We start from the raw sequence: 56966 nt of genomic DNA, 5'->3' as shown, positions 1-56966 counted from the left end.
CTCTTAGTAACCGTTAGCGTTAAGTGTTCTTAAACAAGAATATTTACCGGTAACTAAGCGTTACGTGCTCTTTAACAACATGAAAAGCTGATTGTAATATTAAAAGTAAGAAATGCCACTCTACTTGAACAAACTGATTTGGTAGAGGCGTATCGAACTTGTGTACAGCGAGAACAAACAATCTTGGTCACGTATGCCAGACACCTTCGGGTTGTATGGTTAAGTGACTAAGCGTACACGGTGGATGCCTAGGCAGTTGGAGGCGATGAAGGACGTACTAACTTGCGATAAGCCATGATAAGCCAGTAAGAGGCACTTGAGTCATGGATTTCCGAATGGGGAAACCCACTCTGTTTACAGAGTATCCGGCACTGAATCAATAGGTGCCAGGAAGCGAACCCGGAGAACTGAAACATCTAAGTACCCGGAGGAAAAGAAATCAACCGAGATTTCCCCAGTAGCGGCGAGCGAACGGGAAGCAGCCCTTAAGCTTAACTTGTGCTAACAGAATCCGATGGGAAGCGGAGCCACAGACGGTGAGAGCCCGGTATGTGAAGGTGCATGATAAGTGAAATCGAGTAGGTCGGGACACGTGATATCCTGACTGAATATGGGGGGACCATCCTCCAAGGCTAAATACTCCCAACTGACCGATAGTGAACCAGTACCGTGAGGGAAAGGCGAAAAGAACCCCGGCGAGGGGAGTGAAACAGAACCTGAAACCGTGTACGTACAAGCAGTAGGAGCGGACTTGTTCCGTGACTGCGTACCTTTTGTATAATGGGTCAGCGACTTATATTCTGTAGCAAGGTTAACCGTATAGGGAAGCCGTAGGGAAACCGAGTCTTAACTGGGCGTTGAGTTGCAGGGTATAGACCCGAAACCGGGCGATCTAACCATGAGCAGGTTGAAGATTGAGTAACATCAATTGGAGGACCGAACCCACTTATGTTGAAAAATGAGGGGATGACTTGTGGCTAGGAGTGAAAGGCTAATCAAGCCCGGAGATAGCTGGTTCTCCCCGAAATCTATTTAGGTAGAGCCTCGGACGAATACCATTGGGGGTAGAGCACTGTTTGGGCTAGGGGGTCATCCCGACTTACCAACCCCATGCAAACTCCGAATACCAATGAGTACTATCCGGGAGACACACGGCGGGTGCTAACGTCCGTCGTGAAGAGGGAAACAACCCAGACCGCCAGCTAAGGTCCCGAAGTTATGGCTCAGTGGGAAACGATGTGGGAAGGCAGAGACAGCTAGGAGGTTGGCTTAGAAGCAGCCATCCTTTAAAGAAAGCGTAATAGCTCACTAGTCGAGTCGGCCTGCGCGGAAGATGTAACGGGGCTAAGCCATACACCGAAGCTGCGGCTGCATGATTTATCATGCGGGGTAGGGGAGCGTTCTGTAAGTGGGCGAAGGTGGTTCGAGAGGACTGCTGGACATATCAGAAGTGCGAATGCTGACATGAGTAACGATAATGGGAGTGAAAAACTCCCACGCCAGAAGACCAAGGTTTCCTATCCCATGCTAATCAGGGTAGGGTAAGTCGGCCCCTAAGGCGAGGCGGAAACGCGTAGTCGATGGAAAACAGGTCAATATTCCTGTACCGATGTTCATTGCGATGGGGGGACGGAGAAGGCTAGGTGAGCCGGGCGTTGGTAGTCCCGGTGAAAGTGCGTAGGCTGAGGGTTTAGGTAAATCCGGACCCTTAAGGCCGAGACACGAGACGAGCACCCAAGGGTGCGAAGTTATTGATGCCATGCTTCCGGGAAAAGCCTCTAAGCTTCAGATGAACATTGACCGTACCCCAAACCGACACAGGTGGTCAGGTAGAGAATACTAAGGCGCTTGAGAGAACTCGGGTGAAGGAACTAGGCAAAATAGTACCGTAACTTCGGGAGAAGGTACGCCACTGGCGGTAATTGACTTCGCGTCAAGAGCTGCTGGTGGCCGCAGTGACCAGGTGGCTGGGACTGTTTATTAAAAACACAGCACTGTGCTAACACGAAAGTGGACGTATACGGTGTGACACCTGCCCGGTGCCGGAAGGTTAATTGATGGGGTTAGTTTTCGGACGAAGCTCTTGATCGAAGCCCCGGTAAACGGCGGCCGTAACTATAACGGTCCTAAGGTAGCGAAATTCCTTGTCGGGTAAGTTCCGACCTGCACGAATGGTGTAACCATGGCCACGCTGTCTCCACCCGAGACTCAGTGAAATTGAAATCGCAGTGAAGATGCTGTGTACCCGCGGCTAGACGGAAAGACCCCGTGAACCTTTACTACAGCTTGGCACTGAACATTGAACCTACATGTGTAGGATAGGTGGGAGGCTTTGAAGCACTGGCGCCAGTTGGTGTGGAGCCATCCTTGAAATACCACCCTTGTATGTTTGATGTTCTAACATTGGCCCCTTATCGGGGTTGTGGACAGTGCCTGGTGGGTAGTTTGACTGGGGCGGTCTCCTCCCAAAGAGTAACGGAGGAGCACGAAGGTTGGCTAAGTACGGTCGGACATCGTACGGTTAGTGCAATGGCAGAAGCCAGCTTAACTGCGAGACAGACACGTCGAGCAGATACGAAAGTAGGTCATAGTGATCCGGTGGTTCTGAATGGAAGGGCCATCGCTCAACGGATAAAAGGTACTCCGGGGATAACAGGCTGATACCGCCCAAGAGTTCATATCGACGGCGGTGTTTGGCACCTCGATGTCGGCTCATCACATCCTGGGGCTGAAGTCGGTCCCAAGGGTATGGCTGTTCGCCATTTAAAGTGGTACGCGAGCTGGGTTTAGAACGTCGTGAGACAGTTCGGTCCCTATCTGCCGTGGGCGTTTGAGAGTTGAGAGGAGCTGCTCCTAGTACGAGAGGACCGGAGTGGACGAACCTCTGGTGTTCGGGTTGTCACGCCAGTGGCATTGCCCGGTAGCTACGTTCGGAATCGATAACCGCTGAAAGCATCTAAGCGGGAAGCGAGCCTCGAGATAAGCTGTCACTAGCACTTAGAGTGCTCTGAAGGGTTGTTGAAGACTACAACGTTGATAGGCGGGGTGTGGAAGCGTAGTAATGCGTTGAGCTAACCCGTACTAATTGCCCGTGAGACTTAACCATACAACACCGAAGTTGTTTGGAACGTTACGCACAAGCGAGCGACTTTACCGAATCGAATAAGTAGCCTGATGTTCACATCAGGTGAGATAGTGAATTCAACAGAGTGGCTTTTACTTAAAAAGCAGTCAGTTTTTACATGTTGTGACAGTTTATGTCTGGCGGCCATAGCGGTGTGGCACCACCTGAATCCATTCCGAACTCAGAAGTGAAACACACCAGCGCCGATGGTAGTGTGGGGTCTCCCCATGCGAGAGTAGGTCACCGCCAGACTACAAATAGAGAACCCCAGCCCAACCGGCTGGGGTTTTTTTATGCCTGTTCCACGGCCAGCTCTGCCCTCAGGGTTGCTGTGAATAGCCCGCGCCCCTTACACAAAGTCTCTCAATACCCCCCCCCCGAGCGCGTTGTTTATGACTATCTCATCTGTCATGTAATTGCATCAGGCGAATAAAAAACGACTTTTGGCGATAAAGCGAAAGGAGTTATTTAGTTTCGATAGTATATATTAAATCGCCACCTTGACCTTCAGTGGTTGAGGTCGATTCAAAAAGTAATCTCTCAGACAGTGTGTAACGCAATATGAAAGTAGAAGTTGGTTCTAGTAAACCTATTCCATATTTAACGTACAGACGAGGAGAGAGGTATTTACCTATATACAAAGAGGTATCATTGACATCACTGGTTTCAGAATCCAGTGACACTTCATCTAAATCAAAAGTGTCTTTTATGCTTTCGGTTAGAAACTTGGCGCTACGGCCACCAACTAATAATGCGGCCTGCAGCTCGAGGTTATTTGCATCTCCCTGGCTACCTGGCGGCTTTCCGAATAACAGGTACGAGAGGATAGTACTGTCGGGAAGAGGCGGTGTTGAAAAAAGGCTTAATTCAGGTCGGCTTATAGTACCGGTAACTCGAGCTCCTATTTTCTCAGGCGGTTGCTCGTCGATACCTGTTTTTTCAATATTACGTGTAACTTTAAGGTTTAGAGATGGGGTATCTAAAGGACCTCCGTTAAATAGCAGGTCACCGCGTTCAATAGCCAGTTTTTGTCCGTAAATTTCGTAATCACCGGATACGACTCCTATGCTGCCGTTACCTCGTGCAGCGGAATCGGGTTGTTGTGTAATCTGTAGTTTACCTTTTAAGTTACCGGCAAAACCCAAAGCCTCGACACGAACTTGTTCTCCTAAACTTAGTGTTATATCTGTATTAGTAGAAAACAAAGGAGGAGTTTTGGGTACATTCTTTAAAGTAACGTCAGCCGACTCCGTGGCAGCTTGATCTAAATTCACTGGCGTTATTCGAGCTTTAGGTAGATGTAAATTGCCCCTAATGAACACAAGATCTTTCTCAAGCTTTAGAGAAATATCAGGTGATGCAACAAGGAGAAGATCCGGGGTATCTAAAATTAATAGGTCTTTACCATTTATGGTTAGGTTACCTGCTCGCTTAAACGCATTGAGCTCACCCTCAATAGTAACATCGCCTTCGCCGATTTTTCCGTTTGCATTAACTGTAAATTCGCCAACATTTGCGTCTGCCGTTAGTTTTGCATTTAGCTGAGTAATTAATGTGCCACTGGCTAGTACAATGATTCTGTCTGCGTTAAGGTTAACTGTTCCTGAAGCACTTGGATCATTTAAATAGCCTGCAATATTGAGTTCAGCGCGTGTACTCCCATCGCCAATATCCACTTGCGGCGCTAATAAATTCAGCAACTCTAAACTTTTAGAATTTAATGAAACCTTTCCGGAAAGAGGGCTGTCAGGAGCTATTTCTTCGATAGTAAGTTTCCCTGATAGGTTAAAATCTATTTCCTCAGCTACCGCCGTCATTCCAATATCGATACCTTCGTTATCACGGTTTTTGGCGGTTAAGCTAAGCTGATTTAAAGTCACTTTTTCTTCACCGGCCACCACTTGGCTGTTATCAGCGTTAATAACTCCGTTAAGCTTCTGCAACGTCATATTTTCAGAATCGAAAGAACCGGCAACCTCAGCTGATATGGCTCCCGTTAGCTTGTAAGCGACGTCGGGTAATACAAGAGCCTGCAGTAAGTTCAGCGGAACTTCTCTGGCATTAGCATCGAAACTTATTACCTTGTCCTGCTGTTCTAATTTAAGGCAGAAGGGATTACCTATCCCCTGGTAAGTAAGACAGACTGGCGTAGTATTGAACGTGACGTCTTCATAGTTAAAACCTGCTGTTATAGGTTGGTTTAAGCTAATAGCATTGTAGTCAGGATGCTTCAGGTTGAATTTATTAACGCCTATTTCAAACTTTGGTTGGTTTAGTTGCCCACTAATATCACCGGTAGCTACAACCTCGCCTTTAACGTCAGAGAGTTCGCTTAAATCTTTAGACGTTACTTGCCAGGCGAGTTTTTTGCCGGGGCTGAGCGCCCCTTCAGCTACAAGCGACTGCGCTCCCCAGTTAGCATTGAACTGATCAACAAATAAGTAGGGCTCTGACAAACGCAGTTTCACTTCTGCATTGACCGTCCGCTGTTGATATTCACCCGAAATATCCGTAGTTAAAGATAGATTGTCTTTCCAATTGATATAGGCCTTGCCACTGACAGTTTCATCATTATGAGTAAGTTCCAGACTTAAGATACTTAGGCTGTCAGGCTTAAGTTTAGCTTCAGTAACAAGCTTTAAGTTTTCTTCCAGCAGGCCAGACAGCTTGTTGCTTAAATTAATTGCAAGTTCATCCAGTTCGCCTTTGGCCTGTAACCGGCCTTCGTGGCTGTTGATACCGTTTGGTTCGTAGGTTATTTCTTCCCAGCTTACTGAAGTATCAATTACCGGAGTCGTAGATAGTGAAGAAACGTTTCCCTGCAAGGTTAACTGTCCCTGGATATCGCCTTTAGAATGCACATTGAGTGGTGCGAAGTTTATTATGTTGTCTTGATAGCTAACGGCTCCGTCGATATCCATTGTCTGTTGGTTAACTGTGACAGTTATGTCAGGCTCTATATTGGCTTGTGTTAATCGGCCTTCACCACGTATATCTCCGCCTAAACTCAGTTCAACCTGGTCGGCTCCGACACTTGCCAGCCATTGGGTCAGGTTATTTTCCTGCCAATTACTGTCAAATTGCCAACTAAGCTTCTTCAAAGGGTTATAGATTTTAGCGGTAATTTCACCCACAAGTCCCTCGGACAGCTCACTATTTGTCGTCAGAGACCGAATGTCGCCAGTTATCTCCGTTTTTACTTTAAGAGAAGGGAAGTCTGGTGAGTGCACATGGGTGTTATTCTCAAGCTCGCTTTTAAAAGGGTAAGATAATTTAGTTTTTCCGGAAATCGCGGTGGTTAGGTATTGGTGCTCCATACGAAGCTGTCTGATATTAAGCTGGCCATCTGCATTAACTCTGGCTGATGCGTCAATCGTTAGTTCCTGCGAAGGGTTTTCTAAAATAAAAAAACGGCTTTCCTTAACCAGCAAGTTCCGCAAATTGACATCTAAAGGCAGCTCAATTTCTATGTCCTCAATAGAGGAGGATTCAGAATCAGCATCCTGACTCGGACTCTGAGCTGAACGAAGACGGATCTCGCCACCAAGGCTTTCGATATTATCTATTCGGATAACACCGGACAACAAAGCTAAAGGAGCCCAGTTTATGACTAACTTGTCCGGTGTATAGGAAAAAGTTTCGCTTTCAAAACGAAAATTTTCAAACTCAAATTCATTCAGCAGGGTTCCATGAAATGCTTTGTACTGGATGTCTACCGCTAGATATTTTTGTCCCTGAGTTAGTATCCAGCGGCTGCCAGCTTCACTGCCAACCAGGCTGACAGCCAGTAGAGGAACTAAAACAACCAGAACAAGAATTGTAATGGCCAACCAACGATAAATGCTCATAAATCGGGGCCTAAAGTAAAGTGCAGGCGCCAGGGCTTATCTGGCTCATCTATTGCCTGGGCCAGATCCAGGCGAACCGAGCCGATTGGAGAAATCCAGCGAATTCCGAATCCAACACTTTGTTTAAGCTTTTCATTGGGTTCAATCATGGCATTACCAATATCTGTGAATAAAGCGACACGCCAATTTTCCTTAAATCGATAATCAATTTCCGCGCTGGCAACAGCCAAATAACGGCCACCCAAAATGGTTCCTGTATCGTCTTCTGGTCCTAATTGCTCATAAGCGTAGCCGCGCACGCTGTTGTCTCCCCCAGCGAAGAAGCGTAGCGAGGGAGGTAGCTGATCAAAATCATCTATATAGGTAGCGCCGGCTTCGGCTCTGGCGAGAAAACGTATATTTTCTGTAACAGGGACAACCGCTTTAAAGCCAAGTTCCACGCTGGCCATATCGGCATCGGACAATAGTGCTTCACTTGCTGCTTTTAAAGTCACATCAAAGCGAAAGCCTTTGTCGATATTCAACCTTCCATCGGCTGTCATGTAGTTCCAACTAGCCTGTGGAATTAAAAACTGACTGGTTCCTGAACTTTCACCAATTTCGAAGTCATCACGCTGCCAGTTTAACCCATACTCGCGTCGCCATTTATCCATTGCAACAACGCTGGATGCACCAAAGCGATAGAGTCGGTTAGTTTGTCCTTCATTGTCTTTATCAAAAGCTTCCGCCCGAATCTGGTAGTAATCTGACTGTGGGTTTTTTCCCGGAATAATGTAGTTCGCGCCAATTCGGCTTTCTACTTCAGATAATTGCGTTATTCCCCGAAGTTGATGTCCTTGGGTATTTACCCAGCGGCGGTTAAGGCTGGCACTAATGCGTGCCCCGGTATCAGTACCGTAGCCAACACCATATTGGTACTGGTTTCTGAAGTTAGGTTCGGAACTGACAGAGATAGGTACTGCGTGCTCTTTGGCGCTTCCCCAGTCAGGACTGACCTGAACTTGAGAAAAGTATCCACTGTCACCCAATGCCACTTGTAATTGACTGAGTTTCTCGGTTCTGTAGCCTTCACCGCGTTCAAAAGGAACAAAACGATGGAGTAATTCATTGTCAAGTATATCTTGTTCAAAAGTGACCTGACCGTACTGGTAGCGTTTTCCGGAATCAAAAAGGACGTCTATATCAGCGGTGTTTTCTGCTATATCAATTTCGACATTATGTTTTATAAAGCGAGCATCGTGATAGCCGCGTTGACTCGCTAATGATAGTAACCTGGACTTAACTTGTTCGTAACTACTATGAATAAAACGTTGTTTTTCCTTGAGATTGCTATTATCTACTATGTTGTCAAACGCCTTATCTTCAGCTGCATCGCCCTGAATTTCCCACATATTTTTAGCAATTCGTACTGGGTCATTCAGTTCAACTTGATAGGCGGCTGACCAACCTTCGTCAACGGTTTCTAATTGAGCATTCACTTCAACCTGATAATATCCATAAGGGCGGAGTGCTTTTTTAATATCGGCAGTGGCTTGTCGGTGCAGATATCTAACTCTGTAGTCGGCATAACTCTTGTCTTTATCCAGACGGGCTATTTGCAATAGCGCCATAACATTGGTGTACTCGTCTCCCTCAACGCCGGAGACCTCAACTTCAACTGAAGCGAGAGCCAGTTCACTGAAAAGTATGCTAAAACTGAAAAGAATAAGTCGAAAGTAACGCATTGAAGTGTTATACCAGACAAAAAGTTAAGACATAATCGCATGCTTTAAGATTTCATGTAAATCATTGGTTCAATCCGGAGACGCTATGGCGATAGAAATTACGACAGCAGAAAAACGGTTGTTACAAAAAGTGAGTATTCCACCTCGCCCAGAAACATTGCTAACTGTGAGTCGTGAAGCCAAAAAAAGTGAGCCGGATGTTACCGTTATCGCTGAATCTATTTCGGCTGATATGAGTATAGCGGCTGCTGTTTTGCAGGTTGTCAACTCTGCCGCCTATCGCAGAGCGAGAGAAGTCGATTCAATTCAGCAGGCCGTTATGACGCTTGGTTTTCGTCGGGTTTTTCCAATTGTCCGGGCCGTTGCGCTTAAGTCGGCTTTGGCATCTGACTATGATCTCAGCGAGTTCTGGCGTTATAACGAGTGGGTTGCCAGCGCCTGTGTGATGATCGCTGAAGCCATAGGGCGGCCGGAGTTGAGAGATCATGCTTATATGCTGGGTCTTTTTCAGAGCTCGGGAATACCGGTGATGCTGGCTGAGTTCGATGATTATGCCGACTTACTCAATGCTGCAGAAAGCACTCCGTGGCAGCAAGTTCAGGCCAAAGAGCAGGAGCGCTTTCAGACCACACATACCACTATCGGTGCGCTGCTGGCACAACAATGGAAGTTGCCAAAAATAGTTGTTGAAGTTATTTATTACTTGTTCGAAGACAGTTCAATTTTCAATCATTCCAGCGAACTCGACAATTTAACCCTCGACTTATTGGGAATACTAAAAATATCGCGGTACGCAATTGATTTGAGAACACGAAGTTTGGCCGGAGAAGAAGAATGGCAGTATGTTCAGGATGGCGTACTTGAGCATTTTCAAATTGATGAGTTTAAAGTGGATGAGATGCTGGAGATTGTTCATGAGGAACTTTTTGACATAGAAGCCTAGCCATAATTGTTTAATTTATCTGCAAACGGTCGGTTAAGCCGTAAATATCGCTTGTCTGAATACTGGGTGTCGGTATAATTCTCTGCTCAAGCGTTAGGGGCGTAGTTCCAATTGGTAGAACAGCGGTCTCCAAAACCGACGGTTGGGGGTTCGAATCCCTCCGCCCCTGCCAGTTTCTAGCTGGCTATCCTTCCCAAGCTTGAGTAAACTGCATTTATCTGTTTTCAACGGTAATCGTCATGCTCCCAGAATGGACCAGTCAACAACGCGCCGCATTACAAGTTATGGGTATTCCCGTGTGGGAAAAGAAAAGTGCGCCGGCATCGGTATTTTATTATCGTCTGGGTCCTCTCTATTTACGTGGACAGAATGAGTTGCCTGTTTCTCTGCCCGGTTGGCTTGATGACCTTTGCTTGTATCTCGGACAACGCCCGGTTGCTATAAAAGCCCCCTCTAAAACTCCAGACTTGTGTTTCGATTACACGGAGAGTCTTAACGGTTCCGTTCCGGTTGAAACAAAAAAGTCCCTCTGGCAGCAACTGGCACATGCAAAGCTTTAACATTGAGGATTTTCGACCCGGTGAGCTTGAATTTTCGGTCGAAAAAAAAGCACATAGTACCCCCTGGTCCTGGTCTGTATTTAGCGAAAGTTATGGCGAACAATATCGTTGTCGGCGGCTATTACGCGACTCACGGGTTATTGGTTTTACTATTAGCCAGTTAGTTGCCGATGAATTGACGTTGCACAACATTGCTGTGGATCCTGACTTTCAGGGACAGGGCTTTGGTTACAAACTCATGCAGGACTTATTAGACTATGCTGAAAAGAAACACTGCGTTGTGTTTCTGGAAGTTCGTGCTTCCAATGCTGCCGCAATCCGCTTATATGAACGCAATGGATTTGATACGGTAGGGCGCAGAGTCAATTATTATCCAGCCGCCGATGGGCGCGAAGACGCGTTAGTTATGCGTTGGGAAAGCGAATAACCAAATGGAGTAATTATGCCATCAACACAACAGGTAAGGGCACTACAGGCTTTGTCCTTTATGGATTTAACCACGTTAAATAACGATGATACCCGCAAGGTAATTGGAGACTTATGCCAACGAGCCTCGATAAATAAAAAAAGTGTCGCTGCGGTTTGTGTGTTTCCTGAATGGGTGGCGTTGGCTCGCCAGTTTCTCAACGAGCAGGGGTTGGATACCAAAGTCGCTACGGTTACTAACTTTCCTGACGGCAGTACCAATGTCGCCCGCGCTGCCGCTGAAACCGAGCGCGCTATAGCGGCTGGCGCACACGAGATTGACGTGGTTCTGCCTTATCAGGCTTTATTGCAAGGTGATGAGAGCACACCGGCTGAGTTAGTTAGGGAATGCAAAGACATCTGCGGCGATTCAGCTCAATTGAAAGTTATTATTGAATCAGGCGAATTGGAGCAGCACGACAAAATCGTCCTGGCCAGTGAACTGGCTATTGCTAACGGCGCCGATTTTATTAAAACCTCAACTGGCAAAGTATCGGTAAATGCCACCTTAAAAGCGGCTGAAGCTATGCTGGGGGTCATTAAATCCAGTCAAACAGATTGTGGTTTTAAAGCCGCAGGCGGTATCCGGACACTGGATGATGCGGTTCAGTATATCGAACTAGCTGAGCGGATTATGGGCGAAGACTGGGTTACCGTTGATAATTTCCGCATCGGAGCCAGTAGCCTGTTGCAGGATCTCCAAAGCCTATTGGTTAAGGTTTAAGTGTATGTTTTTGGCGCAAGAGGTTATTCGCAAAAAACGTGATGCTGTCAGTTTATCCGACATCGATATTCAGCAGTTTGTTAACGGAATTTGCGATGACAGCGTCAGTGAGGGGCAAATAGCGGCGCTGGCTATGGCGATTTATTTTCGTGGTATGTCGGCGCAGGAAAAAACAGCTTTAACCGTTGCTATGCGAGACTCGGGCGATGTTCTTGACTGGCGGCAGGACAATTTAAATGGTCCGGTATTGGATAAGCACTCAACCGGCGGTGTCGGTGATGTCGTGAGTTTAATGCTGGGTCCTATTGTCGCGGCCTGTGGTGGCTATGTTCCGATGATTTCCGGGCGAGGTCTGGGGCACACCGGCGGCACGCTGGATAAATTTGACGCTATTCCCGGCTATCAAACCGCGCCGAATAATCAACGTTTTCGCGATACGGTTAAGCAGGCTGGCGTAGCCATTATTGGACAAACAGGGCGCCTGGCGCCGGCTGACAGCCGGTTTTACGCAACGCGTGATGTGACTGCGACAGTGGAATCTATTCCGTTAATTACGGCTTCCATTTTAGCTAAAAAGCTGGCGGAAGGCCCTGATGGTTTGGTTATGGATGTTAAAGCCGGTAACGGCGCATTCATGCCAGATTACCGAGAGTCTAAAGAGCTTGCACAAAGCCTGGTGAGTGTCGGTCGTAAATTGGGAGTGGAAACCACGGCGCTTATTACTGACATGAACGAGGCTTTAGGTTCCGCTGCCGGTAATGCGGTTGAGGTCCAGTTAGCCGTCGATTATTTAACGGGAAAGCGTAGGGATAAACGCCTGCATCAGGTGACAAAAGCGTTATCTGCTGAGTTGCTTGTGTCGGGAAACTTGGCTAAAAATACGGACCAAGCTGAGGTTATGGTTGAAAACGTGCTGGAAAACGGTTTGGCGGCGGAACGTTTTGCAAAAATGGTCAGTTCTTTGGGTGGGCCTCACGATTTTCTGGAAAAAAGCGACCAGTACCTGCCTCAGGCAAGCCTGATAAAACCGTTAAAGCTTCCTGCTGAATATCACGGGCAGTATTTATCTGGAGTGAACACAAGAGAACTGGGAATGGCGGTTGTCTGTTTAGGCGGAGGTCGGCGCAAAGCTGATGACACACTGGATTTAAGCGTTGGCATGACCAATATTCTGACCATTGGATCGAAAGTGGACTCAGATACTGTTATAGCAACAGTGCATGCCAGTAACGAGTCGGACTGGCAAGAGGCTGCCGATAGCATACTGAAAGCTTTGAATTTTTCCTCTAACCCGCCGGAGTCCGACTCTGTGATCTATGAGCGCATAGCCGGAGAGACTGAATGAGCAGAGCCATTGTTCTGGTATTAGATTCGTTTGGTATTGGTGCAGCCCCCGACGCCGACAAGTTTGATGATGAAGGCGTTGATACGTTTGGCCATATTGCTGAATCTAGGCACCAGCAGGGGCAATCCCTGCAGTTACCTAACCTGATCCGGCTGGGTTTAGCTGAAGCTCATAAAGAAGCGACAGGCACCTATGCCAAAGGTTTTCAGGAAGTGGCAACTCATGGTGCTTATGCCTGTGCTGCAGAACTCTCGTCGGGAAAAGACACGCCCTCTGGTCATTGGGAATTAATGGGTGTTCCGGTGCATTTCGAATGGGGTTACTTCCGTGATAAAGAAAACAGTTTTCCTGATGAATTGTTAGCTCAAATTCTTAAGACCTGCGAACTCGACGGTTATCTTGGTAATTGCCATGCCTCGGGCACTGAAATCCTAAAGCAATTGGGTGGGCAGCACATCCGTAGCGGTTATCCTATTTTTTACACTTCTGCCGATTCCGTGTTTCAGATAGCCGCGCACGAAGAGCATTTTGGTCTGGATCGCTTGTATCAGTTATGTGAGAAGGTTCGGGCGCTTATAGAGCCGTATAATATTGGTCGTGTTATTGCGCGTCCTTTTATTGGTGACAACGCCGAAAGCTTTGAGCGTACAGCGAACCGGAAAGACTACTCTGTTTCACCACCTAAGCCGACGGTGTTGGATAAGCTTCAGAATAAAGGCGGTAAGGTTATTGCTATCGGTAAAATTTCGGATATTTTTGCCGGACAGGGAGTTTCCGAGTCAGTCAAAGCTTCGGGGCTGAACGGGCTCTTAACGGCGACATTAAACGCCATGGAGAAAGCCCCTGAGAACACATTAATTTTTACTAATTTAGTGGATTTTGACACCTTATACGGACACCGGCGAGATATTGATGGTTATGCCCGGGAACTGGAAGCATTCGACCAATGGTTGCCTGTTATTGAATCGGCAATGAAACCGGATGATGTTTTGGTATTAACCGCTGATCATGGCTGTGATCCCACCTGGCAGGGAACCGATCATACCCGTGAATTTATTCCTGTATTACTGTCGGGTCAAAACGTGCGGGCGGGGAGCCGGGGGAAACGACACAGTTTCGCCGATTTAGGGCAAACACTGTGTCGTCTATTTGACTTACCCGCAATGGAAGAAGGCAAGGCGATTCAGCTTAGCTAACACGATACCGCTTAACGTTGTTCTCAAGTTGAGCAGCGGTGTTACTGAGCTCTTTCATATGCTCTCCGGCTTGTTGAGTGCCATCTGCGGTTTGCTTCGCAATATCGACAATTGCGGTCATATTTTGGTTAATGGTTTCCGAAACCGATGTTTGTTCTTCCGCAGCAGTCGCAATTTGTGCGTTCTGCGTGTTAATGGTGTTTACCGCTTCCAGAACTTTAGCCAGGGCATTTTCCACTTCTGCTGCTTCAGCGACACTGGTTTTACTGCCTTCTTTTATTGAAGCCATGACACTGGACACTTTTTTGCTGCCTTGTTGCAGTTGGTCTATCATAGATTCAATTTCGTGAGTGCTGTCCTGAGTTCGTTTTGCCAGAGTTCGAACCTCGTCTGCAACAACCGCAAAACCTCTGCCTGCCTCACCTGCCCGAGCCGACTCTATTGCCGCGTTAAGCGCCAGTAAGTTGGTCTGTTCGGCAATGCCGCGAATAACATCAAGCACGGAGCCAATTTTCGCTGAATGCGCGTTTAGCTGCTCAACTTCTGATGCGCCGTTCTCAACCTTTTCTGCCAGGCCGTGAATGACATTAACGGCTTTGGTCAGCAGATGATTACTGGAATGAACTAATTCTTCCGCCTGCTCAGCTGCCGATGACGCTTCGCTGGCGCTACGGGCCACTTCGTGAGAGGCTGTCGACATTTCGTTAATTGCGGTTGCTACCTGTTCACTTTCTGCCTGCTGTTCGGTAACCCCCTCACGAGCGCCAACCAGAACTTTGTCCAGCTTTTGAGTGGAGCGGCTCACGGAACTCGCGGAATGACGGATATTGGTGACCATATCGGAAACCTGATCGGCAAAATCGTTAAAGGCCTGCCCAAGATCAGCCATTTCATCTTGGCTGGTCGTATCAAGGCGCTGGGTGAGATCACCGTCACCTTTTGCAATTCGTTCCATAGCGTTAAGAGCGTTACGTAGTGGCTTAGTAATTCCTTTAACCACAAACAATGCCAGTGCGGCAATAATAAGTAATGCAATAATTGAGGCTATGATGGTTTCAACAACGGCATCCGCAAGTGCTTCATCAACATTATTTTCAATTCTGGTGGCTTCCTGCTCCATTCCGGCTGTCCAAAAGCCAGTACCTATTACCCAGTTCCACTCGTTTAGTAGCTTGGCATAACCAAGTTTCGGATTGACTTGCTGCTGAGTATTCTGCCAGTCATATTTGACGAAACCGCCGCCACCTTCTGCTTCTTCAATAAGCTTTCTGATAAGGTAGACCCCATTTGGGTCCTGAAAGTCGAACAGGTTTTTACCTTCAAGGCTCTGATTAACGCCGTGAGCAATACTGACCCCCTGCCGGTCGTAAACAAAGAGATAACCCACATCACCAGAGTCATCAAAACGTAATTGCCGTAGTATTTGCTTTGCGCGCTCTTGCCTTTCCTGAAGCGACCCCAGGGAAGTATCTTTTACAAGGTGCTGGATAGAAGTAATTGCTAACTTCAGATAGTTAGAGAGCTCTTCTCTACTGTCTTTTTCAATTTGCGTTGTGAATTCTTCAACGGCGTTTTGCCCGACAGTTGTCGACTGAGATAAGTTATACCAGGTTAAGAACACGGCAATAACTACCGGGGGGATAAGTGCCAGAGAAAATACTTTCGCTTTTATCGTCAGTTGCATGTGCAGGTTACTCGGGTTGTTCATGTCAGTTTTGTAGTTTAGTACAGGTTCGGAATGCTATCCTTTAGACGTTAGTACCGCATCGATCTAAGATTATAACAATCCATGGTTTGTGTATCGGCAGCAGATCAGCGAAAATAAGCAATATAGTTAAATTTAACCAATAAGAGTCTTGTTGATGTCTGAATCCAGCTTGCAGAATGAAGTCGCGAAACGTCGTACCTTTGCCATTATCTCGCACCCCGATGCCGGTAAAACCACGATTACTGAAAAGGTCTTGCTGCACGGTCAGCAGATCCAAAAAGCGGGAACGATAAAAGGCAAAAAGTCTGGTCAGCATGCAAAGTCAGACTGGATGCAAATGGAGCAGGAGCGTGGCATATCGGTAACGACCTCTGTAATGCAATTTCCTTACAATAATGCCCTGGTAAACCTATTAGATACTCCCGGACATGAAGACTTCTCAGAAGATACTTACCGTACCCTGACCGCTGTCGACTCTTGTTTAATGGTTATTGACGGGGCGAAAGGTGTCGAAGACCGAACCATTAAACTGATGGAAGTTACTCGTTTACGAGATACTCCTATTATCACTTTTATGAACAAACTCGACCGTGACATTCGCGACCCGCTTGAGTTACTGGATGAAGTAGAAGATGTTCTGAAAATTATGTGCGCTCCTATTACCTGGCCGATTGGTTCTGGCAAAAACTTTAAAGGGGTTTATCACCTTCTTAAAGATGAAACGATTTTATATAAAACCGGACAGGGGCATCGAATTCAGGAAGAGACCGTTATAAAAGGTCTTGATAACCCTGAGTTAGATGAGAAGCTAGGTGCCTGGGCAGACGAGCTACGTGAGCAAATCGAGTTAGTAAATGGGGCATCAAACTCCTTTGATAAAGAGCTATTTCTCGCTGGCGAATTAACCCCGGTATTTTTCGGTACGGCTTTAGGTAACTTCGGTGTGGATCATATGCTGGATGGTCTGGTTGACTGGGCACCGAAACCTCAGCCTCGTGAAACCGATCAACAAGACAGCGTCAGTGCAGACAACAAAAATTTCTCTGGCTTCATTTTTAAAATTCAGGCGAACATGGATCCGCGTCACCGGGACCGTGTGGCTTTTCTACGAATTGTGTCCGGTAAATATGAAAAAGGTATGAAAATGCGTCAGGTTCGCACAGGTAAAGACGTGCGCATCAGTGATGCATTAACCTTTTTAGCGGGTGATCGTTCGCACGTGGAGGAAGCCTACCCGGGCGATATCATTGGTCTTCATAACCACGGGACCATTCAAATCGGCGATACCTTTACCGCCGGCGAAGACTTTAAGTTTAGTGGTATCCCGAACTTTGCGCCTGAGCTTTTCCGTCGTATCCGTCTGAAAGATCCACTGAAGCAGAAGCAATTATTAAAAGGCTTAGTGCAGTTATCCGAAGAGGGTGCCGTGCAGGTATTCCGCCCGCTTATCAGCAATGACTTGATTGTCGGTGCTGTTGGGGTTCTGCAGTTCGATGTGGTCGTTCATCGTTTGAGAACAGAGTACAAAGTGGATGCCATGTACGAAAACATTAACGTTGCGACAGCGCGCTGGGTGAGCAGCAAAGACGAGAAGAAACTGGATGAGTTTCGTCGTAAAGCAGAAGCGAATCTGGCCTTAGATGGTGGTGATAACCTGACGTACATTGCCCCGACTATGGTGAACTTAAGCCTGGCAGAAGAGCGTTATCCCGATATTGAGTTTACTCACACACGGGAACACTAAAACTTATGAATACGCTTTACGACACTCATTGCCATATTGATTTTCAGGCATTTGATGAGGACCGGGAGCAAGTTTTAGAAGCGGCTGCCAAGGCCGAAGTTGAACGTTTTATGGTGCCGGGTGTTAGCGCTGAGCAATGGCCCCGGCTGCAGCAGTTAGTTAATCAGTTCTCAAGCTGGCGCTTTGCTTTAGGTTTGCATCCTTGGTTTATTCAGCAACATAATCTGAAGCACCTGGAAGAGCTTGAGCAAGCCTTAGATAATCCACATGAGCAATTACGAGCAGTGGGCGAAGTAGGGCTGGATGCTACCTGCGATAATTCCGAGCTGCAGCGCGAGCTCTTTATTGAACAACTGAAATTAGCGAAGAGCTATCGCCTGCCAGTCATTATACATCATCGTAAAACTCTGGAGACAACTCATCCGTTAGTCAAACAATATGGTCCTGAGCAAGGCGTTATACACGCTTTTAGCGGCAGCTATGAGCAGGCTATGAAGTTTGTTGATTGCGGTTATAAGCTGGGAGTTGGCGGAGTAATTACTTACACCCGGGCACAAAAAACACGCCAGACAATAGCCAAAATACCGCTATCGGCTCTGGTGCTTGAGACAGACTCACCGGATATGCCTATTTGCGGACATCAGGGCGAACGTAATGAACCGGCGAGGATTGCACAGGTTCTCGACGCTCTAGCTGAGTTGAGAGAAGTTGATAAAGGCTCACTTAGCGAAGCTTTATGGAAGAACAGTTGTGAGCTGTTTAATGATGCTCAACCTGCCAGTAACGATCTCGTATCCGGTTAAAGCCAAGCATAATAAACACACCGGCCAGCATAGCCAAAAGAAGCAACAGTTTACCTTGTTGCATCAGGCCGTTATGGGCGGTCTGGCTTTGCTTCAATAATAAATTTTTATCGAAAATGACCTGTAAATACCCACTCACATCGTCTTCCAGGTTAATCTCTTCAACCAGTACCCAAGGGTCAGAAATGTCTTCGCTAGTGGGCCAATCAATAATAGATGAGTCAACGCCACTGTGAACGAGCAGTTCGCCAAAGCGGTTACGAATGGTGGCCGCCATGACTTCGGGGTGGCTCGCTATATTATCAGTCAGAGCTGTTAAGCGTTCAGTATTTTGATGTTCAAGCCAATAACGAGCTTCGTGCTCGGCTTGATCTATCATAAGCTGGGTTACCGACTGAGTTTGTGAGAAAAGTTGCTGTTGCGACTGGACACTGGCAATATTCCATACATTAATAATGATTAGCAGTAATCCTGCGGCAGCGGCTAAGCGTAGTGCACGTTTGGTCATAATACGAATAATGGCTTTGGTTTTGTTGTTAAGCAAAGTGCCTCTTACTCTTTGCCATTGCCTGGATTCTGTTAGTCGCATGAGTTCGGCTCAGGAGATTCCCGTTAAATGAAATACAGTTCTGGTTTAATTGTTTTCGACATGGATTCTACCTTAATTCATATTGAGTGTATCGACGAAATTGCACGATTAAACAACCGTTATACTAAAGTCTCAGCCATAACGGAAGCCGCCATGAGGGGGGAAATTGACTTCGCACAGAGCTTAATCCAGCGTGTGGCCTGCCTTGAAGGCATTAAAGAGTGTGATCTGGAAAGTTTATTTTCGCCCATTCCATTTAACCCAGGCGCTAAAGAACTTATCCAGGCTCTGCAAGCCGTGGGCTGGAAAACGGCACTGGTTTCCGGTGGTTTCACTTGGTTTGCAGACAGGGTTCAAGCGGCCCTGAATCTGGATATGGTTGTCGCTAACCAGCTGGAAGTAGCCAATGGCTGCCTGACCGGGAAGGTATTAGGTGACATTGTTGACGCTGAAGTTAAAGCTGCACAACTGCAGCAACTGGCCGGTCATTGGAATATTCCACCGGAGCGAACCGTAGCGGTAGGAGACGGCGCCAATGACGCCTTAATGCTTAAAGCCGCCGCTGTTGGTATTGCCTTTAATGCAAAACCTGCATTGCAGGCTATTGCGGATTACTCTGTCAATTCCAATAACCTACTCGAGGTACAGGGTTGCCTTAAACAGTCAGAACTTATTGAGCCAGTTATTTAAGCGTCGCTGCTGTTCCTTAATCGCATCGGAGCCCGATAAGGCAAATTCCAGTAAGCTTTCGGTCACATCAACTGTGTCCGCAATGGCGTATACCTGCCATAAGTCTTCTTCTATTTCCTGCGCGCGGTAAGCGGCATAGCGACTAATGTAACTCAGTTCGGCCTGAACAAACTGAGTATCAGGGCGTCCTGTTCTGGAAAGAGTCACAGTGACAGCGCGAAAGATTGAATTAGGAATGCTTTGCTCAATAAAAGATTCAATAGCCTGGTTATCATTACCCCTCGACCATTGGGTCTGAACTATGTCCTCACCGTTTTGACGATATAAGCGCAGTAACAGTAATAAAGTGACAGGTTCCGACGTGCGATCCATATCATTTAATCTGGGGAGAATTTCTTCTGTTAATGAGTCCCCTCGCAGCAGTGGTTGTAGATTAATTGCAGTTGGCTGACTGCCGGGAAATTTATCTAATAATTTAGCCCACCCGGATGGCCATTTGGAGAGACCGGCACGCCGCACAGAAGTCCTACGTTTTTTATTTCTATATAGGAAAACCGGCAATGAGGCCGGAGCGTCGCAGTATAAATTGCGTAGACATAGCTCCAGTCCGTTTATTGAGGTGTTTTCCACCTGTAGTTTAAGCAAGCCGCGCTGTTCACGAATTAAAAAGCGTATGAATTCCGAGCCCATATGCTGCTCGTGATCACCTTCAATTTTTAAACGTAATGTGGTCTGTGCATCGTCAATAGAAGCGACAATATAATTTAAATGATCTAATTTCGCTTTTTTATAGAGCTTCTTAAAGCCGGTCATCGAAATTTCGACATTGTCACCTTTCTCTGCTGGTAACTGCGTATCAATTTGTACTTGCAGACCGCTGACGGAAAGGTCAATGATCATGCCGTCACGAACAAGTTTGCCAACTTTAACCCGGCAGCGGCTGCGGTAGCTGAAGCGTTTCTCACTGCGTAAATTAATAAACTCAAGGCGAGCTTCTTTTGTGCGAATAGGTGTGGACGGTGGGTGCGCGAACGCTTTTAATGATGCTAGCTGTTCTTTTGCGATACCAGTATTGAAAAAGCCCTGCAAACTATCCGTTATGTCGTTGACTACCCCCATATATCGCAAAGGTGCTATCGCTCTTCTAACTTCCGCGGTAGGTGGATTGATACGAAACGGAACATTAATGTTTTCCGGTACGCTCTGAGGTTGCCATGCCTGATTCAAATCTACCCGGCGTAAATCGATTTGATAAACTCGCCAGGAGGCTTTTTTACTGCCAAAGGCGATATAAGTGTCCCATAACCCAGTTTTCTGAAGCTCTTCTGCCGTGGCTGAGTAGTTGTATATTTTTCCGCGGGCAGTAATAGAGAAGGTCATTACCAGTAAACGAGCATGCTCTTTTTGAGCTAAGTCCTGCAGTAACCAACGGCTGCGACGCAGATTAAAAATAGAACCGAAACTGATTTGATTCAGTTCATTAATCCAGTTACTTAAAATAAAACGGTTGTTGTCGGTGGTTAATACGTAATCGGCTACCAGTTGTTTGTTTGACTCAGAAAAGAAAACCGGCAACTGCTGCATCCTGGGTAACAGGAATTGCTCGTGTCCTTTATTGAGTATTGTGTTGTAAGTATTGTCAATATTAACGCGGTAGCGTTTCTTATAACCATTAATGAATCGATGAAAAAACTTATCCAGCTCGGCTGACTGATAATCCGGATCTCGATTCAAACTTAAGTAATGTTTACCGTCTACCTCCTGAACTCCGACAACACGATAGGGAATTCGGGTTTCAGGGTTTACTGTGAACTCCTTTGCCAGTCCGGTAAAATAAAGCGACAGCGAATCGCCGTCTTGCAGATTATGTTCGTCGTTAACACGTACACGCATCCCCGTAATGGAAATATCAGCCGTTACCGCCTGATAATTTTTTCCTTCACTGTCTTCAAGCCCGACTTCGATGGTAAAATTCATTCGTTCTTCGGCGCGGTAAGGGTACTGGCCAAAGTGGAATGTTTCCAGAAGGTAAGATTCAGCCTCGTTGTCGCTGTTCAAAAATGGTGATTGGCCACTTAGGGGCTCGGCATTGTGGTCCGCTAAACTTTGTGCGAAGGCTCTTTCTTCTTCGCGAGCCTGGCGTAAATGGTTATCTGCATCCAGTATTTGCTCAAAAGTATCCTGGGTGAAAACGCCTTTATAGGTTTCCAGACCCCGCTCAAAAATTTCAATAGCAACATCGTCAAGCTGATGCCGGCGTCCATTGTATTCGTAAGGACGGCATTCGCCATCAACCTGATTACGTAAGTCAACAGTGCGATGACAGGAAGCGGCTAAACGCCTGAGCTCCATTTTAAGCTTGAATTTTGTGGGACCATCTTCGTTTTCAGTTAAGGACTGAAATAAGGTGTCAAAGTCGGTATCGTAAACGACGGGTTTTAACTGATCGATAAGTTGGTCAAAATAATGGTTCGGCATCGAAGTCTAATATTTTTTATAATTACTCTTGGATAATACCTCATCATAAAACGAGAAGCAGACGAATGGCAAAAGCAAAAAGTGCGTATGTGTGTAATGACTGTGGCGCCGACTTCCCGCGCTGGCTTGGGCAATGCCCGGAATGTAAGGCCTGGAACACGCTAACTGAAATTCGTTTAACATCAAAAGCAACTCCTAATTCATCGGAACGGCGGGGCTTTAGTGGTATTACCGAAGGCCGGGTGCAGACCCTGAACGAGGTGGACTTACAGGAAGTGCCGCGTTTTAGCTCGGGCTTTCAGGAGTTTGACCGCGTTTTAGGCGGCGGTGTTGTGCCTGGTTCGGCAATACTCATCGGCGGTTCACCGGGTGCGGGGAAAAGTACGTTGTTACTTCAGGCTTTATGTAAACTGGCAGAACGTATGCCGGCATTATACGTTACCGGAGAGGAGTCTCTGCAGCAGGTAGCAATGCGGGCTCAGCGGCTTAACCTGCCGACGAATAAGCTGCGTATGTTATCTGAAACCTCAGTGGAAAGCATTTGTCAGCTGGCTGATAGAGAAAAACCGGCCATTATGGTCATTGACTCCATTCAGGTGATGCATATGGCCGATATTCAGTCGGCGCCGGGCAGTGTCTCTCAAGTGCGTGAATCAGCCGCTTTTTTAACGCGTTACGCTAAACAAAAAAATGTGGCGATTATTATGGTCGGTCACGTCACCAAAGAAGGGCATCTGGCCGGGCCAAAAGTGCTGGAACATTGCATTGACTGCTCCGTACTTCTGGATGGCTCATCAGATTCCCGTTATCGAACTCTGCGTGGTACCAAGAACCGATTTGGTGCGGTAAACGAACTCGGCGTCTTTGCGATGACGGGGGGCGGACTTAAAGAAGTTTCGAATCCATCGGCTATATTCCTGCAACGCGCTGAAGATCAGGGCAATGGTTCTGTGGTGATGGTGATTTGGGAAGGCACCCGACCCTTGCTGGTTGAAATTCAGGCCTTGGTCGATTACTCGGCACTGGCTAACCCGCGGCGGGTTGCGGTGGGGCTTGAAGCTACACGGCTTGCGCTGTTGCTGGCCGTTCTGCATCGGCATGGCGGTTTACAGGTTTCGGATCAGGACGTTTTTGTCAACGTGGTGGGAGGCGTTAAGGTCTCAGAAACATCGGCGGATTTAGCCTTGTTGCTAGCTATTGTCTCCAGCTTTAAAGGCGAACCCTTAGCACGTGAGTTAATCGTGTTTGGAGAAGTCGGGTTGGCCGGTGAAATACGCCCGGTACCTAATGGTCTGGAGCGGTTAAACGAGGCCGCTAAGCATGGTTTCAAAAAAGCCATTGTCCCTATTGGCAATACGCCCAAAACCTCGCCCAAGGGTATGGAAGTGATTGGGGTAAAAAACCTTCAGCAAGCGCTGGATGTCATGTAATTTGGAAATAAAAAAGGGAGCGATAAAGCTCCCCTTTGCTATCGAGTCTATTAACCAATAGGTTTGTATTTAATGCGGTGCGGCTCCATAGCCTGCTCACCGAATTTTTCTTTCATATAAGCTTCGTAATCGCTGTAGTTACCTTCGTAGAACACCACTTCGCCTTCGTCGCGGTAATCCAGAATGTGTGTAGCAATACGGTCAAGGAACCAACGGTCGTGCGAGATAACCATCACAGAGCCCGGAAATTCCAGAATCGCTTCTTCCAGTGCCCGCAGGGTTTCCACGTCTAAGTCGTTGGTAGGTTCATCGAGTAACAAGGTGTTGCCACCGGCTTTTAACAGCTTGGCCAAATGCACACGGTTACGCTCACCACCAGACAGCTCGCCAATACGTTTTTGCTGGTCGGTACCACGGAAGTTAAAGCGACCAACATAGGCCCGGCCGTTAACTTCAAAGTTACCAATTTTAAGAATGTCGTTGCCGTCCGTAATTTCTTCAAAGACAGTTTTGCTGTCATCCATGTTGTCACGGAACTGATCAACGCTGGCTAATTGCACGGTTTCGCCCAACTCAACCGAGCCACTGTCAGGTTGCTCCTGCCCGCTGATCATGCGGAATAAAGTGGATTTACCCGCACCGTTTGGACCGATAATACCAACGATAGCGCCTTTGGGAACACTAAAGCTTAAGTTATCAATTAGCTGGCGCTTGCCGTAAGCCTTGCTTATGCCGTTAACCTCAATAACCTTGTCGCCTAAGCGAGGGCCCGGTGGGATAAACAGTTCATTGGTTTCGTTACGCTTTTGGTAATCGCCACTTTGTAGTTCTTCAAAGCGGTTAAGACGTGCTTTGCTTTTCGCCTGGCGACCTTTCGGGTTAGTACGTACCCACTCCAGTTCCTGCTTAATGGTGCGCTGGCGTGCTTTTTCAGAGCGTTCTTCCTGCTCCAGACGCTTCTCTTTTTGCTCCAGCCAGGAGGAGTAATTGCCTTCCCACGGAATGCCGTGGCCACGATCCAGCTCAAGTATCCAGCCCGCAACGTTATCAAGGAAATAACGGTCGTGGGTAATCGCGACCACTGTACCATTGTAGTCATGCAGGAAGCGTTCAAGCCAGGCCACAGACTCCGCATCCAGGTGGTTAGTGGGTTCGTCAAGAAGCAGCATGTCGGGCTTCGATAACAACAGGCGACATATGGCAACACGGCGTCTTTCACCACCGGATAAGTTGCCGATCTTCGCATCCCACTCCGGCAGGCGCAGCGCGTCAGCAGCACGCTCAAGAATGTTATCTATATTGTGCCCGTCTTTTGCCTGCAACAGAGCTTCGAGTTCACCTTGCTGTTTTGCTAAGGCGTCGAAGTCTGCGTTTTCGTCTGCATAAGCAGCATAGATTTCATCCAGCTTAGCAAAGGCCTCTTTGACATCGGCCACAGCCTCTTCAACGGTTTCTTTCACCGTTTTATTTTCATCCAGCTGAGGCTCCTGAGGCAGGTAACCAATTTGGATGCCCGCTAAGGGACGGGCTTCGCCTTCGTATTCATTATCAACACCCGCCATAATTCTTAGTAAGGTCGACTTACCAGCACCGTTAACGCCTAAAACACCAATTTTGGCACCAGGATAAAACGACAGTGAAATATCTTTTAAGATAGTTTTCTTGGGTGGAACAACTTTGCTCACCCGCGACATTGAATAGATATATTGCGCCATAGTGACGTAAAACCCTTCTTATCAACAAAAAAGTTACTGCATAGTTTACTGTGATTTACGGACATCCCCAAACTTTGTTGTGCTGAACTAGGCACTCATTTGTGTTTTAAGGTAAAATACTGGGCAAATTAAGACCATTTAATGATTTGGAGAGCTGTAATGCTGAAATCTGAGATGAACATTGCCGACTTTGACGCCGACTTATGGCAGGCGATGCATGATGAAGTTGAACGTCAGGAACAACACATTGAGCTGATTGCATCGGAAAACTACACCAGTCCGCGGGTAATGCAGGCTCAGGGTTCACAACTGACCAACAAGTACGCAGAAGGCTATCCGCATAAGCGTTACTACGGCGGCTGTGAGTTCGTCGATAAAGTCGAGGACCTGGCTATTGAGCGCGCAAAAGAATTGTTCGGCGCTAAGTACGCAAACGTACAACCGCATTCCGGCTCTCAAGCTAATACCGCTGCCTTTATGGCAATGATGGAAGCCGGTGATACCTTTCTTGGTATGAGTCTGGCTCACGGCGGTCACTTAACACACGGCTCTGGTGTCAATTTTTCAGGCAAACTCTACAATGCGGTTTCGTACGGCCTGGATGAATCCACCGGTGAAATTGACTACGCTGAAGTTGAAAAGCTGGCGCTGGAACATAAACCGAAAGTTATCGTCGCCGGTTTTTCAGCGTATTCGGGCATTGTTGACTGGGCAAAATTCCGTGAAATAGCGGACAAAGTCGACGCTTATTTAATGGTTGATATGGCGCACGTAGCGGGGCTGGTTGCTGCCGGTGTTTATCCGAACCCAGTACCTTATGCTCATGTTGTCACTACCACCACGCACAAAACGCTGGCGGGCCCTCGCGGGGGTTTGATTATTTCCGGCAGCGACGATGAAAAGTTACACAAGAAATTAAACAGCGCGGTATTCCCGGGCAACCAGGGTGGTCCACTGTGTCACGTTATCGCAGGTAAAGCGGTGGCTTTTCAGGAGGCATTGCAGCCAGAATTTAAAGACTATCAAAAGCAAGTGTTAGTGAATGCGAATGCCATGGTAAAAACCATGCAGGCGCGCGGTTACAAAATTGTATCGAATGGCACTCAGAACCACTTGTTCCTGGTTGATCTAATTGACAAAGATATTACTGGTAAAGACGCTGATGCGGCTTTAGGTAACGCGTTCATTACCGTTAACAAAAATGCGGTTCCTAACGACCCACGTTCACCTTTTGTCACTTCTGGCTTGCGTTTAGGTACACCGGCAATTACTCGCCGCGGCTTTAAAGAAGCGGAAGCTGAGCAAGTTGCTAACTGGATTTGCGATGTACTGGATAACATTGCTGACGAAAACAGAATTAATGAGGTCCGCGAGCAGGTCAAAGCGTTGTGCGCGAAGTTTCCGGTTTACGGTTAATTGCGAACAGTTGTAGAGCGTACATAAAGGAGTCAGACAATGCATTGTCCATTTTGCGGCACACAGGATACTAAGGTTATCGATTCGCGACTGGTTGCGGATGGGGCCTCGGTTCGTCGTCGGCGTGAATGTAATCATTGCAAGGAGCGCTTTACAACCTTTGAAACTGCTGAGCTGGTCATGCCCCGGGTTATCAAAACCGATGGTTCCCGCGAGCCATTTAATGAAGATAAACTCCGAAGTGGTCTGCTGAGAGCACTGGAAAAGCGGCCTGTGAGTCTTGAGTTGATGGAGCAGGCCATTAACAAAATAAAATCCAGTATCCGGGCAACCGGCGAGCGTGAAATAAGCAGTAATTTTGTCGGCAGCCTGGTAATGGAAAACCTCAAGCAGATAGATAAAGTGGCGTACGTGCGTTTTGCTTCCGTATATCGCTCGTTTGAGGACATCCGCGAATTTGGTGAAGAAATAGCGCGCCTTAATGACTGAGTTAACCCCGCAGTATCTTGACTATCAAATGATGCACCGCGCGTTAATGCTGGCGCGGCGGGGGCTAATGACAACCCGGCCAAACCCTGCGGTGGGGTGCGTTATTACTTCTGACACAGAGATTGTAGGAGAAGGCTGGCATCATCTGGCTGGCGAACCTCATGCCGAAGCACATGCTTTGCGCGCGGCCGGGCAAAAAGCCAGGGGCGCAACGGCCTACGTTACGCTGGAACCATGCAGTCATATCGGCCGCACTCCTCCATGTTGCGACGCGTTAATTGAAGCCGGAGTAAAACGTGTTGTGGTTGCAATGCAGGATCCAAACCCACGAGTTAGTGGTAATGGCATTCGGCGTTTAAAAGCTGCAGGTATTTCTGTGGACGTGGGTGTACTGCAATCGGCAGCAGAGAGTTTGAATCCGGGCTTTATTTCCCGCATGACGCGACAACGGCCATGGGTAACCTTAAAAATGGCAACCTCACTGGACGCAAAAACGGCGTTGTCAGATGGTCGCAGTCAATGGATAACGTCCTCTGCAGCCCGCAGTGATGTTCAGCTTTTCCGGGCACAGGCCGATGCCATACTGAGTGGTGCTGCAACGATTCTGGCTGACAATCCTAAATTGACAGTGCGAGTTGAGCAGTGGCCGAAATCAAGAGCGCAGCCTGAACCAATAAAACAGCCGGTGCGTATTATTATTGACAGCCAGCACCGAGTGAAGGATGAGGCCATGGTTTTCGACTCTCCTGCGCCGGTTTGGTTAGTGCGAACAACTCCCGGTAAACCCAGTCGGCATGCACATTGTCATGAATTAATTATAGCCGCAGACCCTAACGGCAAAGTGAGTCTGCCGGCGCTTATGGTTGAGTTGGCTAACCGCGAAATTAACCAGTTATGGACTGAGTGTGGGGCGAATTTGGCGGGCGCTCTTATTCAGCAGCAATTATGCGACAGGTTGATGATTTACAGTTCGGGTCAGTTATTGGGCCATCATGGACGTTCGGTTATCGACATGAACGAGCCGTTGAATTTAGCTTCAGCACCAAGGTTTAAAATTATTGATCGTCGGCAGATAGGCCCTGATCAACGCTTGGTAGCAGTACCTCATACACAAGATTAAAGGGTAAAGCGTTATGTCACTGCATAGCACAGAAGAGATTATCGAAGACATTCGTCAGGGTAAAATGGTTATCCTTATGGATGACGAAGACCGCGAAAACGAAGGCGATATCATTATTGCAGCCGAGTGCGTGACACCGGAGTCTGTCAACTTTATGGCGCGTTACGGTCGCGGACTGATTTGCTTAACGCTAACGGAGGAACGCTGTAAACAACTGAACCTGCCGTTAATGGTGGATAAGAACAACGCGCCTTATGCGACAAACTTTACTGTGTCGATTGAGGCCGCTGAGGGGGTAACGACAGGTATCTCAGCAGCGGACAGAGCGAAAACGGTTCTGGATGCTGTGAAACAAGACGCCAAACCCGAAGATTTAGTCATGCCGGGACATATTTTCCCCTTAAAAGCGAAGTCGGGCGGCGTGTTGAACCGTGCGGGCCATACTGAGGCGGGGTGTGATCTCGCGCGTTTAGCCGGATATGAACCAGCGGCTGTCATAGTGGAAGTACTGAATGAAGATGGCACCATGGCGCGCCGTCCTGATCTTGAAGTTTTTGCGAAAGAACATGGTATTAAAGTCGGCACTATTGCCGATTTAATTGAGTACCGTTCGATACAGGAAAAAACGATAGAGCGAGTGGCTGAATGCAATTTGCCAACGGCATTTGGTAAGTTCCGTTTAATCACTTATCAGGATACTATTGATGAGCAGGTACATTATGCTCTTATTCACGGTGATCTCTCACAAGATAAAGTGACTAATGTGCGAGTTCACTTACAGGACACTTTCCACGATACCTTTCTAACTGAGCGCGCAGCAAAACGCAGCTGGCCAATTCAAAAAGCTATGTCCTATATTGCTGAACACGATGGTGTGCTGGTTATTATTGGTCGTCAGCAGACGCCGGAAAGCATCATTGCTCAGGTGTGTGAGTTTGAAGCTCAGGACAAAGGTGAACACAAGCCAACAACGTCGGCGTCAAATGCGTCCCGGAATGTCGGTTTAGGCTCGCAGATTCTGGCAGACTTGAACATTCATAAAATGCACTTAATGAGCTCACCAAAACGTTACTCTGCTTTGTCAGGCTTTGGTCTGGAAGTGGTCGACTTTATTGAAGATAAAGACTAATCGCTGTAACTTCGTTGGAATTCATCAAGTAGTTGCTGGTGAGTTGGTGTGGCAACACCCGCCTTCTTACCAGCGCTAATTAAATAACCGGTTAACTGCTGTATCTCGGTACGTCTTTGTTGTTTAACGTCCTGTAGCATTGACGAGTGGTTCAAAGCTGTTTCCTTTGCTACTAAAAGCACTTCCTTATAGCACCCCTCAGTTGTCAGCGACACGTTTTGACTATTGGCTACAGCAACGGCCTCTGTCACAAGGCTGTAGACTTGTGCCTGCCAGTTTTTTTTCAGTAATTCGCCATTCGCGCACTGATGAACTGCGGTCAACGGATTAATAACGCAATTAATAACGAACTTTAACCAGCGTCTCTGACTTAGATCGTCTTCCAGAGTAAGTGGAGAGAATGCCTGTTGCAGAATCAAGCCAGGAGCAAAGTTTGTCGGCTGGACCCGACCTTGAGGGCCGACCTCTAGCCAGCTTCGGCCTGCACCGCGGTGTTCTATACGACGTTTGCCATTCTCATTTCGGCTTATCACTGCACCATGAGTTGTCACCAATGGGTGTAAATTAAGTTCTTTTAACGGTTCAGGAAGTTCCACCAAGCCGTTGTGGCTTATTACTACCGGCATGGTTTTATTAAACCCTTGCAATGTTGTTATGCCTTGCAGAGCTTCAATCAAATCAAAGGCTTTAACCGCAATAACGAACACAGTATTCTCGGCCAAAGGTTGTGTGATAACCGGAGCACTGTAGTCGGCTTTAAACTGCTTATGCGTGACTTGCCAGTTTATTTCTCGCGGCTCGCTTTTACGCGGTAGTAGCGACACAGACTGGCCGTGTTCCAGCAGAGCACCGGCAATAAGTCCGCCGATTGCACCCGGACCAAGCACTACCCAGTTAAGGTTAGCCTTCGTCACGTTTTCGCTCCAGCTCGGCTATGGGTTCACGGATAAACCAAAGGAAGAGAAGACTGGGAATAACCATTAAAGCGGTTACCACAAAGAACAGTGCCCAGTTGCCATCCATATAATCGACAATTTGCCCGCTGAAGGACGAGAGTAAGGTTTTCCCTAAAGACCCCAACGATGCCATTAGCGCATACTGGGTTGCGGTAAAGGTGCGGTTACAAAGTAAACTGATAAAGGCAACAAAGGCGACAGTTGACCAGGCACTGGTAAAACCGTCGATTAAAACTGCACTTAGAAAAAGGTCTGTATCCGGGCCTACCAGAGCGATCCACGAGAACATCAGGTTAGAGGAGGCCATGGCGATACCGCCTATGAGCAGACCTTTAATTATGCCCAGTCGTAAATTGACAGCACTGCCTAGCAGTGCAAAAACAATCGTTACCCACCAGGTAACTAATTTTGAATAGGTACCGACTTCGGCATTAGTAAAACCAATTTCTTTGTAGAAAACAATCGACATCCGGCCCAGAAAAGCTTCGCCAATTTTAAACAAAAAGATAAAGGCCAGAATTGAAAACGCCAGCTTAACGCCGTTGCGGGAAAAAAACTCTCCGATGGGCTGAACAACAACAAGATTGATTCTTTCTTTCATCGCAGGCCAAAAGTGAGTCAGCTTAGTCTTTATGGTTGGTTCCTGATGATAAGTAGTACGGCGCACGAAAAGCACGACGGCTGCAAGGGCTAACATGATGCAGCCCAAACCGAAATAGGCGTGTTGCCATTGCCAGGTTATGCCATCGACAAAAAAGAACGGCAGAGCACCTAAACCACTGTAGCCGGTCCACCATCCGGCAGTTGTCATTGCTGCGCCGGCACTTTGCAGGCGGCCTTCGGTTTCTGCAAAAGACTCAATGCGGTAGGCATCAATGGCAATATCTTGTGTTGCAGAACTTATTGCAATACCTAGCGCGATTATTCCGACCAGATGGAGGTTACTGGTAATATCCAGACAGGCCAATGCGAAACAGCCGCTCGCTATGAGCATCTGGCAGAGAAAAATCCAGCTTCTTCTTTGACCCAGCCAGCGGGTAAGCAGCGGAAGCTTGAAATTGTCTATAAGAGGAGCCCATAAGAAGTTTATTGAGTAAGCCACTGAAACAGCCCCAAAATAACCAATGGTTGAGCGGGTAAGGCCGACTTCCTGCAACCACGCTGAAAGTGCTGAGCCAATCATCACCCACGGAAAACCACTGGCAAGGCCCAGAACAAAAATAACTAATACGCGAGGCTGTTTGTAGACTTTCAAATCTTGCCAGAAAGTCGGTTTTGTTAAAGCCATCAGTTTTGCGGTACAACCTCTATACGTTTCAGAATAGGCGGCTCGACAGGTACATCAGCCCAGCCAACTTCATCACTATAGGCTTGTGATTCAAGCTTAGCCATTGCTTCCAGGACATCTAAGCCTTCAACGATACGGCCAAATACAGCGTAGCCCCAGTCACCATTATCTGGATTAAGTGAAGTATTGTCATTTAAGTTAAAGAAAAACTGGCGGGTACCTGAGTGCGGTTCACGTTCCCGAGCCATAGCAATTGTGCCATATTCGTTCTTCAATCCGTTACCGGATTCATTCGCAATTTTTTCAAATGAGGGTTTGTCCTGAAAATCTTCGTCATAGCCGCCGCCCTGGATAACAAAGCCGGGGACTAAACGATGAAAGATAGTATCGTTGTATTGTGCTTTTTTGACATAACGGAAAAAGTTTTTAACGGTTAACGGAGCGGCATCGCGATTGAGCTCTACAGTGATGTCACCCACAGAAGTTATCATTTTTACTTGCGGGAATGGGTTATCTGGCTGAATTTCAGCATGACTAACACTGATAAGAAGAGCTGCGGCAAGGCCAATAAAGTATTTCAGAAAAGTCATGATTAAAAGTCCTCTTGTTCACGCATACGCAGCTTAGGATCATTAACAATGTCTGTAAGAACAGAATTCAGTAGCTGTTTAAACTGACGCTCGATAGTTGACTGGGCTGGTTTCAGACCACCTGTTGAGTTATAGGTTCCGGAATAAAAGTTGCTGTAGCGACGATTTTTCCGGGTGGCCTCAACACGAATGGTTATGCTGTGCTTGAGCTCGTATTTTACAGTATGAAGAGTTGCGTCAATTAGTGCTTTTTCGATGGTGACGTACCATGTCAGACCGTTTTCATCATAAGCGCCTGTAACTGGCTGTAAAGCCTCTTCAACAACCGAGGTTAAGGGTCTCAAAGTAGGCGCGAATGCTGCTTTATCTTCGTCTTTTTTATGGCGATATAAATAAGAATAAGAGCGTTTATCCGTGACTTTTAATTGGTTTACCTTGGTATTTAGTTTATCGACAACAGTGTCAGCGCTAATAATTAATGGATCAGGCTGGCTCTGGCAAGCGCTGATCATAAGTAAAAAACTGGCGGCAAATAGTGTTCGGAACATAGGCGTTATCCTTTTTTATGGCGGTCATTCACCTGACGTCGATTCGTGCTATCATACGGTGAAACCGTATTGTCATAAAACAGCTTACTATTATGACGATACTAGCCGACAGAAGTAAAAGGTTTTGCCGTGACTAAATTTGCTGAAATTACCGGTTGGGGAAAATGTCTGCCACCGGCTGTAATGACCAATGATGATCTTGCCACTTTCCTGGAAACCTCCGACGAGTGGATTGTTTCGCGAACGGGTATTTCGGAACGTCGAGTAAGCCATGTTGGTACATCCGAGTTGGCGACGGTTGCTGCACGCAATGCCTTGGCAGCTGCCGACTTAGATCCCAACGAACTGGATCTCATCATTGTCGGTACTTGTACTGCAGATGAACTTATTCCCAATGTCGCTTCTAAAGTACAGCAAAATATTGGCTCAAAACATGCGGCAGCTTTTGACCTAAATGCAGCTTGCAGCAGCTTTTTATACGCAATGCATGTTGCAACTCAAGGTATAAAAACCGGCGCACATAAAAAAGTCTTGCTCATAGGTGCTGAACGTTTAACCCGTATTCTGGACTGGACTAAACGCGAAAGTGCTGTTTTATTTGGCGATGGCGCAGGTGCAATGGTACTTGAAGCCTCAGATGAAGAAGTTGGTTTGCTGGCCAGCCATATCAGTTGTGACGCCGATGCCCGTGACGTCTTAAGCCTTGATTTTGGGTCTAGCTTTGACCGGTTTAACTTTGACGGCATCATGCAATTTGATTTTGTTGGCCAGGAAATATTTAAACGAGCAGTGAAGGGCATGAGCGCTGCTGTTGAAAAAGTTTTTCAGGAAACTGGCATGACCACCGACGATATCGACGCCCTCATTCCGCATCAGGCGAATAAACGGTTAATCGATTTCTTAGGTAAAATGTGCAAAGTGCCGAGCGAGAAAACCGTTATTAATATTCAGAATTACGGAAACACGTCTTCAGCAACATTACCTATTGCCTTTGCTGAAGCTGCTGACAACGGTATTATCAAGCCTGGTGACAGTATTATGTCCGCTGTGTTTGGTGGTGGACTCACTTGCGGTGCCGGGTTGATAAAATGGGGCCAGCGAGTCACGCCCAAACGTCCTAATCAAATGGAGCTGCCGGCTGGCGATAAGAGCGCGTTGGAACTGATTGTGCCAATGCACGAAGCGACTAAAAAGGCCTGGAAAAATCGCGGTCAGTAATCATTGACGGGAGACAGATTTTGAATACTGAAGAGCTCGTACAAGTTTCGCAAGATGACGGTGTTGTTCGCATACGTCTGAACCGACCGGCAAAGAAGAATGCCTTCACTCAGGACATGTACACAACATGTAATGAAGCCTTGAAAGCCGCAGACAACGATAGTTCAGTACATGCAGTGCTCTTTGAGTCCAGTGGCGACAGTTTTTCTGCCGGTAACGACTTAAATGACTTCTTATCAATTGAAAACTTAGACGAATCGGCACCCCCGTTTCAGTTTTTACATACCCTGGCGCGTGCTGAGGTGCCTATCGTCGCTGCGGTAAATGGATTAGCAATAGGCATAGGTACGACGCTCTTACTGCATTGCGATATTGTTTACAGTAGTGACGACGCGGTATTTGCATTGCCATTTGTGCAGCTTGGGTTGTTGCCTGAAGCCGCCTCCAGCTTGTTGTTGCCGCAAATCTGTGGTTACCAAAAAGCGGCAGAGCTGTTATTACTTGGCGAAAAGTTTGATGCCCAGTCAGCTCAGCAGGCCGGTTTCGTTAACCATGTGGTTTCGCTTGAGCGTTTGCCTGTTGTGGTTGAAGAAACTCTGGATAAACTGCGTAAGCAATCCAGCAAGTCATTACGAATTTCAAAGCATTTATTAAAGCAGCCGGCTGAGTCAGTAGCTGATCGCATTAGTCGTGAGGCAACGTTTTTTGCAAAAGCGTTAAGCTCAGATGAAGCTCGTCAGGCAATTGCTGCAAAGCTGCAGAAAAAGTAAGCAAAAGGTAAACTGTGGGTTGTTTCAGCCGGGCAACTGGTTCATAATGCAGCCCGCTTTGAACAAAGCGTTTATGGTGACTCTGCGGGTCCCCTCGCAACGCTAACTGGTGAACCCGGTCAGGCCCGGAAGGGAGCAGCCGTAGTCAGGGATGTGTGTGCCGAGGTGTGGCTGGTAGAGTCGCCACCCAATATTTATTAATCGCCGTCAGGACGTTTTCTCCCTTTTAAAAATTCCAGCGCTTCCGCTATTGCTTTGTGTACCTGCATTTCCATGTCTAGCCGCTTTGACGGTGGTAAAAAGAAAGCCATATCAACTTCGTGACGAATATAACGCGGCGGCAACTGATTGAGCACCAGACAACTGAGATCAGCAAGAAACTCCTGGCTGTGTTGCTTTTCCAGTTCCAGTTCTTCTATCCGGTCCGCAACTAAGCGCTCGTAATAATTGTGAATGTCATCGTCAAACTTCATACTTTTATCCTTCTGTTAGCTCACTTGCAGTATAGACATAATAACTGGCTCTTAATAGTTGAGCATGGGCTCTGACTAAACGAGGTAAATTACGTTGATACCCACCGCCGATGACAGCCGCCAGAGGAATCTCATGTCGTTTAGCAAAGCTTAGTACAGTGAGGTCTCTTTGAAAAATACCCGCCAGACTAATATCCAGATGACCCAACTCGTCCCGCTGATAAATGTCGACACCGGCATCGTAAAGAATAAGATCAGGTTTAATGTCGCGGTTGATGCGTTCGAGGGTATTTTCAAGAGCCGCTAAGTATTCTTTGTCACAGGTATGTTTAGCTAAAGGGACATCCAGATTAGAGCTAACTTTGGAAAATGGAAAGTTGCGTTCCCCGTGTATTGAGCAGGTAAACACCCTATTATCATTTTCGAAGAGCGTGGCGGTTCCGTCACCTTGATGAACATCAGTATCCAGTACCACTATTTTTAGCCTTGGGTGGCGAACCAGTATTTCATTGCAGGCTATTGCTAAATCGTTAAGTAGACAAAAGCCGCTGCCCCAATCTTTGTGAGCATGGTGGTAGCCGCCGGAAAAGTGTATGGCAACTCCCTTCGTTAGTGCCAGCTCGGTCGTTAGCAGTGTGCCTCCAGCGGAGGTTAGGGTACGGTACAATAGCTGTTCCGACCAGGGAAAGCCTATGCGTCGCCAGCTGCTTCTATCCATGCTGTTCTGCAGTAACTGAGACAAATAACTTGGACAGTGCGTTCGCGCAACTTGGTCCCAGCTAAGCGGTGCAGGCTGATGCCATTGATTATTCGTTGCTCCGTGCTTAACCGCCCAGTCTTTTAGCAGGCGGTATTTCTCTATTGGGTAACGGTGCCTGGGAGGTAAATCTAATTCACTGTATAAAGGTGAGTAGATAAAAGGAACGTCAACCTTCTTCATAACGGCTAATCTTTTTCTCCAGAGTATCAATGGCCATTTGGCAGCGGTTAAGGCGTTGCTGCGCGTTTCGAATCATGGTTGGATTATTACCCGCGGCTGCCGTATCCAGGTTTTCTGTTAGTCGTCTTTCGTAGTCACGATAAGTCACTAATTGTTGATGCATCTGCTGCAGCTGATTTTGCGCGGTAATGCGATGATCTTGCTGTTGTCGCGGGGGCTTATTAGCCCGGAAAGCTGTATTTAATGCTTCCAGCTGCAGGCTAAGTTTCTCAGCAAGGTAATGTTGAGCCTCTTGATTGTCACTTTGCTGTAATTGTCGAAAAAGATTTTGGGTCTCTGCGACATAATCGACAGCCAGGTTAGAGCTATGGTTAAACAGGGAGGGACTAAACCAACTTTCGCTAAGCTGGCGATGTTTCTTTCTATTTTCCCCATCAATTTGCTCAGCCCGCCCCTGCAAAGTGTTGAGCAGCTGTTCAATATGTTGTATTGAGGTTATATTTAATATCTCTCTCATCCCTCTATATTAAAGGATTTTGAAACTTAGGTCACGAAATTGGGTCTACCATTGAATATAGGCTAATAAATTATTTGTTTAAAAAACGTTGAAATTGAAATGTCAGTGTTGTTCGTCGATCAAAAAGTGATACTATTCAGAAAGGGGTAATATTCCGAGTTAGGTATATGTCTACCAAAACTGGGAGTATGAAATGAGTTAACGACAGGATGTCGTCCGAGAAAATATCTGGAAATTACGAGAGTCCAGAACCGTGTTCTGCAACGGATACAAGGCGACAGCTATAGCGCGGTTGACTCAGTTTACTTGGTTGACAGCGTATAGCCATCGTGGGAGTATCTTTTAGTATTGCTGCTTTATTTGGCAATAATAATAAAGTGTAGAACGAGATCTTTTCGTCATTCAAACAACTGGTGTTTCGCGCCTTAGGCGTTGAAGCGGAAGTTAAGTCAAATTGGTTGGGAACTATGACCAAAGTAATCAAAAGAACCAAACTCGCTGCAACCCTTATGGGTGTGATGGCGTTTGCTGGCACCGGCTTTGCCGCTGCACAGCAAGTAGATGTAGCTAAGCTGCAAAACGAAGAGCAAAAGATTTTAAATGCTGACGAACAGTCACAGGAAAAAATCAACTCTTTGTTCGAGCAAAGCCAAGATCTTCTTATCGAATATCGTTCAGTCGTTTCTGAGTACGAGAACTTGAAAGTTTATAATGACCATGTGCAACGTTTGGTTAATGACCAAAACGCTACGCTAGAGTCTCTCCAAAAGCAGATCGACGGAATCGAACGCACGAAACAAGGCGTTGTTCCATTGATGTATGAAATGATTGACTCGCTTGAGCAGTTTGTGAAATTGGACATTCCAATTCACCGTGAAAAGCGTATGGATCGTGTAGAGCGTCTGCGCGACATCATGGACAGCTCAAGTGTTTCTACATCAGAGCAATTTCGTCAAATTATCGAAGCTTATCAAACCGAAATGGACTACGGTTCAGGTTTGATTTCTTACCAGGGCAACTTAGAAATTGATGGTGAGAAAGTGGCTGTTGATTATTTCCACATGGGTCGTGTTGCATTCTTAGCTCAGTCTCTGGACATGAAAAATGCTTGGATTTACAACAACGAAACCGATGAGTGGACTGCTTTGGAAGACGAGTTTATCCGTCCTCTGACCCAAGCGATTCGTATGTCACGTAAGCAACTTGCTTACGATCTGGTGAAACTTCCAGTATTCGCAGCGGAGAGTGCAGAATGAATAAATTAGTTAAATCGTTAATGATTGCAGCAGCAGTCACCCTTTCTGCAGGTACGACTCTCGCTGCCCAGGCTCAGGATCAATCTGAAGCTAAAAACTTAGACGAGCTGCTACAGCTTGTAGAAAAAAATCGTGTTTCTTCACGTGAACTGAACGCTGAACGTGAGCGTGAATTCACTGCCGCTCGTGCCGATAAGCAAGCGTTGCTAAATCGTGCAGAGAGGCAATTAGAAGAAGAAAAGGCTCGTGGTAAACGTTTGCAGGAAGAGTTTTCTGAAAACGAAATTGAACTGGCGAACAAAGAACAAGAACTTGAGAATGCCAAAGGCACCTTAGGTGAAATGTTCGGTGTTGTTCGTGGTGCTGCGACAGAAACAATCGGTCGTATTGCGACTTCTATCGTTAGTGCGGAGTACCCAGGTCGTGAAGACGTTCTGGAAAGTCTGTCTGAAGCGAAAGAGCTTCCTACTCTGGAAGAGCTTGAAGAGCTTTGGAAAGCCTTGCTGACTGAAATGGTAGAGTCAGGCAAAGTCGTTAAGTTTGATACCGAAGTGACTTTACTGGACGGCGGTAGTGAAACTCGTGAAGTGGTTCGTGTTGGTACCTTTAACTTAATTTCAGGTAATCAATACCTATTATACAACGATACTACAGAGCAAGTTCAGCCGTTAGGTCGTCAGCCTCAGGGGAGTGCGACTTCGCAAGCTCAAGAATTTGCTAACACTGAAGAAGGTTATGAAGGTGTTTTTCTTGACCCTTCAAAAGGTCAGATTCTTAGCTTGTTAACTGGCAAAGCGACTTTGGAAGAGCGTTATCACCAAGGTGGTACTGTTGGTTATGTAATTACTGCAGTATTAATTCTTGGTCTGTTAATCTCTGTATTCAAATTGGTTACTTTGACAGCGGGGGCAGGAAAAATCCGCTCTCAGTTGAAGAACCCAGAGCAACCTAAAGACAACAACGCATTAGGTCGTATTCTTAAGGTTTATCAAGAGAATAAGAATGCAGATGTTGAAAACTTAGAACTGAAACTGGACGAAGCAATTTTACGTGAGACGCCGAGAGTCGAAAGTGGCATTAATGTCATCAAGATTCTTGCGGCTATCGCCCCGTTGCTTGGTTTGTTGGGTACAGTTGTTGGTATGATTGGTACGTTCCAGTCGATTACACTGTTTGGTACCGGTGATCCGAAAATCATGGCCGGCGACATCTCTATGGCGTTGGTAACAACGGCTATGGGTCTGATTGCAGCTATACCATTGATTTTGGCTCACAGTATTGTGGCTGCTCGCGGTAAGTCTATTGTTCATATTCTGGACGAGCAGGCAGCGGGTATCGTAGCTGCGCATTCGGAGAAGGAGTAACCCATGCTTTACCTGATGGAACTTTGGGAATCTATCAGGGATTTTCTGGCTACCGGTGGCGATGTCCTGTACATCGTCATGGGGGTGCTCTTTCTAATGTGGGTACTGATGATTGAGCGTTATTGGTACCTTACAGGTGCTTTCCCTAAACTTCGCAATGAAATTATAGCGAAATGGGATGCCCGTAAGGACACCACCTCATGGTACGCCCATAGAATCCGTGAAGCATGGATTTCCGAAGCGAACGATAAACTGAATGCACGTATTCTGTTGATAAAAACTTGTGTTGCCTTATGTCCGCTAGTCGGACTGCTGGGTACCGTGACAGGTATGATTGCGGTGTTTGAAATCATGGCAGTACAAGGGACGGGTAACCCTCGTCTAATGGCGTCGGGTATTTCGATGGCGACCATCCCGACAATGGCGGGAATGGTTGCTGCGTTATCCGGTATGTTCTTTGCGACGCGTCTTGAAAGTAAAGTACGCAGAGCGAAAGAACGCCTTGTTGACAGTTTGCCACATCACTAAGAGAGTAAAACTATGGCACGTAATCGTAATCGAGAAGAGGAAGATGCGTCGATCGACATGACGCCGATGCTCGACATCGTCTTCATTATGTTGATCTTCTTTATCGTAACGACCTCATTCGTCAAAGAAGCGGGTATTCAGGTTAATAAACCTGAAGCCAATAATACGACCAAGGAGCCTTCGGCTAACATCTTTATCGCAATTCGTGATACTGGTGAAGTCTGGATGGATAAACGTCAAGTGGATGTTGAGCGTGTAGGCGCTAACATTGAACGTCTGCTTGCCGAACAGCCAACTGACGTTGTTGTTATCCAGGCCGACAAGCAAGCTGAACATGGAGTCGTTGTAGAAGTCATGGATCAGGTTAAGGAAGCGGGTATCGATAAGATATCCATAGCTGCGGAGAATAACTAATATGGTGCGCTTTTTAGTATCTTTACTACTAGGTGCCGCCGTTACGTTTGCTCTGTTTGCTTTCATGGCTTACTTAATCGGCGGAGGAGCGCAGCGCAACGAAGCGCCGCCTCCATCGCCGGTCATTGACATCGTAACGTCGCCACCGGAGTCTGACGTTCAGGAGCGTCGACGTACGCCGCCGCCGCCACCGCCGCCACCGGAGCAACCACCAGAAACACCACAGTCTGAGCCTGATACATCAGACAGTAGTATGAACATGAACATGGGTTTTGATGTTGATGTTGGTGGAGCTGATACCGGACTTTCAGGTCCTGGTGGAGGTTTAAGTTCTGACGGTGACGCAACACCAATTGTTCGTATTGAACCGCGTTATCCGCCTTCAGCTGCGCGAAATGGCACAGAAGGTTGGGTACAACTGCGATTCACTATTGACCAGCAAGGTGGTGTAACTGACGTTGAAGTTATAGATTCTGAACCTCGTCGAGTGTTTGACCGTGAGGCACGACGCGCATTGTTGCGTTGGAAATATAAGCCCAAGGTCGTTGATGGTAAGCCTGTTCGTCAGGAAGGCATGACCGTTCAGCTCGACTTTACAATGGATGGGAACTAAGAAATGAAATATACAGTAAAAACATTTGTTAGTGCCCTGGCTTTTGTTTCGGTTATGTCGATGACAACGGTCCAGGCTTCGGCTCAGGATCTTGGCTTCAACATTCCGGATAAAGAGACCGTTGAGGCGCAGAAAAAAGCTCGAGACAATAAGGCTGCTTCGCAGAGCATTGGCCGGGCTATTATGGACGCGTTTGAACTGTATGAAGAAGAAAAAATCAAGGAAGCAATAGCGGTTCTTGAAGACCAAGAGCCGGATCCAGGTTACGATTCAGCTTACCTGGGTCGCTTTCTTGGTAACCTTTATGCAGCAGATGAGCGCATGGCTGATGCTTTACGAGTTTTGAAAAGCGCAGTCGACAAGGATGTGCTCGGTTGGAGTGACCAAGCGGCAGCTCTGAAGCTGGTAGGACAAATTAGTCTGCAAGAAGAGAAATACGAACAGAGCCTTGAATACCTGAAAAAATGGGTCCAATTCACAGGCGAACGTGATTCTCAAGTATTCTTGTACATGGCTAATGCGCATTACCAGATGAAGAACTTCGCTGAAATCATCCCTTTTGCGGAAGCTTCGTTAGAAGCGGCAGACAAGCCGGAAAAGAATGTCTATACGTTGATGATGGCGTCTTATTATGAACGTAAGATGTACCCTCAAGCCATAGAGGTTCTTGAGGAAGGTCTGGACAAGCTACCCGAAGTGACTCAGTGGTGGCCTCAGCTAGCACAGTTCTATATGCTTGAAGAAGACTTAGCTAAGTCTCTTCAAACCATGGAAATAGCTTATATGGCTGGATACCTGGATACAGAAAGTCAGTATAAAATGCTGGTTCAACTGTATGATAATGAAGGTATTCCGTACAAAGCGGCTTCTACTATGGAAAAACACGTAGAAGCTGGTGACATCGAGAAAACCGCGAAGAACTTTGGAACTATTGCTAATAGTTACCATCGCGCGAAAGAGCTTGATAAAGCCGTTTCCTGGTATGAACGCGCAGCAGATGCAACCAATGACAGTGATGACAAAGGTGAATACTACCGCAAGCAAGGTAACTTGATGCTGTTGAACGAACAGTATATTGCGGCAGCGACACCGTTGAAGAAAGCGCTGGACTATCTTGAACGAAAAGACCAAGGACGTGTGTACATGTCGTTAGCAGAAGCGTATTTTTATGGTGGTGACTACCGCCAGGCAATGCGTTATGTTGATGAAGCTGCAACCTTCGATGGTCAACGTCGCAGTGCTCGTAGCTGGAAAGGTTACATCAAGTCTACTGCAGAACGGAAAGGCATCGATCTCGATTAACCGCTTTTCGTTTTTATAACTGCATAGTAAAACCCGGCCACAGTGTCGGGTTTTTGTTTTTTGTAGATAGTGCATTCCCTGTACTAAAAAAGCTGACAGAGGATAAGCAATGGGAAGAAACAAAGAATTTTTTTTGTACCTTTTCTTCTCAGTCACCATATTTTACTGTTAACAGAGTTACAAAATAGAGATAGAAATCAACTGAATAGCTTGCTTGGGCTTTTACCTGAATTATTCTCTCAATGGCCCAGAGAACAGCCACAGAAAAAAGCCGAACAGACTTTAAACAGGCTAGCTGCCCTGTAATTAATATTGAAGGTAAAGAATTGAATTCAACTTTTATCGTTGTCGATGATCGAGTATGATCAGCCCCGATTTCATCAAGAGGTAAAAGTTATGTCATCAGAAACGTTTAAAGAACCGGCAGGCAAACGGTTTTTGCTTATTGCCGCAGTAGTGTTTATATTCTGGGCCTGTTTACCGTTGGTTCTGCGTCTAGCACAAATTCTTTCTTCTTAAATACATCCTCTTTAGCTATCAGGTAAGCGACATTTATGTCAGTAACTTTGCTCGTTGTCGAGGATAAAGACAAAACGCTTGAGTCTATTTGCAGTGCAATAGAGCCTCTTGGCTTCGAGGTTACGACAGCCCGGGACGGTTTAGACGGATTAAGTAAAGCAAAGCTGGCCTACTTTGATATTGTTTTGCTTGACCATAAAATGCCAGTTATGGACGGTTTGTCTTTGCTGAAAAATTTGCGTGATTTAGACGCTTATCACCGTACTCCGTTGTTGTTCATGTCAACTCAGGACTTGGTAGAGATAGAGCCCAAAGCTTTAAAGGCTGGTGCGACTCAATGTCTGGCTAAACCTTTGAATGAGGATTTTCTGTTGGATACGCTAAAATCCTGGGCGGTGCGCTTTGTCGCCTAATGACGAGACTAAGATCATGGAATCAGCTACGACTGATATAAGCGACTCTATCGGTTCCATTCCGGACTATCCTAAGCCAGGTATTATTTTCCGGGATATAACGCCTTTACTGCAAAACCCGGATGCGTTCAGATTAACCATTAATACGTTAAAGCAACGCTATGCTGAGCAGGGCATAACGCAAATTGCTGCCGTTGAAGCCCGCGGCTTTATTTTTGGTTCCGCATTAGCCTATGCCATGGGGTGTGGAGTCACTTTGTTAAGAAAACCCGGGAAGTTACCCGGCAAAGTGACACGCCAGAATTACGAGTTAGAGTACGGCTCAGACGAATTGCAAATGCATGAAAACGCTTTGACCGAAAACGATCGGGTGCTGATTGTCGATGATTTACTGGCTACCGGCGGAACGGTGATTGCTGCAAGTCAATTGATTAAGTCCTCTGGCGCAGACGTTGTTGAAGCCGCTTTTGTGGTTTCCTTACCTGAGCTCGGCGGTGAAGATAAATTGCAGCAGGCCGGCGTTGCGTGCTATACCTTATGTCAGTTTTAACGAAACAGAGTTAATAATCCATCCTATGAGTTATCAGGTACTGGCAAGAAAATGGCGACCCTTGCAATTTGCAGAAGTTGTCGGCCAACAACATGTTCTGAAGCCGCTTGAGCACGCGTTAGACAAGCAGCGGCTTCATCATGCTTATCTGTTCACCGGTACTCGCGGAGTGGGCAAAACCACCATTGCACGAATCCTCGCTAAAGCACTAAATTGCGAACAAGGTATTACGGCAATGCCATGTGGCAAATGCAGTGCCTGCCTTGAAATAGAGCAGGGACGGTTTGTTGACTTGCTGGAAATTGACGCAGCATCAAGAACCAAAGTTGAAGACACCCGCGAGCTGCTTGATAACGTTCAATATCGCCCTACCCGTGGCCGTTATAAAGTGTACTTAATTGATGAAGTGCACATGCTGTCAAGGCACAGTTTTAACGCCCTGCTGAAAACACTGGAAGAACCACCTGAGCACGTAAAGTTTCTGCTGGCGACAACCGATCCGCAGAAATTACCGGTCACCATTTTATCGCGTTGTCTGCAGTTTAATTTAAAAGCTTTGACGAACGACGATATTACGCAACAGCTTAACTATGTTTTATCGCAGGAACAGGTTCAGGCTGACTCCGAAGCGCTGCCACTGTTGGCTCGTTCTGCCCGTGGCAGTATGCGCGATGCGCTTAGCTTAACCGACCAGGCTATTGCCCAAGGTGGCGGTTCAGTTAGTCTCGACAGTGTCAGACGTATGCTTGGCAACGTCCCCGTGGCAGATATTGCCGCATTACTGGAATGTGTTCTCGAAGGGGATGCAGAAGCCGTAATGCAGCGTGTGGACAGCATGGTATCCATGGTACCGGACTTGAGTTCCGTTCTGGTTGAGCTACAGAGCTTATTACATCAGTTGGCGTTGGTTCAGCAAGTACCCACTGCCGCTAATGTTTTCGAAAATAGCGATGTCCTGAAACCCTTATTGCGACGCATGCCGGCTGAACTTATTCAGGTTTTTTATCGCACGGTTTTGGAGGGTCGCCGCGAGCAGGCTTACGCTATAGATGCGCGTAGCGGACTCGAAATGACTTTATTGCGTTTGCTGTGTTTCCGTCCGGCAGAGAAGGGCGATTACAACATTTCAGAACCGGACTCGTCTGCTGTTGAAATGCCTGAGTCAAAGCTAGCGGCTCCTGCTCCAGAAGTGACTGAACCTGAGCCTGAGGCAGAAGTAACACCACAGGCAGAACCAGAGCTGCAGACTGCAGCAGAGCTCTCAGAGCCCATGCAACCGTCTTATAGTGAGCGTGAAGAGCCTGAATTTAATTATCCTCCGGATGATGACGCAGGCTTTTATCATAATGATGCGCCTCCGTATCATACGGAAGAAGCCGCTAAGTCGGAGTCAGTACCTGAGCAAACAGTAGAGCCAACAGCAGAACCAACGCCTGAGCCAGCGGCGCAGAGCAGTTCTGGCGTAGCCGATCTATTACGCGTGCGTGAGCAGCTGGCTGAAAAAAAAAGTCCGGATAATAGCAACAAAACATTAAACAGTCGGGCAGAAAATGGCTCGCCGATGCCGTTAACTGTCCCGGCAAAAGCCGAACCAGAAGCGCAACCGACGCAGGCGCCGGAATCAAAAGGCGAATTAAGCGAAGAACTGGGTAGTGAAACTAATATAGAATCAAGTGTAGAGCCAGGTACAGAGTCAAATACTGACTCGACGGCGTTACCGATAGCTGAATTTAATCAAGATACCAGTAACTATGAGTTGCCAGAGTTAAATGACGATATCCGCGAAGCCGCCGACGTTGATAAATGGAGTGCAATGATAGCGGGCATGGACATTTCCGGGCTAGCCCGTCAGGTGTTGTTAAACTCGGAACTGCAAAAGCTTGGTGACGACGAGTGGCTGATTCTGGTGGCCGAAGAACAAAAAAGTTTATTGAACGAATCGACCAGCCAGGCCGTCAGAGACTCTTTGAGCGGTCTGTTAGGGGCAGCCGCAAGGGTGGTGTTTAAAGTTGGCGCACCGAGCCAGCCAACCCCTTTAATGGTGCAGCAACATATCAATGAATACCGTCACCAGCGCGCATGTGAAATATTATATGGGGATGCCAGCGTGCAGGAATTACAACAAAGGTTTCAAGCGCAAATTGATGAGTCATCAATTCAGGCGCGTTAATTTTTAAAAGCTTAAACGAGGAATAAAATTATGTTTAAAGGTGGAATGGGTAATATGATGAAGCAGGCGCAACAAATGCAGGACCGCATGCAAAAAGCCCAGGAAGAAGTTGCCAATATGGAAGTTACCGGTGAAGCCGGTGCCGGACTGGTTAAAATTACCATGCTGGGTAACCACAACGTAAAGCGCGTAAGCATTGATCCCAGCTTAATGGAAGATGACCAGGATATGCTGGAAGACCTGATTGCTGCAGCAACCAACGATGCTGTACGTCGAGTTGAAGAGACCAGCAAAGAGCGTATGTCTGAAATAACCGGCGGTATGGGTCTACCTCCGGGCTTTAAAATGCCTTTCTAAGTATTAAGGTCAGTTAATGAGTATCAGTCCGGCAATCGATCAACTGGTTGACAATTTAAAACGCCTACCGGGTGTTGGCCAAAAGTCAGCACAACGTATGGCGTTTCATTTGCTCGAACGTGACCGCGGCGGAGCCTCAAGGCTTGCCGAGTCTCTGCAGTTGGCGGTGGAAAAAGTAGGCCACTGCGAGTGTTGCCGGACCTTAACCGAAGAACCTCTGTGCCGTATTTGCAGCAACCCTATGCGACGCGAAAACGGTGTGCTTTGCATTGTTGAAACACCCGCCGACGTATTAGCCATTGAACAGACCTCTCAATTTCAGGGGCGGTATTTTGTGCTGATGGGGCATTTGTCTCCGCTGGATGGTATTGGGCCGGCGGACATTGGCCTGGATGAACTGGAGCGGCAACTGCAGAGCGAACCGGTGGAAGAAATTGTGCTGGCAACTAACCCGACCGTGGAAGGGGATGCTACCGCGCACTATATTGCCGACATTGCCGCCCAATTGAATATCAACACCACTCGAATCGCTCACGGAGTTCCAGTAGGCGGTGAGCTGGGCTATGTCGATCAAACCACACTGGGTCATGCCTTCAGTGGCCGAAAACAATTTTCGCGATGACTTGAAAATGTCTCCTGCGCCCCCATTGTTATTGCCATAGGTAATAACAGCAGGAGAAATATACTATGGCGGAAGCCGGTCAAATGGAAAAACATGGATTTCAGACAGAAGTAAAACAATTGCTTCACCTGATGATTCATTCTTTGTATTCCAATAAAGAAATTTTCTTACGCGAATTGGTCTCTAATGCGTCCGACGCAGCAGATAAACTGCGCTTTAAAGCCTTAAGCGACAACTCTCTTTACGGTGATGACAGTGACCTGCACGTTCGTGTCTCTGTTGATAAAGACAGTCGCACTATTACCATCAGCGACAACGGCGTTGGTATGACGCGCGACGACGTGATGAATAACTTAGGGACTATCGCCAAGTCAGGCACGGCTGAGTTTTTCGGTCAGCTGTCCGGCGACGAAGCAAAAGATAGCAAGCTTATTGGTCAGTTTGGTGTTGGCTTCTATTCGGCCTTTATTGTTGCCGATGAAGTTACCGTAAGAACCCGTTCAGCATTAGATAAAGACGCTCGCGGAGTTGAATGGCGCTCGCAAGGTGAAGGCGATTTCGAAATTGCTGACATTGATAAAGCCCGTCGCGGCACTGATATTATTTTGCACCTGAAAGACGATGCCGATGAGTTTTCAGATGAAAATCGTCTGCGCGGCATTATCAACAAATATTCAGAGCACCTGAGTATTCCGGTTCAAATGTGGAAAGAACCGGTACCCGAGTCAGAAGACGACGAAGGCAACAAAGTGGAAGGCCAGCCCGGCGAATGGGAAACCGTAAACTCAGGTCAGGCACTCTGGACTCGTGAGAAGTCAGATATTACTGACGAAGAATACAAAGAGTTTTATAAAACGGTAGCGCACGACTTTGATGAACCACTGTTGTGGAGCCACAACAAAGTTGAAGGCACAACCGAATACACCAACTTACTGTACATTCCTAAACGCGCTCCGTGGGACTTATGGAACCGCGAACAACAGCATGGCGTTAAACTTTATGTGAAGCGTGTCTTCATTATGGACGACGCTGAGCAGTTAATGCCGACTTACCTCCGCTTTGTGCGTGGTTTGGTTGACTCAAATGACTTGCCGCTGAACGTTTCGCGTGAAATTTTGCAGGATAATAAAATTACCCGTGCTATGCGTAACGGCAGTACCAAAAAAGTACTGCAAATGCTGAAAAAGCTGGCAAAAGACGACACAGAACAGTACCAACAGTTCTGGGACACCTTTGGCAACGTGCTGAAAGAAGGTCCGGCGGAAGATCACACTAACCGTGAACGTATTGCCGAACTGCTGCGTTTTGCTTCAACGCATAACGACGGCGCTGTGCAGTCAGTCAGCCTGGACGACTACATTGAGCGTATGAAAGAAGGCCAGGATAAAATCTTCTACATCGTTGCCGACAGCTACGAAGCCGCCAGAAACAATCCGGCGCTGGAAATCTTCAACAAGAAAGGCATTGAAGTATTGCTGCTTTCAGAGCGCATTGATGAATGGTTGATGAGCCACCTGACTGAATTTAAAGAGAAACAGTTGCAGTCAGTGACTCGTGGCGACCTTGATTTAGGTGAACTGGACGACGAAGAAGACAAGGCTGAGCAGGAAAAAGCGGAAGAAGCCTTTAAAGAAAACCTGGAGCGCTTTGAAAAAGCTTTAGGTGACAAAGTGAAGAAGGTTCGTGTGACTAACCGCTTAACCAATTCGCCAGCCTGTATCATTACCGATGATAATGATATGAGCACGCAAATGGCTAAGTTGATGGAAGCGGCTGGTCAGACAGTTCCTGAAACTAAATACATCTTTGAAGTGAACCCTGAGCACCCCTTAGTTCAACGCATGCTGACGAAAGAGGATGAGACTTTCAAAGAATGGGCTGAAGTGTTATTGGATCAGGCGACTTTAGCGGAGCGGGGAAACTTGAAAGATCCTGCTTCCTTCGTCACCCGCCTTAACAAATTAATGCTTAACGCCTAATTTTGTACTAGCCGCTGTGGGTAAGTCATTGCCTGCAGCGGCTTTCTACGCTTGTAATAGCCCGCCTGTCAGGGTAAAGTTCGGGGCAGACTTTTGAATCATGCAAAGAGGTTTTCTATGCGCATTATTTTGTTAGGCGCCCCGGGAGCTGGAAAAGGAACTCAGGCTCAATTCCTGATGAACACTTTTGGGATCCCTCAAATTTCCACTGGTGATATGTTGCGCTCAGCAATCAAGTCCGGATCGGAACTGGGTAAAAAAGCCAAACAGGTGATGGATGCCGGACAATTAGTGTCTGACGATATCATTATTGAGTTGGTTAAAGAACGTATTGCGGAACCTGACTGCCAGAACGGCTTTTTGCTTGATGGCTTCCCAAGAACTATTCCGCAAGCTGATGCGATGCGCGATAATGGTATTGAAATTGATTACGTGCTGGAATTTGATGTTCCGGACGAAGTTATCGTTGATCGTATGAGCGGGCGTCGCGTCCATCCTGGGTCAGGTCGTGTTTATCATATTGAGCACAACCCACCGAAAGTGGAAGGCAAAGATGATGAAACGGGTGAAGATCTGGTCATCCGCCCGGATGATCAGGAACAGACCGTTCGTAAACGCCTTTCGGTTTACCATGAACAGACAGAGCCTTTGGTAGAGTATTATCAAAAGCTGTCTGACGAGGGTAAGACGGAGTATCACAAAATTGATGGTACACAACCGGTTGAAAGAGTGAGTGAGCAGTTGGGTGACTTGCTCAGAAAGTAATTTTTACTAAAAGGCTCACATGGTGAGCCTTTTTTAATGAAGCCAGGCACAACGAATAACAAGAGGCATTACAATGACATCTCAATTAACAATCACCGGCTTTTATGCGGGCATTTTAACGCTTATTTATCTTGTTTTGGCTGTGAACATTATCCGCTTGCGCTGGAAACATCGGGTAGGCTTAGGCACAGGTGAAGCGGAAGAGCTTAACGTTGCAGTACGTATCCATGGTAATTTTATTGAATATGTGCCTCTGGCTCTTATTCTGTTTGCTATGATGGAAGTACAATACGCTCCACTTGCTTTGCTCCATGGGTTGGGTATTGCGTTAGTCGTAGCTCGCTTATGTCACGCTATAGGGTTAACCCGCAGTGTCGGCGTGAGTTTGCCCCGCACCATTGGGGTATTAACGACTTTTGCCGTTTTATTGTTAGCTGCTGGCTTTGGTATCGGTCAGTTTGTTGGTGTCAGTTTATTATAAAGTGAAGCTATGTCTGAATTAGAATCCGGTATTCATCTGTATGGCGAATCACAAAACCCTCCGGTTGTTTTGTTGCACAGTTCGCAGAGCGCCAGTAGCCAGTGGCGGGCGTTAATAAAAGAATTAGCCAGCACTCACTTTGTTATTGCGGTTGATTTACTGGGCTATGGTCAGGCGCCTAACGTTGAGTTTACGGCAAACTTTCGACTGGAGCAGGAACTGCCCCGTATTATTAGCGCGGTTGAGCAACTTGCCTTATCCAGGCCTGTGCAGCTGGTTGGTCACTCCTATGGCGGTGCTGTTGCATTAAAACTGGCGTTGGAAAAGCCGTTTAAAATTGCCGGTGTGGCTGTCTACGAACCTGTTGCCTTTCACGTGTTACCGGACGATTCTCCCGGAATGCTGGAAATACAGGAGATCAGTCACGCTATGCACGGTAAAGACGCAGTCGAATGCACCCGTACCTTTGTCGATTACTGGAATGACGCCGGATATTTTGATGCCTTGCCTGAACGCATTCAGCAAATTATGGTCAGTCAGGCTGCTAAAGTGGCTCTGGATTTCGACGCCTTGCTTAACGAACCCCGACGCCTGGAAGATTACCGCGGCGTAGAGCAAAGCGTTCTGCTGTTACAAGGCGAACACACTCGTCGTAGTGCAAAAGCTGTCGCAGAGGCTTTATCGACCATACTTCCTGATGTCCAACGAGACTCTGTTGGTGCCGGTCATATGGGACCTTTGACTCATCCGGCTGATGTGAATCAGCGTATCCTGCAATTTTTGCATAAGCAATCCTAACCCAGAGAAAACGCGCGTGAACTGGTGGACGAATAATAAAGGCGAATTTAATAAGCTGGCTAAACTGACCGGTCCTATTCTCGTGGCTCAGTTAACTCAAATGTTAATGAGTGTCGTCGATACGGTCATGGCAGGGCGTAAAGGCGCGGTTGATTTGGCCGCTGTGTCTGTCGGCGGCAGTATTTTTGTGCCAGCAACGTTATTGGTGTTTGGTCTGGCACTGGCATTAGCGCCCATTATCTCTCATTTGGACGGCTCAAATTCGCACCGGCGTGTCGCTAACATCTTACAGCAAGGTTTCTACGCTTGCGCCATTGTCGGTGTCATCACCTTACTGGGTATGTCATTAGCGCCCTGGTTGCTCGACATCATGGAAGTCGAAGACGACTTTCGTGCCATTACTCTGGACTATTTGTTTTACATTTCCTGGGGCATACCGGGTTTTGTTATTTATGCGGTACTGAGAAACTTCTGTGAGGGCTTGTCGAACACCATGCCGTCGCTGATCATTGGTTTTATCGGGCTACTGATAAATATTCCGGCAAACTACATTTTTGTTTACGGTAAGTTTGGAATGCCGGAGCTGGGTGGTGCCGGCTGTGGCCTGGCAACAGCTATTGTCTTATGGGGTATGGCACTTTCAATGGTGGTTTATACCTTTACCGCCAAACGTTACAAGCGGTTGCGCTTGCTCCGTCGCTGGTACCGGCCTAACTGGGACGACGTTACCTACGTTATTCGTATTGGCTTTCCTATTTCGATGTCGCTCTTTTTCGAGGTCAGTCTGTTTGCTGCTGTTGCCTTACTAATAGCGCCGCTGGGGCCGACGGTGGTCTCTGCTCACCAGATTGCACTGAACATAAGTTCGTTAGTGTATATGGTGCCGCTAAGTATCTCTATGGCGGTGACGTTACGGGTAGGCTTTGCGCTGGGTGCGGGTAATCCTAAAAACGCCATGTTGAGCTTTAAGCTCGCGATGCTGTTTGGTGGCGTGTTTGCGGGTGTTAACGGTTTAATTATGTATCTGGGCGGTGGTTGGTTAGCCAGCCTTTACACTCCTGACCAGGATATTATTAATCTGGCAGCGACACTGATGGGGCTGGCGGCTATTTTCACTGTATCGGACACCTTTCAGGCCATCTCCATTGGCACTTTGCGTGGCTACAAAGACACAAAATACCCAATGATATTGGCTTTTATTTCGTACTGGCCATTTGGTTTAACCGTTGGTTATATTCTGGGGCTGACCGATTGGGTCGTGCCGGCCATGGGCGCGGCTGGGTTCTGGATTGGCTTTATCAGTGGCTTAAGTGTCGCGGCCGTACTCTTGTCACTGCGCCTACGCCGCGTATCTCGCCGATACGAGCGTAAGCATTTTCGTGAGCGGTTAAACAGCGCTGCTTAACCGCGGCGCTTCGCTAATACCTCAAGCACATCGTCCAGGCTAAGCTCATTAGCTCTCAGCGCAACCAGCAAGTGGTAGAGTAAGTCGGCGCTTTCATTAACCAGCTCGTCTTTATCAGCAGTTGCTGCTGCCAGAGCGACTTCAACACCCTCTTCCCCAACCTTTTGCGCCACTCGTTTTAATCCCTTAGCAAACAGGCTGGCAGTGTAACTTTCGTTGGTATCTCCGCCTTTGCGGTTGGCAATTAACGTGTCGAGCTCATGCAGCAAGGGTTTAGGTGCGTTGGAAAAACAGCTGCGGTTGCCTAAGTGGCAAGTTGGGCCATCGGGTATAGCCTGAATGAGCAAGGCGTCGTTATCGCAGTCCGAATATATACCCTCAAGATGCAGGTAGTTTTCCGAGCTTTCACCCTTAGTCCATAAACGTTCTTTGCTGCGACTATAAAAAGTGGTTTTGCCGGACGATAAAGTTTTTTTAATGGCGTCGGCATTCATGTAAGCCTGCATCAGAACTTCACCTGTTAACGCGTGCTGTACTGTGCAGGGCAGTAAGCCGGACATTTTCTCCCAGGCCAGCCCGTCTATGTTGTTCAAATCAATTTTCATGTCGTCTCCTGAAGCGCTTCAATGGGGCGAACCGCAATATTATTGGCTGCCATTGCGGCTTTGACGTCGCTGATACTGAATAGGTTTTTGTGAAACACCGAAGCCGCAAGAGCACCGTCAACCCGGGCTTTTTGAAAGGCATCAACAAAATGCTGAATCTCACCGGCACCGCCAGACGCAATTAATGGTACAGAGCAATGCTCGCGCAATGCCGACAGCTGTGCAATATCGTAACCTTGACGCACACCGTCCTGATTCATACAGTTCAACACAATTTCACCGGCGCCGCGGGAAATGACTTCCTGTAACCAGTCTTTTGTCTGCCATGCCGATTTGTGCGACTTGCTCTCGTCGCCGGTAAACTGGTGCACTTCGTATTCGCCAGACTGCTCGTTATAAAAGCTGTCGATGCCAATAACAATGCACTGTTGACCAAATTCCTCAACCAGCGTGTTAATTAAATTGGGGTTAAGCAGGGCAGGAGAATTAATGGAAATTTTGTCCGCGCCCATAGACAGCATGGTTTGTGCGTGCTCAACCGACCGAATACCGCCGGCAACGGTAAAAGGAATGTTGATTTCCCGGGCGACTCGCTCAACCCAGGACTTATCCACCGTTCGGCCATCTGCCGATGCGGTAATGTCGTAAAACACCAACTCGTCAGCGCCGCTTTCTGCGTAGCGTTTTGCCAGCGGCAGAATATCACCAATAATCTCATGGTTACGGAATTTAACCCCTTTAACCACTTGTCCGTCGCGAACATCCAGACAAGGGATTATGCGTTTTGCCAGCATGCTAATGCCTCCTGCATAGTGAAAGCGCCGGTAAGTAACGACTTACCTAAAATAACCGAGTCACAGTTCACGGCTTTTAAATCTTTAAGATCGTCTAAGCAACTGACGCCACCGGACGCCTGCCAGATCACTTGCGGATAAAGTGCTTTATAGCGCTTATAAAGCTCAACATTGGTGCCGGTCATGGTGCCGTCTTTACTGATATCGGTGCACAGTACATGGCGGCAGCCTAAGTCCAGATAACGGTTGAGAATGTCATCCAGTGTATGCGTGCTGGCCTGTTGCCAGCCGTGGGTAGCGACCATGGCGTTGCCGCTCTGGTCAATATTCACATCCAGTGCCAGTACAATTTTTTCACCGCCGTAGGTCTGGAACCATTGTTTTACTCTGTCTGGGTTATTAACCGCGGTAGAACCAATTACGGCACGTTCAATACCGGCTTCAAACAAGGCTTCCAAATCCTCCGTTGTACGAATTCCGCCGCCAGCCTGACACCTCATACCGGAATCTGAGGCGAGTTTAGCCAGCAGCTTCTGCTGGCGCTTGTCCGGGTCTTTAGCGCCGTCTAAATCCACCAGATGAAGCCACTCGGCACCCGCTTCTGCATAGAGCTGAGCCTGACCCAGCGGGGTTAAATCAAACTCGGTTTTTTGCGCGAAATCGCCCTGATACAGGCGTACCACTTTGCCGTCTATTAAATCCAGGGCAGGTATCAGCATAATGTTAACTCCAAAAAACGTTTCAGCAGAGCTTCGCCAGTCTTACCTGAACGCTCAGGGTGAAATTGCGCACCAAAATAGTTGTTGTGCCGTATCATAGAGGCAAAGCGCTCTCCGTATTCGCTGCTGGCAATAGTATATTCATCAACCGCCACGGCAAAACTGTGCACGAAGTAGCAATAACTGTCATTTCCCTGGACTAGCGGATTATCTGCGGTTGGTTGCAGAGTATTCCAGCCCATATGCGGTAAAGGCAGACCAGAATCGCGCAGGCGTTTGGTTTTTGCCGGAATTAAATTCAGGCAGTCAACGTCACCTTCTTCCGAGTGTGAGGTCAGCAATTGCATACCCAGGCAAATACCCAACACTGGCTGGGTTAACTCCCGCAGCGGCTCAACGAGTTGCTTGCGCTGTAAGTTACGCATAGCCGCTGCAGCTGTACCAACGCCGGGCAAAATAACCCGGTCTGCGGCGCGTATTTGTTCTGCATCATCGGTAATAAGCACTGAGTAGCCCAAACGTTCTACCGCAAAGCGGACAGATGTCAGGTTGGCACACTCGGTATCGACAATCACCACATTCATGCCAGCATCCCCTTACTTGAAGGCAACTGTTGGTCTCCGGTTTTGGTAATGGCCTGACGCAGTGCCCGGCCAAATACCTTAAACAGGCTTTCGACCTGGTGGTGGGTATTACCCTCGGTGGTCGACAAGTGCAGACTCATTGCCATAGCATCGGTTAATGAACGGAAGAAGTGCTCCACCATTTCGGTTGATAATTCACCCACTTTGTCGCGGGTGAAATCTGCTTCCCATTTCAAATAAGGGCGGCCGGATAAATCGATCAGACATTCCGCCCGGCATTCATCCATAGGCAAAGCAAAACCAAAGCGACCAATGCCACGCTTGTCGCCCAGTGCTGAGCGCAATGCCTGACCCAACGCCAGAGCTGTGTCTTCAATGGTGTGGTGATCGTCAATGTGCAAATCACCCTTAACCTTAACCGAAAGCGAGAAACCCGCGTGTGTGGCTATTTGCTCAAGCATGTGATCAAAGAAGCCAATGCCGGTATCAAATTCGCGCGGAGCCTGACTGTCTAAATCCACCTTAATGTTGATATCCGTTTCCCGGGTGGTGCGTGTAACCGACGCTGTACGCGGGTTGTCCAGTAATTGGTGAACAATGGCATCCCAGTTGAGCTCGTTACGGCTGTAACGCAGGCCTTCAATCCCCATGTTTTCAGCCAGCTGCAGGTCAGTTTCACGGTCGCCAATAACGTAGGAATTTGTAAAATCCACACGGCCTTCTTTCAGATACGACTTTACCAGCCCAAGCGCAGGCTTACGGCAGCTGCAGTTATCACTGTCAAAGTGAGGGCAGATCAAAACATCGTCAAAGCGAATACCTTGTGACTCAAACACCGCCATCATCAACTTATGTGGCGCGTCAAAATCAGCTTGTGGAAAGCTGTCTGTCCCCAGGCCATCCTGGTTGGATACCATCACCAGCTGATAACCAGCCTGTTGCAGCTTCAGCAAAGCCGGTACTACGTTCGGTTCAAACACCAGCTTCTCAACGCTGTCCAACTGCTTGTCTGTGGCCGGCTCTTCAACCAGGGTGCCGTCACGGTCAATGAATAAAATAGGCTTCTGGCTCATGAAAAATAGTCCTTCAACTGTTGAATCAGTTCGTCATTTTCGGCGGCGCTGCCAATAGTTATACGAACAACGTTTTCCAACCCCCGCTGCGCCGACTGATTACGTATTAATAGACCGTTATCGGCAAGTGTCTTCACTAAACCAGCGGCATCTTCACATTGATACAGTAAAAAGTTCGTGTCACTTTCCGATACCAGGGTCAGTGGTGTTTGTTCTAAGGCTGTTTGCACCCGGGTACGTTCGGCTAATAAAGCCGCTACCTGTTGCTGAAGTCGCTCAAGTGAGCTTGTCTGCAAAGCCTGAACCGCAATTTGCACTGTCGGGTCTGGCAAAGGATACGGCGCCAGAACTTTCTGCAGTAGCTCAATGATGTCGTCATTCGCCAGCAAAAAGCCGCAACGAATGCCGGCCAGAGCAAAGGCTTTCGATAAGGTACGTAACACCACCAAATTCGGATAACGTTCCAGCCAACTGACAACGCTGTCACCAGAGCTGAACTCAATATAGGCTTCATCAACTACCACAATAGAGCTTGGCGAATGTTGCAGCACTTGTTCAATATCATCGGTATTTAGCGCATTTCCCAACGGGTTTGAAGGCGAGCAGAGAAAGATGACTTTGCACCCAGCAGCAGCTTCTATAATCGATTCCGTATCCAACTGCCAGTTGTTCATCTCTCCGCTATTTAGTAAGGGAACCTCAGTAACACCAACGGCAAAGGTTTTAGCTGAGATAGCGTACATACCGTAAGTGGGCGGGCAAATCAGTACCTTGTCCTGGCCCGGCTCACAAAAAGCTCGTATCAGTAACTCGATACCTTCATCCGAACCGCGGCTGCTTAACACTTGTGAAGCTTCAACTCCGGCGTATTCAGCGTATGCCTGATTCAGCGGCTTAGACTGAAACTCCGGGTAACGGTTAAGTTTGCTGTCATCAACGTTGTACGAGTTACTGTACGGAGACTCGTTAGCGTTCAGCCAGATATTGCCGCCGCTCATGCTGCGACGCGCGGACGCGTACGGCGTTAGCTGCTTCAGGTGCTGGCGCTGTAACTGCTCAACAATGCTCATAGTTTGCTCTCCGTACTTTTAGTCTCTGTACGAATAGTCACGGCA

Annotated in this window: 52 protein-coding genes, 1 tRNA gene, 2 rRNA genes and 1 other RNA gene (1 of these 56 running past the window's edge); 36 read left to right on the top strand and 20 right to left on the bottom strand. The window is 47.4% G+C overall.

Annotated elements, in window-relative coordinates:
• Positions 1–217: 217 nt before the first annotated feature.
• A 23S ribosomal RNA gene (locus tag U0358_RS09675) occupies positions 218–3106 on the top strand.
• A gap of 154 nt (positions 3107–3260) precedes the next feature.
• A 5S ribosomal RNA gene (rrf, locus tag U0358_RS09670) occupies positions 3261–3376 on the top strand.
• A 212-nt stretch (positions 3377–3588) separates the two neighbouring features.
• Here the strand turns inward: rrf and U0358_RS09665 are convergent.
• Together U0358_RS09665 and U0358_RS09660 are read right to left on the bottom strand one after the other, a co-directional pair.
• Entirely contained in the window at positions 3589–6972 is a 3384-nt protein-coding gene (locus tag U0358_RS09665; protein WP_322406136.1) for a translocation/assembly module TamB domain-containing protein, read from the bottom strand.
• The gene (locus U0358_RS09660; RefSeq protein ID WP_322406135.1) at positions 6969–8696 is read right to left on the bottom strand and encodes an autotransporter assembly complex protein TamA; all 1728 of its coding nucleotides are present in this window, start codon (positions 8694–8696) and stop codon (positions 6969–6971) included. Before U0358_RS09660 ends, U0358_RS09665 begins: the two co-directional genes overlap by 4 nt.
• Positions 8697–8781: 85 nt before the next feature.
• Here U0358_RS09660 and U0358_RS09655 point away from each other — a divergent pair, with 85 nt between their 5' ends.
• The 7 genes from U0358_RS09655 to U0358_RS09625 all read left to right on the top strand — a co-directional run bounded on the left by U0358_RS09655 (position 8782) and on the right by U0358_RS09625 (position 13929).
• Positions 8782–9639, top strand: a complete 858-nt coding sequence (locus U0358_RS09655) for an HDOD domain-containing protein (protein WP_317498751.1) — start codon at positions 8782–8784, stop codon at positions 9637–9639.
• Between the two features lie 95 nt (positions 9640–9734).
• Positions 9735–9811, top strand: a tRNA-Trp gene (locus U0358_RS09650).
• Between the two features lie 67 nt (positions 9812–9878).
• Positions 9879–10199, top strand: a complete 321-nt coding sequence (locus tag U0358_RS09645) for a hypothetical protein (RefSeq protein ID WP_322406134.1) — start codon at positions 9879–9881, stop codon at positions 10197–10199.
• Complete coding sequence (gene rimI / locus U0358_RS09640; protein ID WP_322406133.1) at positions 10186–10626, top strand: ribosomal protein S18-alanine N-acetyltransferase; 441 nt, start codon at positions 10186–10188, stop codon at positions 10624–10626. The genes U0358_RS09645 and rimI overlap by 14 nt, the downstream gene beginning before the upstream one ends.
• Positions 10627–10641: 15 nt before the next feature.
• Positions 10642–11388: a deoxyribose-phosphate aldolase gene (deoC, locus tag U0358_RS09635; protein WP_322406132.1), complete on the top strand. Its 747-nt coding sequence runs from the start codon at positions 10642–10644 to the stop codon at positions 11386–11388.
• 4 nt (positions 11389–11392) lie between these two features.
• Entirely contained in the window at positions 11393–12733 is a 1341-nt protein-coding gene (gene deoA, locus U0358_RS09630; RefSeq protein ID WP_322406131.1) for a thymidine phosphorylase, read from the top strand.
• A complete protein-coding gene (locus U0358_RS09625; RefSeq protein ID WP_322406130.1) occupies positions 12730–13929 on the top strand; it encodes a phosphopentomutase in 1200 nt (399 codons plus the stop codon). Before deoA ends, U0358_RS09625 begins: the two co-directional genes overlap by 4 nt.
• Here the strand turns inward: U0358_RS09625 and U0358_RS09620 are convergent.
• Positions 13922–15637, bottom strand: a complete 1716-nt coding sequence (locus U0358_RS09620) for a methyl-accepting chemotaxis protein (protein WP_322406129.1) — start codon at positions 15635–15637, stop codon at positions 13922–13924. The genes U0358_RS09625 and U0358_RS09620 overlap by 8 nt on opposite strands.
• A gap of 154 nt (positions 15638–15791) precedes the next feature.
• Between U0358_RS09620 and prfC the strand changes: the two genes are divergently transcribed.
• Positions 15792–17381, top strand: coding sequence for a peptide chain release factor 3 (prfC, locus tag U0358_RS09615; protein WP_317498744.1), 1590 nt, complete (start codon positions 15792–15794; stop codon positions 17379–17381).
• Between the two features lie 5 nt (positions 17382–17386).
• Entirely contained in the window at positions 17387–18184 is a 798-nt protein-coding gene (locus U0358_RS09610; protein ID WP_317498743.1) for a TatD family hydrolase, read from the top strand.
• On the opposite strand, the gene U0358_RS09605 is transcribed toward U0358_RS09610, so the two are convergent.
• A complete protein-coding gene (locus tag U0358_RS09605; protein WP_317498742.1) occupies positions 18141–18773 on the bottom strand; it encodes an AhpA/YtjB family protein in 633 nt (210 codons plus the stop codon). The genes U0358_RS09610 and U0358_RS09605 overlap by 44 nt on opposite strands.
• 27 nt (positions 18774–18800) lie before the next feature.
• On the opposite strand from U0358_RS09605, the gene serB reads away from it, so the two are divergent.
• Positions 18801–19463, top strand: coding sequence for a phosphoserine phosphatase SerB (gene serB / locus U0358_RS09600; RefSeq protein WP_322406128.1), 663 nt, complete (start codon positions 18801–18803; stop codon positions 19461–19463).
• Here serB and U0358_RS09595 read toward each other — a convergent pair.
• Positions 19437–21941 (bottom strand): PilZ domain-containing protein, encoded by a 2505-nt coding sequence (locus U0358_RS09595; protein WP_322406127.1) that lies wholly within the window; start codon positions 21939–21941, stop codon positions 19437–19439. The genes serB and U0358_RS09595 overlap by 27 nt on opposite strands.
• Before the next feature lie 65 nt (positions 21942–22006).
• Here U0358_RS09595 and radA point away from each other — a divergent pair, with 65 nt between their 5' ends.
• A complete protein-coding gene (gene radA / locus U0358_RS09590) occupies positions 22007–23371 on the top strand; it encodes a DNA repair protein RadA (RefSeq protein WP_322406126.1) in 1365 nt (454 codons plus the stop codon).
• 50 nt (positions 23372–23421) lie between these two features.
• Here radA and ettA read toward each other — a convergent pair whose 3' ends face one another.
• Positions 23422–25086: an energy-dependent translational throttle protein EttA gene (gene ettA, locus U0358_RS09585; protein ID WP_317498738.1), complete on the bottom strand. Its 1665-nt coding sequence runs from the start codon at positions 25084–25086 to the stop codon at positions 23422–23424.
• A gap of 159 nt (positions 25087–25245) precedes the next feature.
• Here ettA and glyA point away from each other — a divergent pair, with 159 nt between their 5' ends.
• From glyA to ribBA, 4 genes are read left to right on the top strand one after another with little or no spacing between them, the layout of a single operon-like run.
• Positions 25246–26502 carry a serine hydroxymethyltransferase gene (gene glyA / locus U0358_RS09580; RefSeq protein WP_317498737.1) on the top strand — a complete coding sequence of 419 codons (1257 nt, stop codon included), beginning with the start codon at positions 25246–25248 and terminating at the stop codon, positions 26500–26502.
• A 39-nt stretch (positions 26503–26541) separates the two neighbouring features.
• Positions 26542–26991, top strand: coding sequence for a transcriptional regulator NrdR (gene nrdR / locus U0358_RS09575; protein WP_317498736.1), 450 nt, complete (start codon positions 26542–26544; stop codon positions 26989–26991).
• Entirely contained in the window at positions 26984–28111 is a 1128-nt protein-coding gene (ribD, locus tag U0358_RS09570; protein WP_322406125.1) for a bifunctional diaminohydroxyphosphoribosylaminopyrimidine deaminase/5-amino-6-(5-phosphoribosylamino)uracil reductase RibD, read from the top strand. Before nrdR ends, ribD begins: the two co-directional genes overlap by 8 nt.
• 13 nt (positions 28112–28124) lie before the next feature.
• On the top strand, positions 28125–29240 hold the full coding sequence (gene ribBA, locus U0358_RS09565; RefSeq protein ID WP_322406124.1) for a bifunctional 3,4-dihydroxy-2-butanone-4-phosphate synthase/GTP cyclohydrolase II: 1116 nt from the start codon (positions 28125–28127) through the stop codon (positions 29238–29240).
• Here ribBA and U0358_RS09560 read toward each other — a convergent pair.
• The 4 genes from U0358_RS09560 to U0358_RS09545 are packed head-to-tail and all read right to left on the bottom strand — an operon-like array spanning position 29237 to position 32622.
• Positions 29237–30154: a ketopantoate reductase family protein gene (locus U0358_RS09560; protein WP_322406123.1), complete on the bottom strand. Its 918-nt coding sequence runs from the start codon at positions 30152–30154 to the stop codon at positions 29237–29239. The genes ribBA and U0358_RS09560 overlap by 4 nt on opposite strands.
• Positions 30141–31484, bottom strand: coding sequence for an AmpG family muropeptide MFS transporter (locus tag U0358_RS09555; RefSeq protein WP_322406122.1), 1344 nt, complete (start codon positions 31482–31484; stop codon positions 30141–30143). The genes U0358_RS09560 and U0358_RS09555 overlap by 14 nt, the downstream gene beginning before the upstream one ends.
• Positions 31484–32074 carry a peptidylprolyl isomerase gene (locus U0358_RS09550; RefSeq protein WP_322406121.1) on the bottom strand — a complete coding sequence of 197 codons (591 nt, stop codon included), beginning with the start codon at positions 32072–32074 and terminating at the stop codon, positions 31484–31486. The genes U0358_RS09555 and U0358_RS09550 overlap by 1 nt, the downstream gene beginning before the upstream one ends.
• Positions 32075–32076: 2 nt before the next feature.
• The gene (locus U0358_RS09545) at positions 32077–32622 is read right to left on the bottom strand and encodes a YajG family lipoprotein (protein WP_322406120.1); all 546 of its coding nucleotides are present in this window, start codon (positions 32620–32622) and stop codon (positions 32077–32079) included.
• Positions 32623–32751: 129 nt separating this feature from the next.
• On the opposite strand from U0358_RS09545, the gene U0358_RS09540 reads away from it, so the two are divergent.
• From U0358_RS09540 to ffs, 3 genes are all read left to right on the top strand, one after another.
• The gene (locus U0358_RS09540) at positions 32752–33840 is read left to right on the top strand and encodes a ketoacyl-ACP synthase III (protein WP_317498729.1); all 1089 of its coding nucleotides are present in this window, start codon (positions 32752–32754) and stop codon (positions 33838–33840) included.
• A 20-nt stretch (positions 33841–33860) separates the two neighbouring features.
• Positions 33861–34610 carry an enoyl-CoA hydratase gene (locus U0358_RS09535; RefSeq protein ID WP_317498728.1) on the top strand — a complete coding sequence of 250 codons (750 nt, stop codon included), beginning with the start codon at positions 33861–33863 and terminating at the stop codon, positions 34608–34610.
• A gap of 83 nt (positions 34611–34693) precedes the next feature.
• Positions 34694–34790, top strand: an RNA gene (gene ffs, locus U0358_RS09530) — signal recognition particle sRNA small type.
• Between the two features lie 17 nt (positions 34791–34807).
• Here ffs and U0358_RS09525 read toward each other — a convergent pair.
• The 3 genes from U0358_RS09525 to U0358_RS09515 are packed head-to-tail and all read right to left on the bottom strand — an operon-like array spanning position 34808 to position 36540.
• A complete protein-coding gene (locus U0358_RS09525) occupies positions 34808–35083 on the bottom strand; it encodes a late competence development ComFB family protein (protein WP_011235094.1) in 276 nt (91 codons plus the stop codon).
• A 4-nt stretch (positions 35084–35087) separates the two neighbouring features.
• The gene (locus U0358_RS09520; RefSeq protein WP_322406119.1) at positions 35088–36023 is read right to left on the bottom strand and encodes a histone deacetylase family protein; all 936 of its coding nucleotides are present in this window, start codon (positions 36021–36023) and stop codon (positions 35088–35090) included.
• Positions 36010–36540, bottom strand: a complete 531-nt coding sequence (locus tag U0358_RS09515) for a primosomal replication protein (protein WP_322406118.1) — start codon at positions 36538–36540, stop codon at positions 36010–36012. Before U0358_RS09515 ends, U0358_RS09520 begins: the two co-directional genes overlap by 14 nt.
• 467 nt (positions 36541–37007) lie before the next feature.
• Here U0358_RS09515 and U0358_RS09510 point away from each other — a divergent pair, with 467 nt between their 5' ends.
• The 16 genes from U0358_RS09510 to U0358_RS09435 all read left to right on the top strand — a co-directional run bounded on the left by U0358_RS09510 (position 37008) and on the right by U0358_RS09435 (position 52076).
• Positions 37008–37796, top strand: coding sequence for a DUF3450 domain-containing protein (locus tag U0358_RS09510; RefSeq protein WP_322406117.1), 789 nt, complete (start codon positions 37008–37010; stop codon positions 37794–37796).
• Positions 37793–39160, top strand: a complete 1368-nt coding sequence (locus U0358_RS09505) for a MotA/TolQ/ExbB proton channel family protein (protein ID WP_322406116.1) — start codon at positions 37793–37795, stop codon at positions 39158–39160. Before U0358_RS09510 ends, U0358_RS09505 begins: the two co-directional genes overlap by 4 nt.
• A gap of 3 nt (positions 39161–39163) precedes the next feature.
• Positions 39164–39688 (top strand): MotA/TolQ/ExbB proton channel family protein, encoded by a 525-nt coding sequence (locus U0358_RS09500; protein ID WP_317498723.1) that lies wholly within the window; start codon positions 39164–39166, stop codon positions 39686–39688.
• 12 nt (positions 39689–39700) lie between these two features.
• A complete protein-coding gene (locus U0358_RS09495) occupies positions 39701–40102 on the top strand; it encodes an ExbD/TolR family protein (protein ID WP_322406115.1) in 402 nt (133 codons plus the stop codon).
• Between the two features lies 1 nt (position 40103).
• Positions 40104–40715, top strand: coding sequence for an energy transducer TonB (locus U0358_RS09490; RefSeq protein WP_317498721.1), 612 nt, complete (start codon positions 40104–40106; stop codon positions 40713–40715).
• Between the two features lie 3 nt (positions 40716–40718).
• On the top strand, positions 40719–42017 hold the full coding sequence (locus U0358_RS09485) for a tetratricopeptide repeat protein (RefSeq protein WP_317498720.1): 1299 nt from the start codon (positions 40719–40721) through the stop codon (positions 42015–42017).
• A 554-nt stretch (positions 42018–42571) separates the two neighbouring features.
• Positions 42572–42949 carry a response regulator gene (locus U0358_RS09480; protein WP_317498719.1) on the top strand — a complete coding sequence of 126 codons (378 nt, stop codon included), beginning with the start codon at positions 42572–42574 and terminating at the stop codon, positions 42947–42949.
• A gap of 16 nt (positions 42950–42965) precedes the next feature.
• Entirely contained in the window at positions 42966–43499 is a 534-nt protein-coding gene (locus U0358_RS09475) for an adenine phosphoribosyltransferase (protein WP_322406114.1), read from the top strand.
• A 25-nt stretch (positions 43500–43524) separates the two neighbouring features.
• Entirely contained in the window at positions 43525–45669 is a 2145-nt protein-coding gene (gene dnaX / locus U0358_RS09470) for a DNA polymerase III subunit gamma/tau (RefSeq protein WP_322406113.1), read from the top strand.
• Between the two features lie 30 nt (positions 45670–45699).
• Complete coding sequence (locus U0358_RS09465) at positions 45700–46026, top strand: YbaB/EbfC family nucleoid-associated protein (protein WP_317498716.1); 327 nt, start codon at positions 45700–45702, stop codon at positions 46024–46026.
• A 16-nt stretch (positions 46027–46042) separates the two neighbouring features.
• Positions 46043–46648 (top strand): recombination mediator RecR, encoded by a 606-nt coding sequence (gene recR, locus U0358_RS09460; RefSeq protein WP_322406112.1) that lies wholly within the window; start codon positions 46043–46045, stop codon positions 46646–46648.
• 65 nt (positions 46649–46713) lie between these two features.
• Complete coding sequence (gene htpG, locus U0358_RS09455; protein WP_322406111.1) at positions 46714–48627, top strand: molecular chaperone HtpG; 1914 nt, start codon at positions 46714–46716, stop codon at positions 48625–48627.
• A 117-nt stretch (positions 48628–48744) separates the two neighbouring features.
• Entirely contained in the window at positions 48745–49392 is a 648-nt protein-coding gene (adk, locus tag U0358_RS09450; protein ID WP_317498713.1) for an adenylate kinase, read from the top strand.
• Positions 49393–49465: 73 nt separating this feature from the next.
• A complete protein-coding gene (locus tag U0358_RS09445) occupies positions 49466–49873 on the top strand; it encodes an MAPEG family protein (protein WP_317498712.1) in 408 nt (135 codons plus the stop codon).
• Between the two features lie 9 nt (positions 49874–49882).
• Positions 49883–50671 carry an alpha/beta fold hydrolase gene (locus U0358_RS09440; RefSeq protein WP_317498711.1) on the top strand — a complete coding sequence of 263 codons (789 nt, stop codon included), beginning with the start codon at positions 49883–49885 and terminating at the stop codon, positions 50669–50671.
• Positions 50672–50687: 16 nt separating this feature from the next.
• Entirely contained in the window at positions 50688–52076 is a 1389-nt protein-coding gene (locus U0358_RS09435) for an MATE family efflux transporter (protein ID WP_322406110.1), read from the top strand.
• Here the strand turns inward: U0358_RS09435 and hisIE are convergent.
• The 7 genes in view from hisIE to hisD are tightly spaced (each overlapping or abutting the next) and all read right to left on the bottom strand, a layout consistent with a single transcriptional unit that may run on beyond the window.
• Positions 52073–52681, bottom strand: a complete 609-nt coding sequence (hisIE, locus tag U0358_RS09430; protein ID WP_317498709.1) for a bifunctional phosphoribosyl-AMP cyclohydrolase/phosphoribosyl-ATP diphosphatase HisIE — start codon at positions 52679–52681, stop codon at positions 52073–52075. The two genes, U0358_RS09435 and hisIE, sit on opposite strands and share 4 nt — an antisense overlap.
• A complete protein-coding gene (hisF, locus tag U0358_RS09425; protein WP_317498708.1) occupies positions 52678–53475 on the bottom strand; it encodes an imidazole glycerol phosphate synthase subunit HisF in 798 nt (265 codons plus the stop codon). The genes hisIE and hisF overlap by 4 nt, the downstream gene beginning before the upstream one ends.
• Positions 53457–54194, bottom strand: a complete 738-nt coding sequence (hisA, locus tag U0358_RS09420; protein WP_317498707.1) for a 1-(5-phosphoribosyl)-5-[(5-phosphoribosylamino)methylideneamino]imidazole-4-carboxamide isomerase — start codon at positions 54192–54194, stop codon at positions 53457–53459. The genes hisF and hisA overlap by 19 nt, the downstream gene beginning before the upstream one ends.
• Positions 54188–54778: an imidazole glycerol phosphate synthase subunit HisH gene (gene hisH / locus U0358_RS09415; RefSeq protein WP_317498706.1), complete on the bottom strand. Its 591-nt coding sequence runs from the start codon at positions 54776–54778 to the stop codon at positions 54188–54190. The genes hisA and hisH overlap by 7 nt, the downstream gene beginning before the upstream one ends.
• Positions 54775–55851, bottom strand: a complete 1077-nt coding sequence (hisB, locus tag U0358_RS09410) for a bifunctional histidinol-phosphatase/imidazoleglycerol-phosphate dehydratase HisB (RefSeq protein ID WP_322406109.1) — start codon at positions 55849–55851, stop codon at positions 54775–54777. The genes hisH and hisB overlap by 4 nt, the downstream gene beginning before the upstream one ends.
• Entirely contained in the window at positions 55848–56921 is a 1074-nt protein-coding gene (gene hisC / locus U0358_RS09405; protein ID WP_322406108.1) for a histidinol-phosphate transaminase, read from the bottom strand. The genes hisB and hisC overlap by 4 nt, the downstream gene beginning before the upstream one ends.
• On the bottom strand, positions 56918–56966 hold the 3' end of the coding sequence (hisD, locus tag U0358_RS09400; protein WP_322406107.1) for a histidinol dehydrogenase. Its footprint extends 1280 nt past the window's final position; only the last 49 of its 1329 coding nucleotides appear in the window; the start codon falls outside the window, past its right edge; the stop codon is at positions 56918–56920. Before hisD ends, hisC begins: the two co-directional genes overlap by 4 nt.

The organism is Idiomarina sp. PL1-037, assembly GCF_034422975.1.
Taxonomy (GTDB): Bacteria; Pseudomonadota; Gammaproteobacteria; order Enterobacterales; family Alteromonadaceae; genus Idiomarina.
Note: the sequence above shows the minus strand (reverse complement) of the source record. Positions and strands in the feature narration are given on the sequence as shown.

What these genes read in the sequence shown, in the direction of transcription:
- U0358_RS09665 (WP_322406136.1), bottom strand. Translation starts at nt 6,972, where the DNA reads ATGAGCATTTATCGTTGGTTGGCCATTACAATTCTTGTTCTGGTTGTT.
- U0358_RS09660 (WP_322406135.1), bottom strand. Translation starts at nt 8,696, where the DNA reads ATGCGTTACTTTCGACTTATTCTTTTCAGTTTTAGCATACTTTTCAGT.
- U0358_RS09655 (WP_317498751.1), top strand. Translation starts at nt 8,782, where the DNA reads ATGGCGATAGAAATTACGACAGCAGAAAAACGGTTGTTACAAAAAGTG.
- U0358_RS09645 (WP_322406134.1), top strand. Translation starts at nt 9,879, where the DNA reads ATGCTCCCAGAATGGACCAGTCAACAACGCGCCGCATTACAAGTTATG.
- rimI (WP_322406133.1), top strand. Translation starts at nt 10,186, where the DNA reads ATGCAAAGCTTTAACATTGAGGATTTTCGACCCGGTGAGCTTGAATTT.
- deoC (WP_322406132.1), top strand. Translation starts at nt 10,642, where the DNA reads ATGCCATCAACACAACAGGTAAGGGCACTACAGGCTTTGTCCTTTATG.
- deoA (WP_322406131.1), top strand. Translation starts at nt 11,393, where the DNA reads ATGTTTTTGGCGCAAGAGGTTATTCGCAAAAAACGTGATGCTGTCAGT.
- U0358_RS09625 (WP_322406130.1), top strand. Translation starts at nt 12,730, where the DNA reads ATGAGCAGAGCCATTGTTCTGGTATTAGATTCGTTTGGTATTGGTGCA.
- U0358_RS09620 (WP_322406129.1), bottom strand. Translation starts at nt 15,637, where the DNA reads ATGAACAACCCGAGTAACCTGCACATGCAACTGACGATAAAAGCGAAA.
- prfC (WP_317498744.1), top strand. Translation starts at nt 15,792, where the DNA reads ATGTCTGAATCCAGCTTGCAGAATGAAGTCGCGAAACGTCGTACCTTT.
- U0358_RS09610 (WP_317498743.1), top strand. Translation starts at nt 17,387, where the DNA reads ATGAATACGCTTTACGACACTCATTGCCATATTGATTTTCAGGCATTT.
- U0358_RS09605 (WP_317498742.1), bottom strand. Translation starts at nt 18,773, where the DNA reads ATGCGACTAACAGAATCCAGGCAATGGCAAAGAGTAAGAGGCACTTTG.
- serB (WP_322406128.1), top strand. Translation starts at nt 18,801, where the DNA reads ATGAAATACAGTTCTGGTTTAATTGTTTTCGACATGGATTCTACCTTA.
- U0358_RS09595 (WP_322406127.1), bottom strand. Translation starts at nt 21,941, where the DNA reads ATGCCGAACCATTATTTTGACCAACTTATCGATCAGTTAAAACCCGTC.
- radA (WP_322406126.1), top strand. Translation starts at nt 22,007, where the DNA reads ATGGCAAAAGCAAAAAGTGCGTATGTGTGTAATGACTGTGGCGCCGAC.
- ettA (WP_317498738.1), bottom strand. Translation starts at nt 25,086, where the DNA reads ATGGCGCAATATATCTATTCAATGTCGCGGGTGAGCAAAGTTGTTCCA.
- glyA (WP_317498737.1), top strand. Translation starts at nt 25,246, where the DNA reads ATGCTGAAATCTGAGATGAACATTGCCGACTTTGACGCCGACTTATGG.
- nrdR (WP_317498736.1), top strand. Translation starts at nt 26,542, where the DNA reads ATGCATTGTCCATTTTGCGGCACACAGGATACTAAGGTTATCGATTCG.
- ribD (WP_322406125.1), top strand. Translation starts at nt 26,984, where the DNA reads ATGACTGAGTTAACCCCGCAGTATCTTGACTATCAAATGATGCACCGC.
- ribBA (WP_322406124.1), top strand. Translation starts at nt 28,125, where the DNA reads ATGTCACTGCATAGCACAGAAGAGATTATCGAAGACATTCGTCAGGGT.
- U0358_RS09555 (WP_322406122.1), bottom strand. Translation starts at nt 31,484, where the DNA reads ATGGCTTTAACAAAACCGACTTTCTGGCAAGATTTGAAAGTCTACAAA.
- U0358_RS09550 (WP_322406121.1), bottom strand. Translation starts at nt 32,074, where the DNA reads ATGACTTTTCTGAAATACTTTATTGGCCTTGCCGCAGCTCTTCTTATC.
- U0358_RS09545 (WP_322406120.1), bottom strand. Translation starts at nt 32,622, where the DNA reads ATGTTCCGAACACTATTTGCCGCCAGTTTTTTACTTATGATCAGCGCT.
- U0358_RS09525 (WP_011235094.1), bottom strand. Translation starts at nt 35,083, where the DNA reads ATGAAGTTTGACGATGACATTCACAATTATTACGAGCGCTTAGTTGCG.
- U0358_RS09520 (WP_322406119.1), bottom strand. Translation starts at nt 36,023, where the DNA reads ATGAAGAAGGTTGACGTTCCTTTTATCTACTCACCTTTATACAGTGAA.
- U0358_RS09515 (WP_322406118.1), bottom strand. Translation starts at nt 36,540, where the DNA reads ATGAGAGAGATATTAAATATAACCTCAATACAACATATTGAACAGCTG.
- U0358_RS09510 (WP_322406117.1), top strand. Translation starts at nt 37,008, where the DNA reads ATGACCAAAGTAATCAAAAGAACCAAACTCGCTGCAACCCTTATGGGT.
- U0358_RS09505 (WP_322406116.1), top strand. Translation starts at nt 37,793, where the DNA reads ATGAATAAATTAGTTAAATCGTTAATGATTGCAGCAGCAGTCACCCTT.
- U0358_RS09500 (WP_317498723.1), top strand. Translation starts at nt 39,164, where the DNA reads ATGCTTTACCTGATGGAACTTTGGGAATCTATCAGGGATTTTCTGGCT.
- U0358_RS09495 (WP_322406115.1), top strand. Translation starts at nt 39,701, where the DNA reads ATGGCACGTAATCGTAATCGAGAAGAGGAAGATGCGTCGATCGACATG.
- U0358_RS09490 (WP_317498721.1), top strand. Translation starts at nt 40,104, where the DNA reads ATGGTGCGCTTTTTAGTATCTTTACTACTAGGTGCCGCCGTTACGTTT.
- U0358_RS09485 (WP_317498720.1), top strand. Translation starts at nt 40,719, where the DNA reads ATGAAATATACAGTAAAAACATTTGTTAGTGCCCTGGCTTTTGTTTCG.
- U0358_RS09480 (WP_317498719.1), top strand. Translation starts at nt 42,572, where the DNA reads ATGTCAGTAACTTTGCTCGTTGTCGAGGATAAAGACAAAACGCTTGAG.
- U0358_RS09475 (WP_322406114.1), top strand. Translation starts at nt 42,966, where the DNA reads ATGGAATCAGCTACGACTGATATAAGCGACTCTATCGGTTCCATTCCG.
- dnaX (WP_322406113.1), top strand. Translation starts at nt 43,525, where the DNA reads ATGAGTTATCAGGTACTGGCAAGAAAATGGCGACCCTTGCAATTTGCA.
- U0358_RS09465 (WP_317498716.1), top strand. Translation starts at nt 45,700, where the DNA reads ATGTTTAAAGGTGGAATGGGTAATATGATGAAGCAGGCGCAACAAATG.
- recR (WP_322406112.1), top strand. Translation starts at nt 46,043, where the DNA reads ATGAGTATCAGTCCGGCAATCGATCAACTGGTTGACAATTTAAAACGC.
- htpG (WP_322406111.1), top strand. Translation starts at nt 46,714, where the DNA reads ATGGCGGAAGCCGGTCAAATGGAAAAACATGGATTTCAGACAGAAGTA.
- adk (WP_317498713.1), top strand. Translation starts at nt 48,745, where the DNA reads ATGCGCATTATTTTGTTAGGCGCCCCGGGAGCTGGAAAAGGAACTCAG.
- U0358_RS09445 (WP_317498712.1), top strand. Translation starts at nt 49,466, where the DNA reads ATGACATCTCAATTAACAATCACCGGCTTTTATGCGGGCATTTTAACG.
- U0358_RS09440 (WP_317498711.1), top strand. Translation starts at nt 49,883, where the DNA reads ATGTCTGAATTAGAATCCGGTATTCATCTGTATGGCGAATCACAAAAC.
- hisIE (WP_317498709.1), bottom strand. Translation starts at nt 52,681, where the DNA reads ATGAAAATTGATTTGAACAACATAGACGGGCTGGCCTGGGAGAAAATG.
- hisF (WP_317498708.1), bottom strand. Translation starts at nt 53,475, where the DNA reads ATGCTGGCAAAACGCATAATCCCTTGTCTGGATGTTCGCGACGGACAA.
- hisA (WP_317498707.1), bottom strand. Translation starts at nt 54,194, where the DNA reads ATGCTGATACCTGCCCTGGATTTAATAGACGGCAAAGTGGTACGCCTG.
- hisH (WP_317498706.1), bottom strand. Translation starts at nt 54,778, where the DNA reads ATGAATGTGGTGATTGTCGATACCGAGTGTGCCAACCTGACATCTGTC.
- hisB (WP_322406109.1), bottom strand. Translation starts at nt 55,851, where the DNA reads ATGAGCCAGAAGCCTATTTTATTCATTGACCGTGACGGCACCCTGGTT.
- hisC (WP_322406108.1), bottom strand. Translation starts at nt 56,921, where the DNA reads ATGAGCATTGTTGAGCAGTTACAGCGCCAGCACCTGAAGCAGCTAACG.